General features: G+C 72.2%; 45 protein-coding genes (1 of these 45 running past the window's edge). 19 read left to right on the top strand and 26 right to left on the bottom strand.

Annotation, left to right across the window (positions count from 1 at the left end):
- The 4 genes in view from C4U03_RS29615 to C4U03_RS29630 are tightly spaced (each overlapping or abutting the next) and all read right to left on the bottom strand, a layout consistent with a single transcriptional unit that may run on beyond the window.
- On the bottom strand, positions 1-543 hold the 5' portion of the coding sequence (locus C4U03_RS29615; RefSeq protein ID WP_103942364.1) for an ABC transporter ATP-binding protein. The gene continues 165 nt to the left of window position 1, outside the view; the window shows 543 of its 708 coding nt (coding positions 1-543); the start codon lies at positions 541-543; its stop codon lies off the left edge, out of view.
- The gene (locus C4U03_RS29620; protein WP_103942365.1) at positions 540-1,250 is read right to left on the bottom strand and encodes an ABC transporter ATP-binding protein; all 711 of its coding nucleotides are present in this window, start codon (positions 1,248-1,250) and stop codon (positions 540-542) included. The genes C4U03_RS29615 and C4U03_RS29620 overlap by 4 nt, the downstream gene beginning before the upstream one ends.
- The gene (locus C4U03_RS29625; protein WP_103942367.1) at positions 1,231-3,342 is read right to left on the bottom strand and encodes a branched-chain amino acid ABC transporter permease; all 2,112 of its coding nucleotides are present in this window, start codon (positions 3,340-3,342) and stop codon (positions 1,231-1,233) included. The genes C4U03_RS29620 and C4U03_RS29625 overlap by 20 nt, the downstream gene beginning before the upstream one ends.
- Positions 3,342-4,715 (bottom strand): ABC transporter substrate-binding protein, encoded by a 1,374-nt coding sequence (locus C4U03_RS29630; RefSeq protein WP_200827557.1) that lies wholly within the window; start codon positions 4,713-4,715, stop codon positions 3,342-3,344. The genes C4U03_RS29625 and C4U03_RS29630 overlap by 1 nt, the downstream gene beginning before the upstream one ends.
- A 668-nt stretch (positions 4,716-5,383) precedes the next feature.
- Here C4U03_RS29630 and C4U03_RS29640 point away from each other — a divergent pair.
- Together C4U03_RS29640 and C4U03_RS29645 are read left to right on the top strand one after the other, a co-directional pair.
- Positions 5,384-6,430, top strand: coding sequence for an NAD(P)H-dependent amine dehydrogenase family protein (locus tag C4U03_RS29640; RefSeq protein ID WP_103942373.1), 1,047 nt, complete (start codon positions 5,384-5,386; stop codon positions 6,428-6,430).
- Between the two features lie 159 nt (positions 6,431-6,589).
- Complete coding sequence (locus tag C4U03_RS29645; protein ID WP_103942374.1) at positions 6,590-7,438, top strand: acyl-CoA thioesterase; 849 nt, start codon at positions 6,590-6,592, stop codon at positions 7,436-7,438.
- Here the strand turns inward: C4U03_RS29645 and meaB are convergent.
- From meaB to C4U03_RS29660, 3 genes are all read right to left on the bottom strand, one after another.
- Positions 7,428-8,291, bottom strand: coding sequence for a methylmalonyl Co-A mutase-associated GTPase MeaB (meaB, locus tag C4U03_RS29650; RefSeq protein ID WP_103942376.1), 864 nt, complete (start codon positions 8,289-8,291; stop codon positions 7,428-7,430). The two genes, C4U03_RS29645 and meaB, sit on opposite strands and share 11 nt — an antisense overlap.
- A 112-nt stretch (positions 8,292-8,403) precedes the next feature.
- Positions 8,404-9,558, bottom strand: a complete 1,155-nt coding sequence (locus C4U03_RS29655; RefSeq protein ID WP_103942377.1) for a thiolase family protein — start codon at positions 9,556-9,558, stop codon at positions 8,404-8,406.
- Entirely contained in the window at positions 9,551-10,993 is a 1,443-nt protein-coding gene (locus C4U03_RS29660; protein ID WP_103942379.1) for a class I adenylate-forming enzyme family protein, read from the bottom strand. Before C4U03_RS29660 ends, C4U03_RS29655 begins: the two co-directional genes overlap by 8 nt.
- Positions 10,994-11,047: 54 nt before the next feature.
- Between C4U03_RS29660 and C4U03_RS29665 the strand changes: the two genes are divergently transcribed.
- On the top strand, positions 11,048-11,809 hold the full coding sequence (locus tag C4U03_RS29665; protein ID WP_103942382.1) for an SDR family NAD(P)-dependent oxidoreductase: 762 nt from the start codon (positions 11,048-11,050) through the stop codon (positions 11,807-11,809).
- 91 nt (positions 11,810-11,900) lie between these two features.
- Here the strand turns inward: C4U03_RS29665 and C4U03_RS29670 are convergent, their stop codons facing one another.
- The 5 genes from C4U03_RS29670 to C4U03_RS29690 all read right to left on the bottom strand — a co-directional run bounded on the left by C4U03_RS29670 (position 11,901) and on the right by C4U03_RS29690 (position 16,903).
- Positions 11,901-12,656 carry an enoyl-CoA hydratase/isomerase family protein gene (locus C4U03_RS29670; RefSeq protein WP_235018238.1) on the bottom strand — a complete coding sequence of 252 codons (756 nt, stop codon included), beginning with the start codon at positions 12,654-12,656 and terminating at the stop codon, positions 11,901-11,903.
- A 10-nt stretch (positions 12,657-12,666) separates the two neighbouring features.
- Complete coding sequence (locus C4U03_RS29675; protein ID WP_103942385.1) at positions 12,667-13,755, bottom strand: acyl-CoA dehydrogenase family protein; 1,089 nt, start codon at positions 13,753-13,755, stop codon at positions 12,667-12,669.
- Entirely contained in the window at positions 13,742-14,641 is a 900-nt protein-coding gene (locus C4U03_RS29680; protein WP_103942387.1) for an acyl-CoA dehydrogenase family protein, read from the bottom strand. The genes C4U03_RS29675 and C4U03_RS29680 overlap by 14 nt, the downstream gene beginning before the upstream one ends.
- Positions 14,619-16,025: a class I adenylate-forming enzyme family protein gene (locus tag C4U03_RS29685; protein ID WP_103942388.1), complete on the bottom strand. Its 1,407-nt coding sequence runs from the start codon at positions 16,023-16,025 to the stop codon at positions 14,619-14,621. Before C4U03_RS29685 ends, C4U03_RS29680 begins: the two co-directional genes overlap by 23 nt.
- 206 nt (positions 16,026-16,231) lie before the next feature.
- Entirely contained in the window at positions 16,232-16,903 is a 672-nt protein-coding gene (locus tag C4U03_RS29690; RefSeq protein WP_103942391.1) for a TetR/AcrR family transcriptional regulator, read from the bottom strand.
- 103 nt (positions 16,904-17,006) lie between these two features.
- Here C4U03_RS29690 and C4U03_RS29695 point away from each other — a divergent pair, with 103 nt between their 5' ends.
- The 3 genes from C4U03_RS29695 to C4U03_RS29705 are packed head-to-tail and all read left to right on the top strand — an operon-like array spanning position 17,007 to position 20,743.
- Positions 17,007-18,302 (top strand): hypothetical protein, encoded by a 1,296-nt coding sequence (locus C4U03_RS29695; RefSeq protein WP_103942392.1) that lies wholly within the window; start codon positions 17,007-17,009, stop codon positions 18,300-18,302.
- Between the two features lie 15 nt (positions 18,303-18,317).
- Positions 18,318-19,718 carry an acyl-CoA reductase gene (locus C4U03_RS29700; protein WP_103942394.1) on the top strand — a complete coding sequence of 467 codons (1,401 nt, stop codon included), beginning with the start codon at positions 18,318-18,320 and terminating at the stop codon, positions 19,716-19,718.
- Between the two features lie 35 nt (positions 19,719-19,753).
- Complete coding sequence (locus tag C4U03_RS29705) at positions 19,754-20,743, top strand: aldo/keto reductase (protein WP_103942462.1); 990 nt, start codon at positions 19,754-19,756, stop codon at positions 20,741-20,743.
- A 101-nt stretch (positions 20,744-20,844) separates the two neighbouring features.
- On the opposite strand, the gene C4U03_RS29710 is transcribed toward C4U03_RS29705, so the two are convergent.
- From C4U03_RS29710 to C4U03_RS29755, 10 genes are all read right to left on the bottom strand, one after another.
- On the bottom strand, positions 20,845-21,903 hold the full coding sequence (locus tag C4U03_RS29710) for a phosphotransferase family protein (RefSeq protein WP_103942397.1): 1,059 nt from the start codon (positions 21,901-21,903) through the stop codon (positions 20,845-20,847).
- Entirely contained in the window at positions 21,900-23,225 is a 1,326-nt protein-coding gene (locus C4U03_RS29715) for an acyl-CoA dehydrogenase family protein (protein WP_103942464.1), read from the bottom strand. The genes C4U03_RS29710 and C4U03_RS29715 overlap by 4 nt, the downstream gene beginning before the upstream one ends.
- 459 nt (positions 23,226-23,684) lie before the next feature.
- Complete coding sequence (locus tag C4U03_RS29720; RefSeq protein ID WP_103942399.1) at positions 23,685-24,344, bottom strand: TetR/AcrR family transcriptional regulator; 660 nt, start codon at positions 24,342-24,344, stop codon at positions 23,685-23,687.
- A 241-nt stretch (positions 24,345-24,585) separates the two neighbouring features.
- Entirely contained in the window at positions 24,586-25,638 is a 1,053-nt protein-coding gene (locus tag C4U03_RS29725) for a CaiB/BaiF CoA transferase family protein (RefSeq protein WP_103942400.1), read from the bottom strand.
- Entirely contained in the window at positions 25,635-26,591 is a 957-nt protein-coding gene (locus C4U03_RS29730) for an LLM class F420-dependent oxidoreductase (protein WP_103942402.1), read from the bottom strand. The genes C4U03_RS29725 and C4U03_RS29730 overlap by 4 nt, the downstream gene beginning before the upstream one ends.
- Positions 26,592-26,643: 52 nt before the next feature.
- Positions 26,644-27,045, bottom strand: coding sequence for a cobalamin B12-binding domain-containing protein (locus tag C4U03_RS29735; RefSeq protein WP_103942404.1), 402 nt, complete (start codon positions 27,043-27,045; stop codon positions 26,644-26,646).
- Positions 27,045-28,622, bottom strand: a complete 1,578-nt coding sequence (locus C4U03_RS29740) for a methylmalonyl-CoA mutase family protein (RefSeq protein WP_103942407.1) — start codon at positions 28,620-28,622, stop codon at positions 27,045-27,047. The genes C4U03_RS29735 and C4U03_RS29740 overlap by 1 nt, the downstream gene beginning before the upstream one ends.
- A 246-nt stretch (positions 28,623-28,868) precedes the next feature.
- Positions 28,869-30,296, bottom strand: coding sequence for a FadD3 family acyl-CoA ligase (locus C4U03_RS29745; RefSeq protein WP_103942409.1), 1,428 nt, complete (start codon positions 30,294-30,296; stop codon positions 28,869-28,871).
- A complete protein-coding gene (locus tag C4U03_RS29750; RefSeq protein WP_103942411.1) occupies positions 30,293-31,474 on the bottom strand; it encodes an amidohydrolase family protein in 1,182 nt (393 codons plus the stop codon). The genes C4U03_RS29745 and C4U03_RS29750 overlap by 4 nt, the downstream gene beginning before the upstream one ends.
- A gap of 35 nt (positions 31,475-31,509) precedes the next feature.
- Positions 31,510-33,066: an AMP-binding protein gene (locus tag C4U03_RS29755; RefSeq protein WP_200827559.1), complete on the bottom strand. Its 1,557-nt coding sequence runs from the start codon at positions 33,064-33,066 to the stop codon at positions 31,510-31,512.
- A gap of 46 nt (positions 33,067-33,112) precedes the next feature.
- Here C4U03_RS29755 and C4U03_RS29760 point away from each other — a divergent pair, with 46 nt between their 5' ends.
- From C4U03_RS29760 to C4U03_RS29770, 3 genes are read left to right on the top strand one after another with little or no spacing between them, the layout of a single operon-like run.
- Positions 33,113-34,111 (top strand): ferredoxin--NADP reductase, encoded by a 999-nt coding sequence (locus C4U03_RS29760; RefSeq protein ID WP_103942413.1) that lies wholly within the window; start codon positions 33,113-33,115, stop codon positions 34,109-34,111.
- A gap of 52 nt (positions 34,112-34,163) precedes the next feature.
- The gene (locus C4U03_RS29765) at positions 34,164-34,883 is read left to right on the top strand and encodes an enoyl-CoA hydratase/isomerase family protein (RefSeq protein ID WP_103942415.1); all 720 of its coding nucleotides are present in this window, start codon (positions 34,164-34,166) and stop codon (positions 34,881-34,883) included.
- Positions 34,873-35,583, top strand: coding sequence for an alpha/beta hydrolase fold domain-containing protein (locus C4U03_RS29770; protein WP_200827560.1), 711 nt, complete (start codon positions 34,873-34,875; stop codon positions 35,581-35,583). Before C4U03_RS29765 ends, C4U03_RS29770 begins: the two co-directional genes overlap by 11 nt.
- Positions 35,584-35,604: 21 nt before the next feature.
- Here the strand turns inward: C4U03_RS29770 and C4U03_RS29775 are convergent, their stop codons facing one another.
- Positions 35,605-36,174, bottom strand: a complete 570-nt coding sequence (locus C4U03_RS29775) for a TetR/AcrR family transcriptional regulator (RefSeq protein WP_103942417.1) — start codon at positions 36,172-36,174, stop codon at positions 35,605-35,607.
- 197 nt (positions 36,175-36,371) lie between these two features.
- Between C4U03_RS29775 and C4U03_RS29780 the strand changes: the two genes are divergently transcribed.
- Complete coding sequence (locus C4U03_RS29780) at positions 36,372-37,064, top strand: SDR family NAD(P)-dependent oxidoreductase (RefSeq protein ID WP_103942418.1); 693 nt, start codon at positions 36,372-36,374, stop codon at positions 37,062-37,064.
- A 71-nt stretch (positions 37,065-37,135) separates the two neighbouring features.
- On the opposite strand, the gene C4U03_RS29785 is transcribed toward C4U03_RS29780, so the two are convergent.
- A complete protein-coding gene (locus C4U03_RS29785) occupies positions 37,136-38,341 on the bottom strand; it encodes a CaiB/BaiF CoA transferase family protein (protein ID WP_103942420.1) in 1,206 nt (401 codons plus the stop codon).
- Positions 38,338-39,774, bottom strand: a complete 1,437-nt coding sequence (locus tag C4U03_RS29790) for an aldehyde dehydrogenase family protein (RefSeq protein WP_103942421.1) — start codon at positions 39,772-39,774, stop codon at positions 38,338-38,340. The genes C4U03_RS29785 and C4U03_RS29790 overlap by 4 nt, the downstream gene beginning before the upstream one ends.
- Before the next feature lie 390 nt (positions 39,775-40,164).
- On the opposite strand from C4U03_RS29790, the gene C4U03_RS29795 reads away from it, so the two are divergent.
- From C4U03_RS29795 to C4U03_RS29835, 9 genes are read left to right on the top strand one after another with little or no spacing between them, the layout of a single operon-like run.
- A complete protein-coding gene (locus tag C4U03_RS29795) occupies positions 40,165-40,977 on the top strand; it encodes a TauD/TfdA dioxygenase family protein (protein ID WP_103942423.1) in 813 nt (270 codons plus the stop codon).
- Positions 40,968-41,681, top strand: a complete 714-nt coding sequence (locus C4U03_RS29800; RefSeq protein ID WP_103942425.1) for an SDR family NAD(P)-dependent oxidoreductase — start codon at positions 40,968-40,970, stop codon at positions 41,679-41,681. Before C4U03_RS29795 ends, C4U03_RS29800 begins: the two co-directional genes overlap by 10 nt.
- On the top strand, positions 41,678-42,211 hold the full coding sequence (locus C4U03_RS29805) for a carboxymuconolactone decarboxylase family protein (protein ID WP_200827561.1): 534 nt from the start codon (positions 41,678-41,680) through the stop codon (positions 42,209-42,211). The genes C4U03_RS29800 and C4U03_RS29805 overlap by 4 nt, the downstream gene beginning before the upstream one ends.
- Before the next feature lie 34 nt (positions 42,212-42,245).
- Entirely contained in the window at positions 42,246-43,511 is a 1,266-nt protein-coding gene (locus C4U03_RS29810; protein WP_103942472.1) for an aromatic ring-hydroxylating oxygenase subunit alpha, read from the top strand.
- Positions 43,498-43,818, top strand: coding sequence for a hypothetical protein (locus tag C4U03_RS29815; protein WP_103942427.1), 321 nt, complete (start codon positions 43,498-43,500; stop codon positions 43,816-43,818). Before C4U03_RS29810 ends, C4U03_RS29815 begins: the two co-directional genes overlap by 14 nt.
- Entirely contained in the window at positions 43,818-45,032 is a 1,215-nt protein-coding gene (locus C4U03_RS29820) for a metal-dependent hydrolase family protein (RefSeq protein ID WP_103942429.1), read from the top strand. The genes C4U03_RS29815 and C4U03_RS29820 overlap by 1 nt, the downstream gene beginning before the upstream one ends.
- Positions 45,019-45,429, top strand: a complete 411-nt coding sequence (locus C4U03_RS29825; protein WP_103942432.1) for a nuclear transport factor 2 family protein — start codon at positions 45,019-45,021, stop codon at positions 45,427-45,429. The genes C4U03_RS29820 and C4U03_RS29825 overlap by 14 nt, the downstream gene beginning before the upstream one ends.
- Positions 45,416-46,504 (top strand): acyl-CoA dehydrogenase family protein, encoded by a 1,089-nt coding sequence (locus tag C4U03_RS29830; RefSeq protein ID WP_103942433.1) that lies wholly within the window; start codon positions 45,416-45,418, stop codon positions 46,502-46,504. The genes C4U03_RS29825 and C4U03_RS29830 overlap by 14 nt, the downstream gene beginning before the upstream one ends.
- The gene (locus C4U03_RS29835; protein WP_103942435.1) at positions 46,501-47,289 is read left to right on the top strand and encodes an acyl-CoA dehydrogenase family protein; all 789 of its coding nucleotides are present in this window, start codon (positions 46,501-46,503) and stop codon (positions 47,287-47,289) included. The genes C4U03_RS29830 and C4U03_RS29835 overlap by 4 nt, the downstream gene beginning before the upstream one ends.
- Before the next feature lie 75 nt (positions 47,290-47,364).
- Here C4U03_RS29835 and C4U03_RS29840 read toward each other — a convergent pair.
- Positions 47,365-47,994: enoyl-CoA hydratase (locus tag C4U03_RS29840; RefSeq protein ID WP_103942436.1), on the bottom strand; the 630-nt coding region annotated here is incomplete at its 5' end.

Raw genomic sequence — 47,994 nt, forward strand, 5'->3', positions numbered from 1 at the left:
GGCGATCTCGGCGACCTGCTCGTACAGCTCGGCGACGATCAGCGGCGCCAGGCCCATGGACAGCTCGTCCAGCAGCAGCACCGCGGGGTCGGTGGCCAGGCCCCGGGCCAGGGCGAGCATCTGCTGCTCGCCGCCGGACAGGGTCCCGGCCGTCTGTGTGGCCCGCTTGGCCAGGATCGGGAACCGGGCGAAGGCGACTTCCTCCACCTGCTCGCGGGAGCGGCCGGTGAAGGTCATCATCAGCAGGTTGTCGCGGACCGACAGGTTGGGGAACACGCCGCGGCCCTCGGGGATCAGGCAGACCCCGGCGCGGGCCAGGTCGCGGGGGTCGGCACCGGTCAGGTCGCGTCCGCCCAGCAGCAGCCGGCCCGACTCGGCCGGGTGGACGCCCGCGGCGACCCGCAGCGTGGTCGTCTTGCCGGCGCCGTTCGGGCCGAGCAGGGCCACCACCTGCCCGGCGCCGACGCGCAGGTCGACGCCGTGCAGGGCGGTGATGCCGTCGTAGGCGGCGCGGATCTCGCGCAGTTCGAGCAGCGGGTTCACGCGTCCCCCAGGTAGGCCGCCAGGACCGTCTCGTCTCGCCGGATCACCTCGGGCGGGCCGGAGGCGATGATCTTTCCGAGGTTGAGCACGTGCACCTCGTCGCACACGTTCATGACCAGGCCCATGTCGTGCTCGACCAGGACGACGGCGGTCCCGTCGCCGGCCAGCGAGCGCAGCAGGGCCGCGAACCGCTCGGTCTCCTCGCCGTCCTGGCCGGCCGCGGGCTCGTCCAGCAGCAGGAGCTTGGGCCGCGCGGCCATCGCCCGGCCCACCTCGACCAGCCGGGCGACGCCGGTGGACAGCGAGTCCGACGGCGTGTCGGCGAGGTGGGCCAGGCCGAGCCGGTCGAGGATCTCGGTGACGACGTGGTCCGCCCGCCGCCGTTCGGGCCCCAGTTCGGCGGCGACGCGCAGGTTGTCGCCGACGCTGAGGCGGCCGAACAGCTCCAGCCGCTGGAACGTGCGGGCCAGGCCGTGCCGGGCCCGGCGCGCGGGCCCGAGCCGGGTGACGTCCCGGCCGTCCAGGACCACCCGCCCCGAGGAGGGCCGGCGCAGCCCGGACACCACGTCGAACAGGGTGCTCTTGCCGGCGCCGTTCGGCCCGATCAGGCCGGTGACCCGACCCGGCTCGGCCGTCATGGCGACGTCGTCCAGTGCGCGGTGGCCGCCGAAGGCGACCGTCACCCCGCTAACCTGCAGCGAGCCCACGGGCCAGCACCTCCTTGTCCTCCGCGCGCCAGGGCCGCCGCACGCCCCACCACTCGACCGGAACGTCCGGCGCGGTCTGCGCGGCCTGCCGGACCGCCGCGGCCTTCTGCAGCAGGTGTGCGCCCACCAGCAGGGCGACGAAGAGCGTCCACCCGCCAATCACGTCGCCCAGCCGCAGCGCCCACACCAGCGCGAACAGGCCGAGCAGCGCGGCCAGGACGGTCCGGTCCCGGCCGAGGGGCTCCCATCCCCTGCGCATCATGGGCAGCACCCCTTCGGGGTGGCGGCTGACCCCGATCCCGACCAGGGCGGGCAGCAGCCCCATCGGGTTGTGCAGCCACGGCGCCACGCTGATCAGTACGTTGGGTCCCACGAACGACGCGCCGGTGAACAGGCCGTTGCCCACCATGCCCAGCCCGCCGATCACCGCGATCAGGAAGATCGGCAGCCCCGCCACGAGGTTGAAGTTCTCGGCCGTGACCGACCGCAGGTGCATCCCGTACAGCGCCCCGCCCAGGCCCGCCAGGCCCGCCGACAGGGAGAACACCAGCACCTTGGCCAGCAGCAGATTGCCGCCGAGCGTGGCGTAGGCCGCCTCGCTGTCGCGCAGCGCGATCAGCCGCCGCCCGAACGTGCCGCGGCGCAGCGCCGCCACGCCGAGCACGGCCAGGGCCAGGCAGACCGCGGCGAACACCATGATCTGCGCGGTGTCCTCCAGCCGCAGGCCGAACAGGTTGGGCCCGACCACCTCCGCCGAGCCCTGCCGGAACAGCGCGATCCGCACCCCGAACAGCTCGAACGAGGGCAGGGTGAAGATCCACCGGTCGAGGATGATGGTGAAGGCGGTCGTGCCCAGGGCCAGGTACACCCCCGACAGTCGCAGCGCGGGCAGCGCGATCAGCGCCCCGACCACCGCCGAGATCAGGATCGTGGCTCCCAGCGCCCACAGCTCTCCGTGCGCGCCGAGCTGCGCCCACACCACCGCGCCGATCCCCGCGATGCTCAGCTGGCACAGCGAGACCTGGCCGGCGTAGCCGGTCAGCGGCACGTACGACAGCGCGACCACGCCGAGCGCGAACATCGACCCGTAGGTGATGGCCTGCTCCTCGCCCAGCGTCGTCGCCAGCAGCACGCCGAGCGCGACGATGGACGCGGCGAACACCGCCGTCCCGCGCATCGACGGCATCGGGACCGGGATGAGCTTGCGGTCCCGGCCGCGCAGCCGCCGGTGCGGGAACAGCAGCAGCACCGCGAACAGCAGCAGCGCGGGGGCGGCCAGCCGCAGCCCCGGCAGGTACTCGTTCTGCGGCAGGTAGCCGGTCAGGAAGCTCTCGGTGCAGCCGACGACGACCGCGCCGAGGAAGGTCAGCGGCAGGCTCCGCAGCCGGCCGAAGATGGCCGCGGCATAGGCGCTGACGATCAGCAGCGACAGCTGGGAGGCGTCCAGCGCGACGGTCGGCGCGATGAGGATGCCGCCGACCGCCGCGAGCTGGGTGCCGAGCATCCACGCGACCCGGTTGGCCCGGACCGGGTCGGCGCCGGTCAGCCCCACCAGGGCCCGGTCGTCGACGGTCGCCCGCATCTCCGCGCCGGTGCGGGTCCGGTTCAGCAGGGCCCACAGGCCGGCCGCGACCGCCACGGCGACGGCCATGGTGATGGCCTGGTGCCAGGTGATCACGGCCGGGCCGAGGCGGAACGGTTCCCGGTCGACGAAGAACGGCGACAGCGGCCGGGGCTCGTTGGGGTCCCAGACCCACCGGGCGGTGGCGATGAAGCCGCTCAGCAGCGCGACCGTGATCACCAGCCGCTGGGCGTCGCCCAGGCCCTGGGCGTGCCGGAGCACGAACCGTTCCAGCAGGAGGCCGAAGCCCGGTGCGAGCACGAGCAGCACCAGGGCGAGGGCCACCGGAACCGGCAGCCCCCACCCTTCGGCCAGTTGCCAGTAGGAGAACGCCGCCAGCATGCCCGTCGCCCCGTGGGCGAAGTTGAACACGCCGGTGGTGGTGTAGGTGAGCACCAGGCCGCTGCCGATGACGGCGTAGACCGCGGCGGTGGTCAGGCCTACGACTCCGAAGGCAAGGAACTGTTCCATTACTTGAGGTCGCTCAGGCTCTTGCCGACGTCGGCCAGGGTGACGGGCTTGCCGTAGGAGCCGGTGTACTTGTACTCGGGGGCGTCACAGCGGTAGGCGCCGCTGTTCGGCTTGAAGTCGGCGGGCTTCCAGCCCTGCGAGCTGGCCTTGACGACGTTGAAGCACTTCAGCGGGGCGTCCTTCTTGGACAGGTCGATGGGTGCGATGAGGCCGCCGCCCGTCCACGAGGTCTCCTTTTGGGCCGCCTCCAGGACGCACTTGCGGGTGAGGGCGTCGCCGCAGCTCTTGGCCGCCTTGGCGAACAGCAGCCAGGACGAGAAGGCGCGCAGTCCCGGCTGCGTCGCCTCCTTGCCGGGGGCGTACTTGGCGAACAGGTCGAGGAACTGCTTGGTCGCGGGGTTGCTGCCGGCCTCCTCCAGCGGGTGCATCCCGCTGAGGTCGGCGAAGGCGTTCTGGGTGTCCAGGGTCTTGCCGGCGATCTTGATGAACGCGGGGTTGTAGGCGTTGGCGTTGGCGTCGATCCAGTCGAGCTTGTAGTCGATGTTGGTCAGCGCCAGCATGAGCTTGGAGAGGCTGTTGAAGTCCCCGAAGAACACCAGGCCCTTGACGCCCTTGCTCTTGATGGCCTGGGCGTAGGGAGTCCAGTCCGAGACGCCCTGCGCCGGGTGCAGGTCGCTGTAGACGACCTTCCCACCGGCGGCCGTCAGGGCCTCCTTGCCCTGCGCGGCGAGGATCTTGGGGCCGGGGGAGTCACCGGCGATGGTGCCGATGGCGCTCGCCGAGTCCGGGTAGGCCTCCTTGATCAGCCAGGACCAGTAACCGTGGTAACGGTTGTAGGAGTGGCCCGCGCCGAGCGGGTAGACCTGCAGGTCCGAGCCGTTGGCCTCGTTCTGGACGGTCTGGCCGGGGAAGTCGGGCAGCAGGCAGGTCAGCCGGTCCTTGACCGCGGTGCCGTCGAACACGGCGCTGCCGCCGACGATCGCGAAGTCCTCGCGGCAGGCCTCGATCATCCGCTGGCGGGCCTCGAACAGCTTGGCGTCGCGGATGTTGACCACGAGCTTGCGGCCGTTGACACCGCCCGCCTCGTTGCACCAGGAGGTGAACACCTTCGCGGTGTCGACGAGTTCGGACTTCTTGGTGAAGCCGATGTCGGTGAAGACGCCGACCTCGATCTCCTTGGCGGTGACGCCCTGGGCGGGGGCGCTCTTGGCCTCGCCGGGCCCACAGACGCCCTTCAAGTCGCCGAAGTCACCTGACACGCTCTGCCCGGCCCCGCCGGGCTCCTCTTCGCCGTTGGTGCCGCCGCGGCCGCCGCATCCGGCGGCCAGCAGGGCGATCGCCGCCAGGGCGGCGATGGTCTTGTGCGGTTTCACGGGGTTCCTCCTCATGCTGTCCCCCGACCGGCTTGGTGAATCAGGTGATCGCCCCGGCCGCCCGGAGCGCGGTGGCGCGGGGCCGGCCGAGGCCAAGCGGGATCCGCTCGGCCCGGGCGGAGAATGCGGAACGGGCCCGGATCGCGAGCCGGCGGCGTCGAAGCGGCCCGGACGCCCGCGGGTGCCTCGGCATGGCCCTCGCCGACCGCCGCCGCGACCCGGTGACGGGCATGACCTCACCTCCGAGCGCCATCTGCCGCCCTCCTCTCGGTGAGAGGAAACTAGCTTTTCATCTGGGGAGAATCAACCATGCGTTTCCGGAAGGAGCCATAACCGGACGGCGACGGGGAGCCACGATCGCCGCGACCGGGGCCGAACGGGACTCCTTCCTGCACACCTTCCTGCGCGTCCAGCCGGTCCACCGGGTCGCGGCCGGCCGGCCCGGGCGAGCACCCGCACGTCAGCGCCCTGTGGCCGGTACGGGACGCAAGCGCGCCGCGGCTCAGCCCGCGACCGGCGCCGGACCGGCCCGGAGCGCGACCCGCGGCCCGACGAATCGGCATTGACCATCTCCTGTTCTGAGAATAGCGTTCTCCGTAACCGAGATCGAGGGGTGATTCCATGGTCAAGGCGCGACTCGACGAGCGCGGACGCCGCAGGACCGGAAGGTGACCCCGGCGCCCGCCCGGGGCCACCGGGTCGTCCAGTGGGCCACCGGGAACATCGGCACCCGCGCGCTGCGGGGCGTCATCGAGCATCCGAACCTGACCCTGGCCGGGGTGTACGTCCACTCCCCGGACAAGGCGGGGGTCGACGCCGGCGTGCTGTGCGGGCTCGCCGCGACCGGTGTCACCGCGACCCGGGACGCCGACGAGATCGTGGCACTCGGCGCCGACTGCGTGCTGTACATGCCGGCCGCCTGCGACTTCGACGAGGTGTGCCGGCTGCTGGAGTCGGGCGCGAACGTCGTCACGACCCGGGGCGAGTTCCACCGCCCCGACAGCCTCGACCCCGGGCTCCGCAAGCGGGTCGAGGCCGCCTGCGAACGCGGCGGCACCTCGATCCACAGCACCGGCAGCAGCCCCGGGTTCATCACCGAGGCCGTCCCGCTGGTGCTGACGTCGATCCAGCGGCGGCTCGACCGCCTGACCATCAGCGAGTTCGCCGACCTGTCGCAGCGCGACTCCCCGGGGCTGTTGTTCGACGTGATGGGCTTCGGCAAGCCTCCCGCGGAGCTCGACGAGCGCCGGCTGGCCCACGGGCGGATCAGCTTCGGCCCGTCGCTGGAGCTCGTCGCCGAGGCGCTGTCGATGCCGCTCGACTCCCTGGAGGCGAGCGGGGAGGTCGCGACCGCGCGTAACACGACCCGCATCGCGGCCGGCGCCCTGGAGGCCGGGACCGTGGCCGCCCAGCGGATCACGGTGTCGGGCGTGCGAGGCGGCCGTGCGGTGCTGCGCTTCCGCGCCACGTGGTACTGCACGACCGACCTGGACGCCTCGTGGGACATCCGCGACACCGGCTGGCACGTCGCGGTCGAGGGCGACGCGCCGCTGGACGTCGACCTGCGCTTCCCGGTCCCGCTGGAGCGGATGGCCGCCACGTCGCCCGGCTACACGGCCAACCGTGCCGTCAACGCCGTGCCCTTCGTCTGCGCGGCGGCCCCGGGGATCCGCACGTCGGTGGACCTTCCCCAGATCATCGCCACCCTCGGGTGAGCCCGTCGCCGGGTGGCCGGGGATTCCCCCCGTTCCCGGCCGCCCGGTCCGCCGCCACGATCCGGGCGTTCGCCGTTCACCGTCGCGCACGGCACGCCCACCCGGCGGCCGCAGGCGCCGGCCGCCCGTCCCCTTCTCCCGATCCACGCTGGAGCACCCGTGACCGATCTTTGGAGTGACCTTCTCGCCTGCCTGGACCTGCGCGAGCCGGCGCCGGGACCGCAAGGCGGCGACGCGCAGCCGCCGCAGGCCGGTGACCCCGCGCCCGTCCGTTTCGAGGGACGCAACCAGCAGCTGACCTACCACCGGCTGTTCGGCGGGCAACTGCTGGCCCAGTTCGCCCGGGCGGCCTGTCTCGCCTGCCCGGACAAGGCCGTCAAGTCCCTGCACGTGCTGTTCCCGCGCGCGGGCCGGGCCGACGAGCCCGTCCGTTACGAGGTGGAGCGCCACCACGAGGGCGGCACCTTCGCGACGTTGACGATCGTCGCCCGGCAGACGTCCGACGTCGTGGCCACCGCCTCGGTGTCCCTGCACGCCGCCGAGGACGGGCTCGACCACCAGACCGTCCCCGGGGTCCCCGCCGTCCTCGGCGCGGAGCACCGCGTGCGGTTCGACCTGATCCCCTGGGAGACCCGGGCCGCCTCCGACCTGGACTCCCCCAAGTCGGAGGCGCCCGAGCTGGACCTGTGGATGCGGACCCCGCCGGTCGACCCGCGGCTGGCCCCCGCCCTGACCGCCTACGCCACCGACCTGAACCTCATCGGCACGGCCCTGCGCCCCCTGGAGGGGGTCTGCCAGCGGGACGCGGGCACGGCGTTCACCTCCGCCGTCACCTCGCACACCCTCTGGTTCCACCGTCCCTTCCGCACCGACGAGTGGCTGCTGCTGCGCCAGCACAGCCCGCTGCTGGCACACGGCCGCTGCTTCGGCCGGGGCGACGTCCTCGCCGAGGACGGCTCACTCGTCGCCTCCTACGCCCAGGAAGCCCTGCTCCGCTTCAAGCGGTGAACAGCCGCTCGGCCGCCGCGTACGGGTCGAGACGGCCCTCGGCCACGTCGGCGGCCAGGCCGGCCAAGCCGGGATGGGCGCGCAGGCGGGTCTGGGCCAGGGAGAGGATCTGGGCGCGGGCACGGGCCGTCCGGCGGGCGAGGGTGTCGGCGCGGTAGTGGGCGTCGATCGCCTCGACCAGCGCGGGCAGGCCCTCGCCCTTCGCCGCGACCAGGGTGAGCACTGGGGTGCCGGTCTCGATGCGCAGTTCGCGGACGGTCTGGTCGGCGCCGTCGCGGTCGGCCTTGTTGACGACCAGGAGGTCGGCGACCTCCAGCAGGCCCGCCTTGGCGGCCTGCACGGCGTCGCCCGCCCCCGGGGTGAGGATGACGACGGTGGGGTCGGCGACGGCGGCGATCTCGACCTCGGACTGCCCGACGCCCACCGTCTCCAGCAGGATCAGGTCATAGGACAGGGCCGCCAGCACCCGCACGGCCGCCGGGACCGCCTCGGCCAGCCCGCCCAGATGCCCGCGGGTCGCCAGCGAGCGGATGAGCACGCCGGGGTCGGTCGTGTGCGCGGCCATCCGGATCCGGTCGCCGAGCAGGGCGCCGCCGCTGTAGGGCGAGGACGGGTCGACGGCGAGCACCGCCACCCGCAGGCCGCGCTCCCGGTAGGCCCCGACGAGCGCCGCGACGGTCGTCGACTTGCCGGCGCCGGGCGGCCCCGTCACGCCGACGACCCGGGCAGGGTCCGCCGGGCCGAGGGCCGCCAGCACCTCCTCACGGCGCGCGCCCTCGACCAGGCTCAGCAGCCGCCCGACCGCGCGCGGGGAACCCTTGCCCGCGGCGGTGACCAGTTCCGGAACGTCCATCAGCGCTTCCCCGCCAGCCCGGCCGCGCCGCCCGCGCCGCCCGGCTCGTTCACCGGGCGGGCACGTGGCGGGAGGGCCGGGAGGGCTTGGCAGCGGGTGGGAAGCGGCCGGGTCACGGGGCCGGGACCTCGATGACCGTGGCCGAGCCCATGCCGCCGCCGGCGCACATCGCGGCGACGCCGATGCCGCCGCCCTGGCGGCGCAGCTGGTGCACGAGCGTAACCAGCATCCGCGCGCCGGTGGCGGCGACCGGATGGCCGAGGCCGCAGCCGCTGCCGTTGACGTTCACCCGCTCCGGATCCAGGCCGAGCAGCCCGATGGTGGCCACGCACATGGCGGCGAACGCCTCGTTGATCTCGAATAGGTCGACGTCGGAGGGCGACAGGCCCGCGCGGGCCAGGGCCTTGGGGATCGCCTTCACCGGGGCCAGCCCGGTCTCGGCGGGGTCCACGCCGACCGACGCCCACGACCGGACGGTGGCCAGGACCGGCAGGCCCCGGTCGGCCGCCAGCCGGTCACTGGCGACCACCAGAGCGGCCGCCGCGTCGTTGGCACCGCTGGCGTTGCCGGCGGTGATGCTAAAGCCCTCGATCTCCGGGTGCAGCGGCTTAAGCGAGGCCAGCTTCTCCATGCTGGTGTCGCGGCGCGGGTGCTCGTCGACGGAGAACAGCCCGTGCGGGGTCTCGATCGGGACGATCTCCTCCGTGAAGCGGCCCTCGTCGATGGCGCGCACGGCATTGCGGTGCGAGCGCAGCGCCCAGGCGTCCATCTCCTCGCGGGTCACGCCCGCCCGGACGGCCGCGTTCCAGCCCACGGTGATCGACATGTCGAGGTTGGGGGCGTCGGGCCGGTCGGGGTGGGTCGGCGGGTTCCAGGGGTCGAGCCAGTCCTCGCCGACGCGGAAGCGGGACTTCGGCGAGGTGGACGCCGAGTTCACGCCGCCGGCGATGACCAGTTCGTCCATGCCGGCGCGGATACTGGCGGCCGCGCTCTGCACGGCCGCCTGTCCCGCGGCGCAGTGCCGGTTGTTGGACAGCCCGGCGACGGAGGTGAGCCCAGCGGTGATGGCGGCGTGCCGGGCCACCACACCGCCGCCGTACAGGCCCTCGCCGAGGACGACGTCGTCGATCAGGGTCGGGTCCAGCCCCCGCGCCGCCGCGCGTACCACGTGGTCGGCCAGGTCGTAGGCGGTGGTGTCGCGCAGGGTCCCCTTGAAGGCGGTGCCGATGGGGGTGCGCAGGGCGGCGGTGATGACGGCTTCAGGCATGGGTGTTCTCCAACTCGGTCAGCAGGACGCGGCGCAGGGTCTTCCCGGTGTCGGTCTTGGGCAGGTCCGCGCGGAACACGACGGCGTCGGGCGTCTTGGAGGACCGCAGCCGTTCCCGGACCCACCCCCGGATCTCCTCGGGGTCCCCCTCGCCGACGAGGAAGGCGACGATCCGCTGCCCCCACTCGGGGTCGGGCACGCCGACCACCGCCGCCTCGACGACCCCGGGATGGGCCAGCAGCACGTCCTCGATCTCGGCGGGGGCGATGTTCTCCCCTCCCCGGATGATGGTGTCGTCGGCGCGTCCCTCGATGAACAGGAAGCCGTCGGCGTCGAGCCATCCCCGGTCCCGGGTGGCGAACCAGCCGCCGTCGTCCAGGGCGTTCCCCCCGCCGTACTCGCCGGAGATCTGCTCGCCGCGCACGAACACCAGCCCGGCCTCCCCGGCGCCGGCGGTGGTGCCGTCCTCGCGGCGGATCTGGAACTCGGTCCCGGGCAGCGCCCGACCCACCGACTGCAGGCGGGCCCGTACCTTCGGGTCGGTGGACTCCAGCGCCCGGCGGTGGTCCTTCGGTCCCAGCGCCGCGATCGAGGACGCCGTCTCCGTCAGCCCGTAGACGTTGACGAACCCGGCCTTCGGGAAGATCCGCATCGCCTGTTCCAGCACGGGCAGCGGGGTGCGCGCGCCGCCGTAGGAGATGCTGCGCAGCGTCGGCGTCCCGGCGTCGTCACCGCGCACCTCGCCGACGATCCGCGCCAGCATCGTCGGCACCAGCAGCGCGTGGGTGACCCCTTCCCCCCGGACGGTCCGCAGCCACTCCCCCGGGTCGAACGAGGGCAGGTAGACCACCCGGCGCCCCATGTAGAGGTTCGCCAGGAGGTTGGCCAGCCCGGCGACGTGGTACGGCGGGACCGCCACCAGCGCCGCGTCCTCCTCCTTGGCCGAGGCGAACCTCAGCGTGTTCTGCACGTACGCCAGCAGGTGCCGGTGCCGCAGCACCGCCGCCTTGGGCGCGGCGGTCGTGCCGCTGGTGTAGAGCAGCACCGCCACCGAGTCCTCGTCACCGCCTGGGGCCGGTTCCGCTTTCTGCGCGCCCGCCTCGCGCTCGGCGGTCTCGATGAAGCCGTCGAGGTCGGCGGGCCGCAGGACGAGGGCGCCGGGGTGGCGCTCCCGCAGCGCGGTCAGCTGGTGGTCGCCCAGCCGGTAGTTAAGGGGAACGAACGGAACGCCCGCCAGGGCCGCCCCGAAGAGGGCCACGGGATAGGCGAGATGGTTGGCGCCCAGATAAAGGACGGCCGGAAAGTCCCGGAACCGACGGGCGGCGGCGTGGGCCAGGCGCAGCAGTTCGGAGGCGGTCGGCGACCGGTCCCCGGCCGTCACCGCCACCCGATCGCCGGCGGCGGCCGCCTTTTCGAGGATCGTGACGATATTCATGAGAATGCTATTCTCTCTCAACAAGATCCTTGCTTGCAAGAGAGGGAAGCGTTGATGCAGATCAGTGGGAGCTCCGCGGTCGTGGTCGGCGGGGCGGGCGGCTTGGGCGAGGCCACCGTCCGCCGGCTGCACGCGGCGGGGGCGAAGGTGGTCGTCGCCGACCTCGCCGACGACAAGGGCAAGGCGCTGGAGCAGGAGCTGGGCGTCCGCTACGTGCGCACCGACGCCACCGACGAGGGCGACGTCCAAGCGGCGATCGCCGAGGCGGAGGCCGCCGGGCCGCTGCGGATCTCGGTCGACACCCACGGCGGCCCCGCCATCGGGGGGCGGCTGGTCAACAAGAACGGCGAGCCCCTGGACCTGGCCGGCTTCCGCACGACCATCGACGTCTACCTGACCGGCGTCTTCAACGTGATGCGTCTGGCCGCCGCTGCCATGGCCCGCCAGGAACCGGCCGACGGCGACCGGGGCGTCATCGTCAACACCGCGTCGATCGCCGCCTACGAGGGCCAGGTCGGCCAGCTCCCCTACGCCGCCGCCAAGGGCGGGGTGGTGGGCATGACCCTGGTCGCCGCCCGCGACCTGTCCCCCCTCGGCATCCGCGTCGTCACGATCGCCCCGGGCACGTTCCTGACCCCGGCCTACGGCAAGGCGGGCGACCAGCTGGAGGCCCACTGGGGTCCCCAGGTCCCGCACCCCAGGCGCATGGGCCGCTCCCCCGAGTACGCCGCCCTCGTCCAGCACATCTGCGAGAACGACTACCTGAACGGCGAGGTCATCCGCCTGGACGGCGCGCTCCGGTTCCCCCCGAAGTAGCGCGTCCCCGGCGAAGTGGCGCGTCCCCCTCGAAGCGGCGCGCCGCCGGGCGGAAGGGGGCGGAGGCTTCGCGGCCTCCGCCCCCTTCCGGCTACTTGCCGCCGGTGAGCTTGGCGAGGATCGCGCGGAAGTCCTCGGTTTGGAACGACTGCTCCTCGGCGGTGGTGGCGAAGTCCAGGCTCGCCAGCACGGCGCGTTCCAGTTGCAGGTTGAGCAGCCGCTTGGTGGTCTCGACCGCCTGGCGCGGCAGCTCGGCGATCTGTCGGGCGCACGCCAGGGCCTCGGCCAGCGGGTCGGCGACCACATGGTTGGCCAGCCCCATCTCGGCGGCGCGGGCGGCCGGGATGCGGGCACCGGTGAAGGCGTACTCCTTGGCCAGGTGCAGGCTGGTGTGCAGCGGCCAGGTGAGCGGGCCACCGTCGGCCGCCACCAGGCCCACCTGCACGTGCGGGTCGGCGAGGTAGGCGGTCTCGGCCATATAGACCACGTCGCTGAGCGCCACCAGGCTGCATCCCAGCCCCACGGCGGGACCGTTGACGGCCGCAACCACCGGGACCCGGCAGCGCGCCATGCCCAAGACGATGTCCCGGCCGTGCGCGATGGTCTGCGCGCGCAGTTCCGGGTCCTGCCGCAGCTCGTCCAGGTAGGCGAAGTCGCCGCCCGCCGAGAACGCCCGGCCGCTGCCGGTGAGCACCGCAGCGCGGGCCCGGCGGTCCTCGCTCAGCCGCGGCCACAGCCGCGCCAGCCCGGTGTGCAGGCCGTGGTTGACGGCGTTGAGCGCGTCGGGCCGGTTCAGGGTGATGATCCGCAGCGGGCCCTCCGCGCGGACCTGGATCTCCTCCGGCATGTCGTACACGTCAGGCTCCCAGTCCGAGGATCCGCGAGGCGATGATGTTCTTCTGGATCTGCGAGGTCCCGCCCATGACGCTCTGGGCGCGGCTGTAGAGGTAGGTGCTCAGCAGTTCGGGGTCGCGGGTGCCGCCCATGGCCAGCGCCGCGTGCCCGACGTCCTGCTCGACCCAGGTCATGAGCAGCTTGTCCAGCGAGCCCTCGGGGCCGTGCGAGACCCCGTCGAGCTGTTCCGACAGCCGCCGGCGCACGTGCAGCCGCAGCATCTCGGTCTGCACCGCGGCCCAGGCCAGCTCCGCCGGCGGGGCGCCCTCGACGCGGGCCGCCAGGGTGCGGACCGTCTTGCCGTACCGGGCCGAGAAGCCCAAGGTGGACGGCTCGCGCTCGTGCCCGACGACGGTCATCGCCAGCCGCCAGCCCTCGCCCGGCGCGCCCACCATCTGGTCGGCGGGCACCCGGGCGCCCTCGAAGAGGACCTGGCCGAACTCGGTGGTCACCCCGTTGATCATCTTCAGCGGTCGCTGCTCGATGCCGGGCTGGTGCATCGAGACCACGAACGCCGAGATGCCCTGGTGCCGGGGCGCGTCCGGGTCGGTGCGGGCCAGCAGCAGGCACCAGTCGGCGACGTCGCTGTAGCTGGTCCAGATCTTGTGTCCGTGCACGACGTACTCGTCGCCGTCGCGGGTGGCGGTGGTGGTCAGGGCCGCCAGGTCCGATCCGGCGCCGGGCTCGCTGAACCCCTGGCACCAGCGCTCGGTACCGTTGATCATCCCCGGCAGGAAGCGCCGCCGCAGCTCCTCGCTGCCGTGCCGGCCCAGCCCCTGCACCAGGTAGCCCAGGCTCGGCCGGGGCGGGGCGCCGGCCCGCGCCAGCTCCTCGTCCAGGATCACGTCGTAGACGGGCGGCAGCTCCTGCCCGCCATACGCGCGGGGCCACGACAGGCCGAAGAACCCGGCCGCGTGCAGCGCCCGGTGCCATTCGCCCTGCCGGCGCCAGTAGTCGTCCCCCGAGGTCGGGAACGTCCCGGCCCGCTCGGCCAGCCAGGACCGCAGCCGCTCCCGGAAGGCCGCCTCCTCGGGCGAGTCACGAAAGTCCAAGGTCGATCTCCTCCAGGCCGGCGGGGAACAGGTCGGTGGATGCCAGCACCCGGCGCAGGTAGACGTGGGCCAGGCACTCCCAGGTGTTGCCGATGCCGCCGTGCACCTGCACGGATGTCTCGCAGACGGTCCGTGCGGCGCGGGCGCAGTACAGCTTGGCGACGCGGGCGGCATGGACCGCCTCGGCCGGGGTCAGCTCGTCGACCGCCCAGGCCGCGTGCCGCAGCACGCTGATCGAGCCCTCGATCAGGGCCAGCCCCTCGGCGAGCAGGTGCGCCACGGCCTGGTAGGAGCCGATCGGGTTGCCGTACTGCTCACGGACCTTGGCGTACTCGCAGGCCAGGGTGTGCGCGCCGCGGGCGGCCCCCAGCAGGTCCGCGCAGGTGACGACCAGGGCCAGCGCCCGCCACCGTTCGGCGTGCTCGGCGGACACCTCGCCGACCGGCTCGAACGGGCCGCTCACCTCGGCGTTCCTTCTGGTCAGGTCGACCCCGGCGACGGCGTGGCCGGCCCGGCCGGCCAGGATCCGCCGACCTTGGAGGACGAGGACCCGCCGGGCGTCCCGGGCGTCCGCCGCCTCGCCGTCCACCGCGACGGTCCACGGCTCGGCGGTGTCGTCCCGGCGCAGGTCGTCGGCGAGCACGGGCCCGGCGAACGGGACGTCGACCAGCCCGCGCGCGAACTCCTCGGCGACGAGGGCGACCTCCACGCCGGACGCCCCGTCGGAGCGCAGGGTCCGCCAGCCGGTCGCGGCGACCGCCTTCTCCAGCCGCGCGACGCGGTCGGCGTCGTCCAGGTCGAGGACCGATCCGGGGCCGAGCTCATCGGCCAGCCGGGCCGCGGCGGCGCGCAGCTCCCGCTGTTCAGTCGTCAGACGCGCGTCCATGGCGCTCCTTCAGCACTCGGCGCAGCACCTTGCCCGAGGGCAGGCGCGGGATCTCGGGCACGAGCACCACCCGGCTCGGCCGCTTGTAGGAGGCCAGCCGGTCGCCGACCAGCGCGATGAGCTCCTCGGGGTCGACGGTGTCGTGCGGGGTGACGGCCGCGACGATCGCCTCGCCGTCGGCCGGGTCGGGGACCCCGAACACCGCGCAGTCGGCGACCGCCGGATGGCCGTGCAGGACGGCCTCGATCTCGGCGGGGGCGACCTGGAACCCGCGCACCTTGATCATTTCCTTGGACCGGTCGGTGAGCCGTACCCAGCCGTCGGCGTCGATGTGGCCGACGTCCCCGGTCCGGTACCAGCCGTCGCACAGGGCCTGGGCCGTCGCCTCGGCCGGCAGGTAGCCGGCCATCAGCGACTCCGCACGGGCCTGGATCTCGCCGGTCTCGCCCGGCCCGACCGGCTGGCCGGTCTCCAGCGACACCACCCGCAGGCGCACCCCGGGCACCGCCCGTCCCGCGCTGTCCAGCCGCGCCCCCTTGACCGGGTTGCAGGTGATGACGGGCAACTCGCTGGCGCCGTAGGCGGGCACCCAGCCGACCCCGGTCCGCCGGGTGACGGTCTCGGCGACGCTCGCGGTCACCGGCGTCGCGCCCCACATGATGTAGCGCAGCGACGACAGGTCGTAGGACTCCAGCGTGGGGTGGGCGGCCATCGCCAGCGCGATCGGCGCGACGGCCATCTCCACGGTGATCCGGTCAGCCTCGATGTGGTGCAGCATCCGGTCCAGGTCGAAGCGGCGGTGCAGCCGCAACCACGCCCCCGTCTCCAGCGCGGTGACGATGTTGAGCAGGCCGAGGATGTGCGAGGGCGGCGTGGTGATCTGGATCCGGTCCCGGTCGGTCAGCTCCAGCGCGTCCCGCCAGTGCCGGACGGCGGCGCCGAACGAGGCGTGGGTGTGCCGGACCGCCTTCGGCAACCCGGTCGTGCCGGAGCTGAACACCAGCACGGCGTCGCTTCCCGGATCGGGCGCGGGGGGCGGCCCGCCGTCCCCGGGGTCAATCGGCTCGTCCAGATGCAGCATCGGCATCAGCTCGGCCAGCACCGGATGGTCGCCCACGGCGTGCGTCGGTGCGGCGACGGCCATGGCGTGCTCGGCCTCGGTGCGCTTCCACGCCGGGCTGAACAGCACCACCGCCGCGCCCAGCCGCCAAATCGCCCGGACCACCACCACGAACTCGGGCCGGTTGGAGGACATGAGCGCGACCCGGTCCCCCGCCCGCACCCCGCGCCGCGCCAGCGTGCCGGCCAGCCCGTCGGCCAGCGCCTCCAGCTGCGCCGGGCTGTACTCCCGTTCCTCGAAGACGAGCGCGATCGGCTCGCTCACCTGCCCTCCCCTCGGATGGGCGCTCCGGCGGCACGGCCGGGGGTGCGCGACGACATTGAGAGGCTCCCATCTCGTAAGCGGGAATCATATTCTCATATTGCTAGAACTTTCATACCAGAAGGGGGTGGTCCATGCCGAGACCGCCGAGACCTCCGTCCTCGCGGGGTACGGCCGCCCTCCGGGCGGGAATGCGGGGCCGGGGCCGGTCAGTCGGGCCGCAGGCTCCGCAGGAACAGCCGCACCGCGGCCCTCGTGTGCCGTTCCTGGACGTCGGGGTCGCGCACGATGCCGAACGAGGCCAGCCGGGCGGGCATGCCCGCGACCATGCCGAGGAAGTGCTCGGCGAGGATCTCCGGATCGTCGGCGACGATCGCCCCCGTGGTCGCGTGGCGCCTGAGCAGCTCGGCCACCAGCGGCTGGCGCGGGAAGAAGCCGGCCGCGTGGGTCCGGCGGGCGATCTCCGGGAAGCGCGCCGCCTGGGTGACGGCGATCCGCCCGAGCTGGACCATCGCCGGGTCCAGGGCGCGCCGCAACGCGGTCTCGGCGATGGCCGTCAACGCCCCTTCCAGGTCGTCGAGGTCGGGCGGCTCGGGCTCGGGGCGGGGCCAGTCCGAGCGCATGATGGCCCACTCCAGCACGGAGCTGAAGACGTCCTCCTTGCTCGTGAACCGCTTGTAGAGCGTGGCCTTGGTCGTACCGGCGGCACGGGCGATGGCGTCCATCGACGTGCCCTCATAGCCGTGCTCCAGGAACAGCCGCAGGGCGCAGTCGCGCACCGCGCGGTCGAGCCTGGCCGCCTCCTCACGCGTGGGCCGGCCGCCGCGGCGGGTCCGCGCCGCCGCGGGAGGCGACGTGCGGGAATGGGCCGAGGGCGGCATGCACAGCAGTGTGCCAGACCCGGCGGCCCGGAACCGAAAACTAGACTGATGGGTTTAGTTTCAGGTAGCTTCACTGCCCCGGACATGAGACTGAGGAGGCGCCATGTCGGCAGTCACCGGTCATCACCCCGTCATCGAGGCGATAGACGCCCGCTTCCAGGAACGGCGCCGGCAGGTGCCCGTGCTGGCCCAGCGCGCCGACGCCGAGGGCATCACGGCGATCCGCGCCCGCGAGGACATGGTCCCGCTGCTCTTCCCGCACACCACCTACAAGAGCTATCCGGAGTCGCTCGTCGCCAAGGGGCGATGGGCCCAGCTGAACCGCTGGCTCGACTCGCTGTCGGCCCACCGGGTCACCGGCGTCGACGTGACCGGGGTCGAGGACGTCGACGACTGGATCGACCGGCTGGAGGCCGCCGGGCACCTGGTGTCGAGTTCGAGCGGCACCAGCGGGAAGAACTCGTTCCTGAACAAGACCCGGCGGGACCGCGACGTGTCCCTGCGCAACCTCATCGACTGCCTGACCGAGATCGGCCTGCCCCCCGAGCCCGTCTGGCACGTCGTCCCCGTCGGCCCGACCACCGGTGTCACCGCGCACACCTTCATCCGCGACGCGATCAAGGACGCCTACGGCCGGCCGGACGGCATCGAGATCTTCGAGAAGGCCGCCCCCGACAAGTACCACCGCTACATGGCCCGGCTCAACGCCATGCGGCGGGCCATGGCGGACGGCACGGCGCGGCCCGACGAGGTCGCCGCGTTCGAGGCCGAGGCCGCGCGGCGGCAGGCCGAGATGGAGGAGCGCGCACAGCACATCGCCGACCAGGTCATCGCGCACCGCTCCGAACGGATCTTCTTCCACGCCACCTTCCCGATGCTCTACCGGCTGAGCGAGCTGGTCAGGGGACGCGGGGTGAGCGAGGGCTTCTTCACCGGCGAGAACGCGACGACGACGGGCGGCGGTCTCAAGGGCGACACCCTGCCGCCCGACTACCAGGACCGCATCTTCGGCCTGTTCAACATCACGCCGAGCCGGTTCCTGCACTACTACTCCATGCAGGAGCTCAACGTCCGGATGCCCAAGTGCCCCCAGGGCCGCTACCACGTCCCGCCGCAGCTCGTGCTGTTCGTGCTGGACCAGGCGGGCGAGACGCTCGCACCCGTGTCGGACGGCCAGATCGAGGGCCGGGCCGCCTTCTTCGACCTGACCGTCGACGGACGCTGGGGCGGCACGATCACCGGCGACAGGATCCGGGTGGAGCTGGGGACCTGCCCCTGCGGACGGCCCGGCCCCACGGTCTTCGACGAGATCGTCCGCTACTCCGACCTGGCCGACGACGACAAGATCACCTGCGCGGGCACGATGGAGGGCTATGTCCGCGGCTTCCTCCAGGACTGAGGGAAGGACGGACCCATGAGCCTCACCGACACCGGGACCAGGATCCGGGTGCCGCACTTCGTGCGGGGACGCCTGGTCTGGGGCGAGGACACCGAGTACCACTCGCGCGACTTCGGCGTCCCGTTCGTCACCCCCAGGCTGCGCCTGGACGAGCTGTTCGAGCCGCGGACCGTGCCGGGGCCGGCCTTCGACGTGCCGGTCTCCGAGATCATCGATCTGCTGGTCGAGACCGGACGGCACCTCGCGCTCGACAGCAACCCCTACCTGCAGGAGTCGCTGGAGATGACGGCGCGGGTCAGCCCGCTGCCGCGGCGCGTCATCGAGAACACCTACCACCGGCCGGGACAGTTCCTGACCAGGCGGGCTCTGGAGTACCGGCTGGAGCGCACGTTCGGCGGCCTCGACGTCCTCGACGGCTGGGTCGAGCACACCGACCCGGACGGCAACGTCAGCCGCGTGCGTGCCTTCCCGCCCCGCCTGGTGCACATGCTCGCCGGCAACTCCCCCAGCGGGGCGATGATGTCGATCGCGGACGCGGCGCTGGTCAAGGCGGTCAACGTGTTCAAGATGCCGTCCGCCGACCCGTTCACCACGGTCGCCGTGCTGCGCACCATGGCCGACATCGCACCCGACCACCCGGTGCTGCGGTCGATGTCGGCGGTGTACTGGCGGGGCGGGGACGCCCAGGTCGAAGGGGTGCTGTACCGCTCGCAGTACTTCGACAAGCTGGTGGCCTGGGGCGGCGGCGCCGCCATCGAGAGCGCCGCCAAGTACGTCGCGCCGGGCTTCCAGCTCATCTCGTTTGACCCCAAGGTCTCGATGGCGGTCATCGGCCGGGAGGCCTTCGCGTCCGAGGAGACCCTGCGGGAGGTGGCGGAGCTGGCGGCCACCGACGCGACCATCTACAACCAGGACGCCTGCGTGGCGCCCCGCATCATCTTCGTCGAGGGCGGCATCGAGCGGGCCGACCGGTTCTGCGCGCTGCTGTGCGAGCGGCTGGGCATGGACCGCCAGTTCGCCTCCGCGGTCGGGCCCAAGCCTCCCGGTGACGTCCGCGAGGCGGTGGAGGGCATGCGCTTCCTGGAGCCGGACTACCGGATCTGGGGCGGCTACGACGGCCGCGGCCTCGTGGTGCGCTCGCCGGAGCCGGTCGACTTCCATCCCACCAACAAGACGGTCAACGTCGTGCCGGTCGACGCGATGCTCGACGCCGCCGCGCACGCGACAGTGGCGACGCAGACCGTGGGCGTCTACCCGGCGCACCGCAAGGCCGAGCTTCGGGACCGCCTCGCCACGGCCGGTGTGCAGCGCGTGGTCAAGCTCGGCAGCGCCCTCAAGGGCAGCATCGGCGTCCCGCACGACGCCATGTACCCGCTGCACCGGATGGTCCACTGGGTGGTCGACGACGATGCCTGACATCACGACGAGAGGGAGATGAGCAGGAGATGAGCATGCGTCGAAGACTGCTCGGACGGTCCGGCATGCGCGTCAGTGAGCTGTGCCTCGGCACCATGACGTTCGGCACCGGCGGCCGTGGAGGGGGCGCCGACGAGACCGCCTGCCGGGAGATCTACGCCGCATACCGCGAGGCCGGCGGGAACTTCGTCGACACCGCCGACATCTACACCGCAGGCCAGAGCGAGTCGATCGTCGGGCGGCTGGTCGCGGGCGAACGCGACTCCATCGTGCTCGCCACCAAGTTCACGCTGCCCACCGACGCCGGCGACGCCAACTCCGGCGGCGGCCACCGCAAGAGCCTGCGCCGCAGCGTCGAGACGAGCCTGCGCCGGCTGGGCACCGACTACGTGGACCTGCTGTGGGTGCATGCCTGGGACCAGTGCACACCGGGCGAGGAGACCCTGCGCGCGCTCGATGACCTCGTACGCTCCGGCAAGGTCCTGGCCATCGGCGTGAGCAACACCCCCGCCTGGGTCGTCGCCCGTTCCCAGGCCATCGCCGAACTGCGCGGCTGGAGCGCCTTCTGCGCGCTGCAGATCGAGTACTCGCTGGTCTCACGGTCGGTGGAACGCGAGTTCCTGCCCATGGCGCAGGCGCTCGGGCTCACGGTGACCGCCTGGAGCCCGCTCGCGCGCGGCCTGCTGGCCGGGAAGACACCCCCGGCCCGGGACACGCCGCTGGCCCCCTCCCGCGAACGGGTGGCGAACGCCGTCGCGGAGACCGCGAAGGTCGCCGCGGAGCTCGGGACCACCTCCCCGAGCGTCGCCCTGGCGTGGCTGCTGGGGCGCGGCGTCATCCCGGTGCTCGGCGCCAGCAGGCAGGCGCAGATCCGCGACAACCTCGGCGCGGCCGGCCTCCGGCTCGACGACGCGCAGACGGAACGGCTGGACGCCGCCACGCGCATCGGCCTGGGCTACCCGTACACGCTGCTGAACGAGCGCTTCCCGATGCTGTCGGCCGCCGCGTACGCGCCGGGGCGATGACGCCTGCGTCCCGGTATCCGGGCTCGGAGATCGCGGCCTGACGTCCGTAAGCCCCCGCCACCGACCGGGCCGGTGGCGGGGGCCTGCGGAGACCGTGCCGGTCAGGCGCGGGTGATCTCCTGCTCGGCCTTGGCCCACAGCCACTGCGCGTAGGTGTGCAGGCCCTCGCCCATCCTGCGGTCCATCTTCCCGTTGAGGGCACGGACGTAGCTGCCCTCCAGCAGGGCGGCCAGGCGGAAGCACGCCAGGACTTGGAACCACCGGAAGTCGGAGACGTCCCGGCCGGTCAGCTCGGCGTAGTGGGCGACGAGCTCGGCACGGCCGGGCATGTCCTCCCACGGCTGCAGTTGCGGGGCGCTGCCGGGCGGATCCCCCTCCTCCCGCCATGCGGTCAGGATCCAGGCAAGATCGAGCAGAGGGTCGCCGAGGGAGGCCATCTCCCAGTCCACGATCGCGGCGAGCCGGGGCTCGTCATGGGCGAACATCACGTTGGCGAACTGCAGGTCGCCGTGGACGATGCCGAGGCGTCCGGACGCCGGCCGGTTGGCCTGCAGCCACTCGGCGACGCGGCCGACGGACGGGGACTCGTTGTCGCGGTACTCGGGCACCTCGCGGTACCCCTCCAGCATCCGCAGGTAGCGGGGCGTCTGCCGGTCCAGCCATCCCTCGGTCTTGCTGAGGTCGCCCAGCCCGATCTTCTCCGGGTCGACCGCTGCCAGGGTGGCGGCTCCGGCGACCAGCTCGAACGCGAGCCGGCGGCGCCACTGCGGGTCGGTGGCGTAGGCGCCGGGCAGCCTCCCGCGCGGCATGAACCCGTCGATCTTCTCCAGGATGGAGAACGGCGCGCCGATCACCGCGTCGTCCAGGCAGCTCGCGTACAGCCGCGGGTGCGGGACGGACGTGCCGGCCAGCGCGGTCAGGACGCGGCTCTCGCGGGCGAACGGAGCGGCGGCGCCGTCGCCTGCGGCGTGCCGGCCCGGACGGCGCAGGACCAGTTCGGTGCCGTCGGCCCGGCGCACCGAGAACAGCAGGTTCTGCGCGCCGCCGGTGATCGGGGAGATCGACTCGAAGGGGCCCTCGCCCGGCAGGTCGGCGACCTGCGGCCAGGCGTTGAGGCGTCCCAGGTCGACGAGCTCCTCGGCGGGCCTGCGGCCGCTCATCGGGCCTCCTCCAGCCTCTTCAGCCGCCCGGCGAACTTCTCACGGGCGGCCGCCTGGCGGGTGGGGATGTGCTCGGAGCCGAACAGCCGGTCCTCGGCGGGCACCGCATCCTGGAGCAGCAGCCGGGCGACGACGTCCTTGTGGGCCTCGGTCGGGCCGTCCGCGACACCGAGTACCGGGCCGCTCTGCCACATGCGGATCAGCGGCAGCTCGTTGGACACGCCAAGGGAGCCGTGCAGGTGCATGGCCCGGTAGACGACGTCGACGAGCGTCTTGGGGGTGGCCGCCTTGACCGCCGAGATGTGCAGGCGGGCCAGCCTGGCGTGGGCCGGGTCGCCGGTCTCGCGGGACCGGTCGACCTGCCAGGCGGCGTGCAGGACCTGCAGGCGGAACTGCTCGATCTGGATCCAGGTGTCGGCCAGGGACTGGCGGACGGCCTGCTGCTTGGACAGCGGGCCGCCCCGGGTGCTGCGGCTGGCGATGCGTTCGGTCATCATCTCCATCGCGCGGCGGCACTGGCCGACCGAGCGCATCGCGTGGTGCAGGCGCCCGCCGCCCAGCCGGGTCTGGGCGATGGCGAAACCCGTGCCCGGCTCGCCGAGCAGGTTCTCGGCCGGCACCCGGCAGTCGGTGAACCGCAGGTAGGCGTGGGCGCCCTCACCGATGGGCTCCTCGCCCAGGCCGGTGCCGCGCACCTGCGCCATGCCCGGGGTGCCCTTGGGGATGATGAACATCGACGATCCCTGGTGCACCGGCACGTCGGGATCGGTGATGATCATGGCGATGACGAAGGCGGCGTGCGGGTAGTTGGAGGCGAACCACTTCTCGCCGTTGATCACCCACTCGTCCCCGTCGCGGACCGCCCGGCAGGTGAAGCCGCCCGGATCCGCGCCGCCCTGCGGCTCGGTCATCGCGAACGTCGACACGATGCGGCCGTCCAGCAGCGGCTCCAGGAACCGGCGGCGCTGCTCCTCGTTGCCGTAGTGCGCCAGGATCTCGGCGTTGCCCGAGTCGGGGGCCTGGGTGCCGAACACCATCGGCGCCCACTGGGACCGGCCCAGGATCTCGTTGAGCAACGCCAGCCTGACCTGGCCCATACCCATTCCGCCCAGGTGCGGCGGCAGGTGCGCCGCCCACAGCCCCTGCTCCTTGACCTGGGCCTGGAGCGGCCGGACGACCTCCCGGAAGACCTCGCCGTCCCGGTCGTAGGGCTCGGCCGTACCGGAGAACAGCACGTCGAGCGGTTCGATCTCCTCACGCACGAACCCGGCGACCCAGTCGAGTCTGGCCTGGAACTCGGGGTCGGTACTGAAATCCCACATGCAGGGGTTCCTTTCTTCCGCTGGCGGCGCGAGCCGGCTCGGGGCGCGGCCGGGAGCGATGTCCGCGCCGGCCCCCGGACGAGGCCGCCTCCGGCCGGTGCGGCCGCGTGCCCGCCGCCGGAGCATCTCGGCGGCGGTGTCGTCACGGCCGGCGCGCTCGGGGCGGGCGTCGCCGAGGACCGCCCGCATGGCTTCTCCTTTCACCGAGAACGCTCATCGAAAGATATCAGAATGACGTTCTCGAATCTAGGAAGGACGCTCTGCAACAGTCCGGCGGGCGGCCGGGCGGGCAGGCATGAGGAGCTGGTGCGGCCGTCCGGGGGGCGGCCGGGAGCGGATGCCCGTTCGGCGGGTACGGAACGCGGGACCGTCGGAGATACCGGTCAGACTCCCCCGCGCAGGAGGCTCATCCAGAGTGAACGGAGCGCGGAGCGTCCCTCGTGTACCGCGGGCTGCGGGTCAGCGCGGCGGGGAACCGGCCGAGGCCCTCACCCCGGCGAGCAGGAACGCGGTGAGACGCTCCAGCTCGTCCTCACCCGGCACCTGCTCCTTGAACAGGTAGTACTGCATGGCGGCGAACACCGTGCCGGCGATGGTCCTGGCGACCTGCTCGGGCTCGTCGGCCCCCAGGCCTGCGGCCGGTGCGGCGAACAGCTCGGCGAGCGCGTCCACGAGCATGACCGACACGTGCGGGGATCCCTGCGCCATGCGCGTGGAGTTGCCCAGGACCGCGCGGGTCTTGGTCGCCAGGTCCGCGTCGGACACCTGCTTCATGATCGCCGCCACGCCGACGCGGAGCTGCTCGGCGGGGTCGCGCACGGCCGCGATCCGGTGCCGGACATAGCCGACCACGGTGCGCGCCCCCTGGTCGACGATCGCCTCCACCAGCGCGTCCTTGCCGGCGAAGTAGCGGTAGAACGAGTCGTTGGACAGGCCCGCCGCGGCCACGATGTCGGCCACCCGCGGCCCCCGCCGCCCGTCACCGGCGATCATCAGCGCCAGCCCGGCCTCCATGAGCGCACGGACGTCGGACTGCGCGGCCTCCTCCAGGGCGGCGACCCGGCGGCGCACCGCCCGCTCGGCGGGCGTCGAGCGCTCACCGCCGTTCTCAGGAGACATGCGCGCATCCTAACGCTTTACCGAAAGATCAGAACAACGTACTTGTCAGCGAGAATGACATTCGACTGATACGGAATCACGAGCAAACCCGTCCCGAGTCTCGCCCGCCGCCCGCCACTCGCCGCTCGCTGCCGGGCGGCGGGCGGCGGGACGCCCTCGTGCGGCGCCACGGCCCCGGGCATGGGCAAGGCCCTGACCGAGGAGAACGTGATCCCTGGTCAGGGCGTGCTGGGGCGGTCCGCTACGAACGCTCCGGTAGGTCGCCGTGCTCCCCCAGGCGGGGCGGCGGCCCGTAGGCGGGCTCGTATCCGGCGATGCGGATCGGGCTGCCGACCAGCCGGAAGTCCCCGGCCGTCACGACCATCTCCGGGGTGGCCTCCAGCGCCTGCGGCAGCGTCCGCACGGCCGCCGCCGGGACGCCCAGCGGGCGCAGACGAGACTCCCAGCCCAGTGCGGTGTCGGCGGCCAGGGCCTTCGTCACGGCGGCCAGCACCTCCTCGCGGCGCGCCGCGCGCTCGGCCATCGTCGGGAAGCCCTCGACGCCCGCCTCGGCCGCGAAGGACCTCCAGAAGCCGTCGTGCGTGACGAACAGCGCCAGGTACCCCTCGGCCGTCGGGAAGAGCTGGGCCGGGACGTAGTAGGAGTGTGCCCCGAAGGGCAGCCGCCGCGGCTCGGCCCCCTCGTTGAGATAGGCCGACGCCTTGTAGTTGAGCTGGGACAGCATCACGTCCCGCAGCGACACCTCCACCTGGCCGCCGCGCCCGGAGACGATCTGGGCGAGCAGGCCGAGCGCGGCGGCCATCCCGGCGGAGTTGTCGGCCGAGGAGTAGCCGGGCAGGGTCGGCGGGCCCTCGGGGTCACCGGTGAGCGCGGCGACGCCGGTGGCTGCCTGGACCACGTAGTCGAAGGCGGGCTCGTCGCCGGCCGCCAGGCCGAAGCCGGTGAGCGCGACGCAGACGATCCGCTCGTTCCACGCGCGCAGGACGTCGTAGGTGAGCCCCAGCCGGCGGATCGCCGACGGTTTCAGGTTGACCAGCAGCGCGTGCGACTCGGCGACCAGCTCACCGAGGCGGGCCCGGCCCGCCTCGGTGGTCAGGTCCAGGCGGACACTGCGCTTGTTGCGGTTGATGCTGGCGAAGTAGGCGTCACCGACCTGCCGGGACAGGTCTCCGCTCGGCGGCTCGATCTTGGTGACCTCGGCGCCGAGGTCGGCCAGCAGCATGGTGGCGTAGGGGCCCGCCAGGATGTGGCCGACCTCCAGGATGCGGATGCCCGCCAGCGGTCCGCCGGTCACCTCAGCTCCGCGGCGATCTGGGAGATCACCTCGCGGGTCCGGCGCTTGGAGGCGACCAGCGCGTCCCGGCCCTCGCCGATCGGCAGCAGCCGCACCGACAGGTCGGTGACGCCGGCGTCGGCGAACCGCCGCAGCCGGGCTGCGATGGCCTCCTCGTCGCCGGCCGCGCACAGGTCGCCGATGTCCCTGGCGTCGCCGTACTCCAGCAGCCGTTGGTAGTTGGGCGAGATCTCGGCCTCGCCGAGGATCCGGTTGGCACGCTCGCGGGCCGCCTCCACCTCCGACGGCCTGCACAGGCAGACCGGGACGCCCGCGACGATGCGCGGAGCGGGCCGGCCGGCCTCCTCTGCCGCCTTGGTGATGCGGGGCACGACGTGCTCGGCGACCGCGCGCTCATCGGCCATCCACAGCACGGTCCCGTCGGCGCGTTCACCGGCGAGCCGCAGCATGACCGGGCCGAGCGCGGCGAGCAGCACCGGCATCGGGGCCACCGGGCCGATGCCGAGCGGGTTGTGCACGGTGAACGTCTCGTTCTCGACGTCGACCTCCCCCGGACCGCGCAGCGCGACGTCCAGGACGTCCAGGTAGTCGCGGGTGAACGCGGCCGGCTTCTCGTACGGCAGGCCGAGCATGTCCCGCACGATCCAGTGGTGCGAGGGTCCCAGGCCCAGCGCCAGCCGCCCGCCCGTGGCGGCCTGCGCGGACAGCGCCTGCCGCGCCAGCGCGATCGGGTGCTGCGGCTGCAGCGGGACGACCGCCGTGCCCAGCTCGATCCGCTCGGTCCGCGCGCCCATCAGCGCCACGGCCACCAGCGCGTCGAAGTCCGTGGGGATCTGCGGCACCCAGACGGTGTCCATGCCCGCGTTCTCGGCCCACGTCACGTCCTCGATCATCCGGGCGACCTTGCGCGCGGAGTCGCCGCGCTCCGGCCCGACCATCACACCGACCCGCACTGTCCCTCCAGGTTCGTTGGCTTCATCTGCTTGCGTGTACCGTGCGTGCCGGTCAGGGCGATGCGGGAGCGGTGGTGAGGGCACGGACCTCCGCCACGATGGCGTCCAGGGCGGTGCCGGTGGGGAACACCGCGGCGGCGCCCGCCTCCTTCAGGCGGGGGACGTCGCCGGCGGGAATGGTCCCGCCGACGATGACGGCGATGTCCCCGGCGTCGGCGGCCCGCAGCGCCTCGACGGTGCGGGTGGTCAGCGCGACATGGGCGCCGGACAGAATGCTCAGGCCGACGACGGCCACGTCCTCCTGCACGGCGATCGCCACGATGTCGTCGATCCGCTGGCGGATGCCGGTGAAGACGACCTCGAACCCCGCGTCGCGCAGCGCGCGGGCGACGATCTTGGCGCCGCGGTCGTGGCCGTCCAGGCCGGGCTTGGCGATCAGGACTCGGGTCCGCATCAGAACACCACCGGCTGCTGGAACTCGCCCCAGACCGCCTTGAGCGCGGCGACCATCTCACCGACCGTGCAGTAGGCGTTGGCGCAGTCGATCAGGGGGCCCATCAGGTTGTCGTCGCCCTCGGCCGCCCGGGACAGGGCGGCCAGGCGGGCCTTCACCTCGGCGTCGTCGCGCTCGTCCTTGACCTGGGCGAGCCGCTTGAGCTGCCGGTCGCGGCCCGCGGCGTCCAGCTCGTAGGTCGCGATGTCCGGTGGCGGCTCGTCGGAGACGAACCGGTTGACCCCGACCACCGGCCGGTCGCCGGACTCGATCTCCTGGTGCAGCCGGTAGGCCTCGTCGGCGATGAGGCCCTGCAGGTAGCCGTCCTCGATGGCACGGACCATGCCGCCGTGCCGTTCGAGGTCGTCCATGATCTCGACGATCCCGGCCTCGGTGGCGTCGGTCAGCGCCTCGACGAAGTAGGAGCCGCCGAGCGGGTCGGCGACCCTGGTGACCCCGGTCTCGTAGGCCAGGATCTGCTGGGTGCGCAGCGCCAGGGTCGCCGACTCCTCGCTGGGCAGGGCGAACGGCTCGTCCCAGGCGGCGGTGAACATCGACTGGACGCCGCCCAGCACCGAGGCCATCGCCTCGTAGGCGATCCGCACGACGTTGTTGCGCGCCTGCGGGGCGTACAGGGAGGCACCGCCCGCCACGCAGCCGAACCTGAACATCGACGCCTTGTCCGTGGTCGCGCCGTAGCGTTCGCGGACGATCGTCGCCCAGCGCCGCCGCCCCGCCCGGTATTTGGCGATCTCCTCGAAGAAGTCGCCGTGCGTGTAGAAGAAGAAGGAGATCTGCGGCGCGAACCTGTCGATGGTCATCCGGCCGCGTTCCAGCACGGTGTCGCAGTAGGTGACCCCGTCGGCGAGGGTGAAGGCCATCTCCTGCACCGCGGTGGCCCCGGCATCCCGGAAGTGCGCGCCGGCCACCGAGATCGCGTTGAACTTCGGCACCTCGGCCGCGCAGAACTCGATGGTGTCGGCGATCAGCCGCAGCGACGGCTCGGGCGGCCAGATCCAGGTGCCGCGCGAGGCGTACTCCTTGAGGATGTCGTTCTGGATCGTCCCGGTGAGCTTCGCCCGGGGCACGCCCTTGCGCTCGGCGGCGGCCACGTAGAACGCCAGCAGGATCGCGGCGGTCCCGTTGATGGTGAAGCTGGTGCTGATCCGGTCCAGCGGGATGCCCTCGAACAGGATCTCGGCGTCGGCGAGGGTGTCGACCGCGACGCCGACCCGCCCCACCTCCTCGCTCACCTCGGGGTCGTCGGAGTCGTAGCCGCACTGGGTGGGCAGGTCGAGCGCCACCGACAGCCCGGTGCCGCCCTGCTCCAGCAGGTAGCGGTAACGGCGGTTGGACTCCTCCGCGGTGCCGAACCCGGAGTACTGCCGGAACGTCCACAGCCGCCCCCGGTAGCCGGAGGCGTAGTTGCCGCGCGTGAAGGGGAAGCGACCCGGTTCGGGCGGCTCGGCGGCCCGGTCCGCCGGTCCGTAGACCGGCTGGAGCGGGATGCCGGACGAGGTCTGGGCGAAGTCGTTCATCGCCCGATACGTTACTTGCGTCAAACGAGAATGCCAATACCAATGAAGAGAATCTTATGATCAACCCGCCGCTGACCTGCGGTGGAGCGGCTCCCGGCGGCCGGCTATGGCCGGTGTCTCAGGGACCGTTCCCCTGAGGCGAGCGGGCAGGGACGAAACGGCCGCCGCGCCGAGGGACGCGGCGGCCGTTCCACCACTGCCTGAACTCTGCGGCCGACCCGTGCCGGGCGGACGTCCCGGCCGGTGTCAGCGCAGCCGGGCCTTGTCCACCTTTCCGGTGGCGTTGAGCGGCAGTTCCTCCAGGAACTCCACATGGCGGGGCACCTTGTAGCCGGCCATCCGGTCACGGCTCCAGGCGATCAGCTCCTCTGCCGTCAGCGGGCCGCTGCACACCACGAAGGCCTTACCGACCTCCCCCATCCGCTCGTCCGGGACGCCGATCACCGCGGCCTGGGCGACGGCTGGGTGCTCCATCAGGAAGCCCTCGATCTCGGCCGGATAGGCGTTGAAGCCGCCCACGATGAACATGTCCTTCTTACGGCCGACGATCCGCAGGTACCCCCGCTCGTCCAGGCTCCCCAGATCCCCGGTGTGCAGCCAGCCGTCGGCGTCGATCGCCTCGGCCGTCGCCTCCGGGTCGTCCAGATAGCCCTGCATGACCGAGTAGCCGCGGACCAGGACCTCGCCGTCATCGGCGATCCGCACCTCGACGCCGTCGCAGGGAGTGCCGACCGTCGTGGCGATGTCCTCGAACGAGTCCCCGAGCCGCGACGCGGTGGCGGTCCCCGCCTCGGTGAGCCCGTAGCCGGTCATGATGGTCTGGAACGGCAGTTCGCTCCTGATCCGGCGGATCAGCTCGACGGGGATGTCGGCGGCGCCGGTGACGGCCGCACGCAAAGACGAGATGTCCCGGTCGGTCCGCACCGACAGCAGCGAATGGTAGAGCGTGGGCGGTCCCGGCAGCATCGTGACCTTCTCGCGCTCCACCAGTTCCAGCACCCGGTCCAGCTCGAAGACCGGCACCGGGATGACGGTGGCGCCGCGGACCATGGACGCGACGCAGCCCGCCTTGTAGCCGAAGGTGTGGAAGAAGGGGTTGACGGCCAGGTAGCGGTCGCCCTCCCGCAAGTCGGCCAGGTCGCACCACTCCGAGTACAGCCGAAGCGTCTGCAGGTGGTTCATCATGACGCCCTTGGGCCGCCCGGTCGTGCCGGAGGTGAACAGGATGTCGGCGATGTCCTCCCCGCTCACCTTGCGCTCCAGCGGCGAGCCGCTGGACAGGAAGCCCGACTTGAGGTCGATCATCGGCACGCCCGCCGGAGCGGCGTACTCCTGGTCGAGGAAGCCCTGCTGGACCAGGACGGCCTTGGCGCGGCTGCGGACGATGACGTCGGCGGCCTCGGCGGCCTTCCACCGGGTGTTGATCGGTACCAGCACCCCGCCCGCGGTCACCAGGCCGAAGGCCGCGACGATCCATTCGGCCGAGTTGGGCGCCCAGACCACCACCCGGTCGCCGCGCTCGACCCCCGCGGCCGCGAACGCGCCGGCGGCCACCCGGACCCGCTCGGCCAGCTCGGCGAAGGTGATCCGCAGCGGGCCGTCGACGACCGCCTCGGCGTCACCGAAGCGGTCGCCGGCGGACTGCACCAGCTGCGGGATGGTCTCCCAGGTCATACCGACATCAGCCGGGCCATGTTGCCGCCCATGACCTTGGCCTGCTCGGCCTGGCCGAGGCCGACCCTCTCCAGCTCGTCGATGTAGGTCACCGGGTCGGCCAGGCCCTCGGGGTGCGGGTAGTCCGAGCCGAACAGCACGTTGTCCGCGCCGAGCAGCTCGGCCAGGTCCGCCATGTTCTCCTCCCAGAAGGGGCTGACATGGACGTTGCGCCGCATGACCTCGACCGGGTGCTCCTGGAACTCGTTGGGCATCTTCTTGTAGACGTCCGACAGGGTCTGCATCATCGGCCCCACCCAGGCCATGCCGTTCTCGATGACCGCGACCTTCAGGTCGGGGAAGCGGCTGAGCATGCCGTGGCAGACCATCGACGTCACCGCGTCCTGGATCGGCCGCCACTCCTGGGCCGAGCGGAAGGCGCTCGGCTTGAAGGGCAGCATCTCGGTCTGCGGCTCCCAGTCGTTGGCGTACCGGCTGTAGCCGCTGTCGGAGGAGTGCAGCCCGACCAGGATGCCGAGCTCCTGGACCCGCTTCCAGAACGGGTCGAACTCCGGCAGCGCGAAGGACCGCGGGCCGCGGAACCCGGGCACCGGCGCGGGCCGGACCAGGATCGCCTTGGCGCCGCGCTCGACGCACCAGTTCAGCTCCTCGATCGCCCTGTCCACAATGGGCAGGCTGATGACCGGGGTGGTGAAGATGCGGTCCTGGTAGTTGAAGGACCAGACCTCGAACAGCCACTGGTTGAGCGCGTGCACGACCGCGTGGATGAGTTCGGGGTCGTCGCGCATCCGCTCCTCGATGAGGCTGGCCAGGGTCGGGAACATCAGCGTCCGCTCGATGCCCTGCTCGTTCATCAGTTCCAGGCGGGGCGCCGGCTCGCGGAAGGCGGGGATCGACTTCATCGGCTCGCCGAAGATCTCCCGGCGGCTCTTGCCGTCGGGGTTGCCCACGCGGAAGAACTCCTCCATCGCCCCCGGACGGGCGACCACCTCGAAGGTGGGGTTGGGGATGTACTCGCTGATCTGGCCCCGCACCGCGATCTTGGTACGGCCCTTCACCTGCACGTACTGGACCGCCCCCTCGTACTGCTTGGGCAGGTGCCTGGTCAGCGCCTCCGGGGTCTCGTACAGGTGGTTGTCCGCGTCGAACAGCGGAAACGGCAGCTCGCGTGACGGCATGAGATCCTCCCTCGCTATTGCAGAGAATAGTATTCTCACCGATTGTGCGCCGCAATGTCTCGCCGGAGAAGGAACTTCTGAACCTTGCCGCTGGCGGTGCGCGGGAAGTCGGCCACGACGTGCAGCTCCTCCGGCCACTTCTGCCTGGCCAGGCCCGCCCGCTCCAGGTGGGCGCGCAGCTGGTCGAGCGTGGGCACGTCGTGCCCGGGCCGCAGCCGCACCACCGCCGCGGCGTGCTCGCCGAGCCGCGGGTCGGGGGCGGCCACCACCGCGGCCTCCGCGATCGCGGGCATGGCCAGCAGCAGGTCCTCCACCTCCGGCGCGCTGATGTTCTCGCCGCCGCGGATGATGACGTCGGACTTGCGGTCGGTGATCGTCAGGTAGCCGTCGGCGTCGAGCACGCCGATGTCGCCCGTGCGGTACCAGCCGTCGGCGTCGAAGGCCGCCTCCGTCAGGGCCGGGTCGGTGTAGCCGATGCACAGGTCCGGGCCCCGGCTGAAGATCTCGCCGTCCTCGCCCAGCCGGATCTCCACTCCGGGCAGCGCGTCCCCGTCGGTGAACAGCCGCTTGGCCTCGGGCGCGGTGTGCCGGGAGCCGGTGATCGACGGGTGCTCGGTGCTGCCGTACGAGCGGAACACCGTGATGCCCAGTTCCGCCAGCCGGGTGGTCACCGCCGCCGGCACCGCCGCCCCGCCGAGGCCGGCGTACTTCATGTGCGCCAGGTGGCCGGGGGTGAAGTCCGGGTGGTCGAGCAGGCTCGTCATGTAGTACGTGGCGCCGCCCCCGACGGTGAGCCCGTCGTCTTCCATCAGCGCCAGCACCCGCGCCGGGTCCCAGACGTCGGCGAGGTTGACCGGCGTGCCGTCCAGCACGGGGATCAGGAAGGCGTTCACCATGCCGATGAAGTGGCCCACCGGAGCGGCGGTGAGCTGGCGGCCCCGGTCGGGCGGGTAGAGCCCGGCGAGCTGGCGCGTCTCGTAGCCGAGCGTCCGGTGGCTGTGGACGACGCCCTTGGGGTCGCGCGTCGTGCCGGAGGTGAACGCGATGAGCGCCGGGTCCGCCGGGTCGGCCGCCAGGACGCCGGGCATCGGGTCGTCGGCGAGCAGGTCCTCGAAGTCGCGCCCGACCACACCGACGACGGGCACGTCCGCGCACAGGTCGGGCTGGTGCTCCATGCGCCCGAACCGCTCAGCGGAGACGAAGACACGGGGCTTGATCGTCTCCAGGATGTAGCCGACCTCCTTGCGCCCGTAGAAGTGCACGATCGGCACCACGGCCGCGCCGAGGAACGCCGAGGCCCAGAAGACCGCGGCGGCCTCCATCCAGTTGGGGAGCTGGAACGCCACCACGTCTCCGGGGCCGACACCCCGCCCGCGCAGTCCCCCGGCCAGCCTGCGCGCGACCCGCTCGACATCGCCGAAGGTCCCGTCCCACGGCCGTACGGCCGAGTGCACGCGAAAGCGCGTCCCGGGAGCGGCCTGAAGTCCTCGCGCCAGCAGGTCCCCGAGCGTGTCCCGGGTCCACCATCCCTCCGCCTCGTAGCGCTGGACCAGCTCGGCGGGGATCGTTCGCAGGGTGAGAGATCGTTCCATGAGACGATAATTGCACTCTCTCCAGGTGAGAAGCTAGATTCCATACATGGCACGAGACCACGGTTTCCACCCGGTGCGGATCAGGCGGATCGTCCAGGAGACGGCCGACACGCGCACGTACGTGCTCGACGCCGCGTTCCCCTACCGGGCGGGTCAGTTCGTGACGCTGCGGGCCTGCGGGACCCTGCGCAGCTACTCGATGTCGAGCTCCCCGGACACCGACGACGAGTTCATGACGACGGTGAAGCGGGTCCCCGGCGGCCTGGTCTCGAACTGGATGCACGACCATCTCGCCCCCGGCGACCTGGTCGAGGTCACGCTGCCCGCCGGGGTCTTCTGCCTACGGGAGACCACCGTCCCGCTGGTGGCGTTCTGCGGGGGCAGCGGCGTCACGCCGATCCTGTCGCTGGTCAAGAGCGCGCTGGCCACCACGGACCGGCAGGTGCGGGTGCTGACCGCCGACCGGGACGCCGACTCGGTCATCTTCAGGTCCGCGCTGGCCGAGCTGGCCGAGCGGTATCCCGGCCGCTTCGAGGTGCGCCATCACCTGGACGCGGTGGACGGCGGCTTCGTCACCGCGGAGCGGGTGCGGGACTTCGCCGGCGAGGACCGGGACGCCGACTTCTACATCTGCGGGCCCACGCCGTTCATGGACCTGACCGAGCGCGCCCTGCTCGACCACGGCGTCGATCCCGGGCAGATCCTCATCGAGCGCTTCGGGTCCGCCTCCGGCGAGCCCGCGGACCCGCGGCCCGCGACCCAGGAGACCGACGGCACGGTCACCATCGTCCTGGCCGGCAAGCGGCACACGGTCGCGCAGCACTCCGGCGAGACCTTCCTGGAGAGCGCGCGCCGGGCCGGCCTCGCCCCGCCCTTCTCCTGCGAGGCCGGCAACTGCGCCACGTGCATCGCCCAGGTCACCGAAGGCGAGGCCAAGATGCGCGTGAACAACGCCCTCGACGACGACGAGGTCGCCGACGGCTGGGTCCTCACCTGCCAGGGCGAGCCGGTAACCCCACACGTCACCGTCGTCTACGAGGACTGAGCCGGCCGGCACGGATGAACGAGAACTTCACCACCGACATCGGAGAGCGCGAATGGTAGACCTTGAGCTGGACCAGGGGCTGGCGGTCATCACCATCAACCGCCCGCAGGCCCGCAACGCCATCGCGCCGGCCACCATGGACGAGCTGGACCGGGCGCTGGACAAGGCGGCCCGGGCCCGGGCCCTGGTCATCACGGGCGCCGGCGACCGGGCGTTCGTCTCCGGCGGCGACCTGAAGGAACTGGCCAAGATCCGCACCGAGGACGAGGCGCTGGCGATGGCCCTGCGGATGCGGGGCGTGTGCGACCGGCTGGCCGCCTTCCCCGGCCCGGTGATCGCCGCGCTGAACGGCCACGCCCTGGGCGGCGGGGCCGAGGTCGCGGTGGCCGCCGACATCCGGGTGGCCGCCGACGACATCAGGATCGGCTTCAACCAGACGGCCTTGGCGATCATGCCCGCCTGGGGCGGCGCCGAACGGCTGGCCGCCCTGGTCGGCAGGGGCCGGGCGCTGATGCTGGCGGGCTCGGGGACCGTGCTGGAGGCCGCCGAGGCCCAGCGCGTCGGGCTGGTGGACCAGGTGCTGCCCCGGACCTGTTTCGCGGCGGGCTGGCGCGCCCTGGCCAGGTCGCTGGCCACCGTCCCGGCGGGCGAGATCAAGCGCGTGGTGTCGGGGGGCCTGACGGCCGAGGAGGCGGCGCGCGCCTTCGCGCGCCTGTGGGTGGCCGACGAGCACTGGGCGGCGGCCGAAAGGGTGATGAACCGTGGCAGGTGACGTCCGGGTCGAGACCGGAGCCATGGGCGCGGTCGTGCGTCCGCCGGACCCCTCCGGCAAGGTCGTGCTCTACCTGCACGGCGACCGGTACCTGTCCGGCTCCCCGGAGCCGGCGCTCGACCTCGCCGAGCGCCTGGCCGCGCAGACGGGCGCGACCGTCGTCTGCCCCCGTTACCGGGCGACGTTCCCCGAGGCGATCGAGGACGTCAGCGCCGCCTACGAGCGGCACCGGCCGCTGGGGCCGGTCATGGTGGCCGGCAACCGCGGCGGGGCCGGGCTCGCCGCCGCCCTGCTGGTCCGGCTGCGCGACGAGGGCGCCCGGCAGCCCGCCTGCGCGGTGCTGGTGTCCCCCATGCTCGACCTGACCCTGCAGGCGCCCAGCCTGCTGCTCAACGCGGCCGCCGATCCCACGTTCGACCTCGACGAGCTGCGGCGGCGCGTCACCGGCTACGCCGCGGGCACCGAGCTCACCGACCCGCTGCTCAGCCCGCTGTTCGCCAACCTGCACGGGCTGCCCCCGATCCGGTTGCTGGCGGCGGGCTCGGACCCGCTGCTGGACGACTCGCTGGCGTTCGCCGCCCGCGCGGCCCGGTCGGGTGTGACGGTGGACCTGCAGGTGCGGCCGGACGCCGCCGCCCTGCGTCCCGGCGTGCTCGCCGCCATCGCCGCCTTCACCGGGACTCCGCAGGCTCAGGCGTGAGGCCCCCACCCCCGGGCGGGGTCAGGGGGTCGTGGGCCCCAGCAGTACGGACCACACGCTCCGCATGACCTCGGGATGGTCGGTCTGGTCCAGGTCCAGCAGCCACTGCTGCTGCAGGCCCTCGATCAGCGCCAGCAGGGCCGCCGCGGCGGCCTGCGTGCTCAGGCCGCTGGGCAGCCGGTCGCCGTATCGCTCGCTGAGCCGCCGGGTGATGTGCTCGCGCACCGTCCGCTGGTGGTCGCGGAAGTACTCGCGGGCGGGGTGGCCCTCGGTGAGGCTCTCGGCCATCAGGATCGTGTGGATCCTGGCCAGCGCCGGATGCTCCCGGTCGAAGGCGACGGCCTCGGCGACCTGGGTCGGCCAGTCCTTCTCGGCGAGGTGGTCGGCGACGAGATGCTCGCGGTTGAGCTCCTCCCTGCGTCCCAGCAGCGCGATGAGGAGCTTCTTCTTGCTGGGGAAGTAGTGCAGCAGCCCCTGCCGGGTCAGGCCCACCCGCTCGGCGATCTGGTCCAGGGAGGCTCCCCGGTACCCGTGCTCGGCGAACAGGTCCATCGCCGCCTCGAGAATCTCCTCGCGCCGGGTGTTGCCCATCGGACCTCTTCCCTGCGGCCCGACGGCCGCATCAACAAATTTCGCTACCACCCTACCTACACGTAGGTAGGTCATGTAATCCTGGTCACAGCCGAGGGGAGTGCTCGACCCCCGGCGCCCCGCGCGGGCGTTCCACCCCTGAGCAGCACCGGCGCCCGTCCCAGGGACGGGTCTCTTGGCTGGAAGGACGGCATGTCATGACCGATGTGGCGATCATCACGGGTGCGGCCGACGGAATCGGAGCGGCGACCGCGCGGCGGCTGGCCGCCGCCGGCACCCGCTGCGTCCTGGTCGACCGGGATCCCCTGGTGGAGAAGGTCGCCGTGGACGTCGACGGGATCGCCGTGGTCGGCGACCCGAGCGACCCCGACCTGTCCACCAAGGCCGTCGCCTACGCGGGCGACCGGCTGGACCTGCTGGTGCTCAACGCCGGGACCGGCTGCCCGGGCTGGGACCCGGCCACGCTGGACCTGCGCGGCTACCGGTCGGCGGTGGGGCTGAGCCAGCACGCCGTCGTGTACGGCCTGCGCGCCGCGATCCCGGCGATGCGCCGCGGCGGCGGCGGGTCGATCGTGGTCACGGCGCCGTACGCCGAGCCGCTCACCGCCGAGGACGACCCGTTCTCCATGATGACCGCCTACGCGGTCCTCGGCCTGGTGCGGGCCTTCGCCCGCCCGCTGGCGCGCGAGGGCATCCGGCTGAGCGTGGTCTGCCCGGGGCGGCGGGACGACGCCGGCGCCGGGTTCCCGGGACTGGACGGCGCCGCGCCGGACTCCGACGAGGTGGCCGCCGTGGTCGAGGACGCGCTGCGCGCCGCCGCCCCCGGCAGCCGGCTGGTCGTGCGGCCCGGGGCCCTGCTGGTCTCGCACGCCGCGGCGCCGCTGTCCTGACAAGGGGAACGCCCCGCCGTTCGGCGGGGCGTTCCTCCACGACTCCCACACCCTCGGCATGGGCACGCCGGTCAGGTGACCGCCCCCGCCGTCTTGAGGGCGATGATGCGCTCCCAGTCCAGGCCGAGCTCCAGCAGGATCTCCTCGGTCTGGGCGGCGAACTCCGGCGCCGGCCGCAGCTCGGGAGCGGTGACGTCGAACTGCACCGGGTTGGCGACCAGCTCCAGCTCCCCGGCACGGACCACGTACTCGTTCGCCCGGACCTGGGGATCGTCGCCGACCTGCAGGGAGTCCTGCACCGGGGCCCACGGCCCGGCCAGGGTCGCCAAGCGCTCGGTCCACTCGGCCAGGGTACGGGCGGCCAGCGCCTCCCGCAGGATCTTCACGGCCTCCCCGGTGTTGGCGGCGATCTGCTCGGCGGTGGCGAAGCGGGGATCGTCGGCCAGCTCCGGGCGGTCGATGTGCCGGCACACGTCGGCCCAGTACTTGGCCGGCTGCAGCATGACGAACGCCAGGTAGCGGCCGTCGGCGGTGGCGTACAGGCCCGACAGCGGGTTGGTCGGCGCGCCGTGGGCGCCCGGCGGGGCCGCCACCAGCGGCTGCCCCATGTGCAGCGACAGCGCGATCCCGTGGCCCATGGCCCACACGCCGCTGCTGAGCAGCGAGACGTCCACGACCGACGGCTCGCCGGTGCGTTCGCGCCGGAACAGCGCCGCCGCGATGCCGCCGGCCAGGTTGGTGCCGGAGATGGTGTCCCCGTAGGCCGGTCCCGGCGGGCTGACCATCCCCTCCGTGCCGGGCGGGGTGAGGCTGGCGGCGGTGGCGCCCCGGGCCCAGAAGGCCGTCATGTCGTAGCCGCCCTTGTCGGCCTCCTGCCCGCGCGGGCCGAGCGCGCTGCCCCGGGCGTAGATGACGTTCGGGTTGATCTCGCGGATGTGCTCCACGTCGATCTCGAACTTGCGCCTGGCCTGCGGCAGGAAGCTGGTCAGGAAGACGTCGGCGCGCCTGGCCAGCTCGTGCAGCACCTCCCGGCCCTCCGGCCTGGACATGTCCAGGCCGATGCTGCGCTTGCCCCGGTTGGCGTGCTCGATGTTGGGGTTGGGGTCGCCCTCCACCTTCATGGTGCCGATCTGCCGCAGCCCGCGCTGCGGGTCGCCGTTGGCCGCGTGCTCGACCTTGATGACCTCCGCGCCCCAGTCGGCGAGCACTGCCCCGGCCGACGGCACGAAGCCGTACATGGCGACCTCGAGGACGCGCACCCCCTCCAGCGGCCTCATGCGACCACCTTCGCGTAGGTCTTCAGCTCCAGGAACTCCTCCAGCCCCGGGACGCCCTTCTCCCGGCCGAGGCCGGACTGCTTGTAGCCGCCGAAGGGCGCCTCGTTGGTGAAGTAGTTGCCGCCGTTGATGCTCATCGTGCCGGTGCGGATCCGCCGGGCCACCGCCAGGGCGCGTTCCTCGTCGGCGCTGCACACCCCGCCGGACAGGCCGTAGATGGAGTCGTTGGCGATGCGCACGGCGTCGTCGTCGTCCTCGAAGGGGATGACGGCGAGCACGGGCCCGAAGACCTCCTCCTGCGCGATCTCGCTGCCGGGGTCGACGTTGGCCAGCAGGGTGGGGGTGTAGAAGAAGCCCGGGTCGATCTTCTCGCCGCCCATGACCAGCGTCGCGCCCGCCGCGACGGCCCGCTGGACCATGCCGTCCACCTTGTCGCGCTGCCGTTCGCTGATGAGCGGGCCCATGAAGTTCTTGGGGTCGGTGGGGTCGCCGTAGGTCACCTTGCCCATGACGGCCGCGACGTACTGGACGGCCTCGTCGTGGCGGTGCCTGGGCACCAGCAGCCGGGTGTTGATCGCGCAGCCCTGCCCGGCGTGCGAGCAGGCGGCGAAGCCCGCGAACGGGGCGGCGGCGGTGAGGTCGGCGTCGTCGAGCAGGATCAGCGCGGACTTGCCGCCGAGCTCCAGGAACACCCGCTTGATCGTGTCGCTGGCGGCGGCCATGATCCGGCGGCCGGTGGCGGTGGCGCCGGTGAAGGTGACCACGTCCACCTCGGGGTGGGTGGTGAGCACCTCGCCCACCGCCACCTGGGGGGAGGTCAGGACGTTGACCACGCCGGGCGGGATGTCGGTGTGCTCGGCGATCAGCTCGCCCAGGGCCAGCGTGATCAGCGGCGTGTCCGGGGCGCCCTTGAGCACGACCGTGCAGCCGGCCGCCAGCGCGGGGGCCATCTTGGCCAGCGCGAGCTGGATCGGGTAGTTGTACGGGATGATCGCGGCGACGACCCCCGCGGCCTCCTTCTCCACCCAGCGGCGGTGGATCTGACCCCGGATCTCAGCGTCGCCGATCTCCTCGGTCAGCGGATAGGTCCGCAGCAGGTCGGCGTAGTAGCGGACCTGCTCGATGGGCTCGTCCAGCTGGGGGCCGTGCGTGTTGATGCGGGTCGCGCCGACCTCGGCCATCGTCAGCTCGCGCAGTTCCTCACGGTGCTCGACCAGCGCCCGGTGGAGCTGGTCCAGACAGCGGATGCGGAACTCGACGTCGGTCGGCCAGCTCGTGGTGTCGAACGCCCGGCGGGCGGCCGCGACGGCGGCCTCGGCCTGGGCGGTCGTGGCCTCCGGGGCCTGGCCGAGCACCTCGCCGGTCGCGGGGTTGAGGGAGGCGAACGTCCGTTCGGCCTCGACGAGCTTTCCATCAATGAGCAGGCGCTTCACGGCCGCACCACTTCCATCGTCGGCATCGGGTCCTCGGCGCCGGTGACCTGGCCGGTCGGCCGGCGGGCCTGGCCGGAGGGCAGAACGGGCGCCACCGCGTCCGGGTGCGGGTCCTGTTTCCGCCGGCTGACTGGAAACTACATTCTCGTAAATGGCAAATCAACCACCCACCAGAGAGAACGTCCCGAGAGGGCGTCCACCCCACCACCCCTCGTTCCACACCGACAGCGCCGGACCGCACCGCACCGCGCCGCGGTGGCCGGGAAACACCGGCGCCCAGCGTGACGACCCAGGTCCACCGCCCCGCCTCGGTCTCCCCCGGGCGGTGCTGGGACTTCCGGCCGACCGATTTTCGAGAGTATGGTTCTCGCATCCGGAAGGGAGATTTTCATGATGGAGACGGTGGCCTTGAGCCCCCATCTCGGAGCGGAGGTCAAGGGCGTCCGGCCCGAGGACCTGCTCGACGATGCGGTGGTCGCCCGGTGCCTTGAGGCGCTCACGTGGCGCGGCGTACTGCTCATCCGCGGGCTGCACCTGGACGACGAGGCGCAACTGGCGTTCAGCCGCAAGCTGGGCGAGGTGATCGCGGTGAGCGGCCAGGAGATCTTCACGGTCTCCCTCGATCCAGCCAAGAGTCGGAACGCCGAGTACCTCAAGGGCACCTTCCACTGGCACATCGACGGCACCACCGACGACGTCCCGCCCAAGGCGACCATGCTGACCGCCAAGCACGTGGCGATGACCGGCGGCGGGACCGAGTTCGCCAACACCTACGCGGCCTATGAAAGCCTGCCCGGCAAGGAGCGCGAGCGGTACGAGGGCCTGCGCGTGGTGCATTCCTTCGAGGCGGCGCAGCGGCTGGTCAAGCCCGACCCGACCGAGCGGGAGCTGAAGGGCTGGCGCAGCGTGCCCACCCATGAGAGCTCGCTGGTCTGGCGGCGCCGCGACGGCCGGTGCTCGCTGGCGATCGGCGCGACCGCCGACCACATCGTCGGCATGGACCCCCGGGAGAGCCGGGCGCTGCTGGACGAGTTGCAGGACTGGGCCACCCAGGAGCGGTTCCGCTACGCACACGACTGGGCGGTCGGCGACGTGGTGATCTGGGACAACACCGGCATGCTGCACCGGGCGCTGCCGTACGAGCAGACCTCCGAGCGGACCCTGCACCGCACCACCGTCAGGGGTGACGAGCCATGGTCGTAAGGAACGCCGTCGTCACCGGTGGCGCCTCGGGCATCGGCCGGGCCATCGCGCAGCGGCTGAGCGCCGACGGCCACCGCGTCGCCGTCCTCGACCTCAATCCCCCCGCAGGCGACGAGTCGGCCTTCAAGGCCGACGTGACCGACCGCGGCCAGGTGGACGAGGCGCTGGCCGCCGTCCGGGAGCGGCTGGGCCCGGTCACCATCCTGGTCAACGCGGCCGGACTGGACGGCTTCAAGCGCTTCACCGACCTGTCGTTCGAGGCCTGGCAGCGGGTGATCGACGTCAACCTCAACGGCGTCTTCCACTGCGTGCAGGCCGCGCTCCCCGACATGCTGGAGGCGGGCTGGGGCCGGATCGTCAACATCTCCTCCTCCAGCGCGCACTCGGGCCAGCCGTTCATGACGCACTACGTGGCGGCCAAGTCGGCGGTCAACGGGCTGACCAAGGCCCTGGCGCTGGAGCTGGGCCCCAAGGGCATCACCGTCAACGCGGTGCCGCCCGGCTTCATCGACACCCCGATGCTGCGCAAGGCCGAGGAGCGCGGGCTGCTCGGCGGCACGGTCGAGGACCACATCGCACGGACCCCGGTGCGCCGGATCGGCCGACCCGAGGACCTCGCCGCGACCTGCTCCTTCCTGGCCTCGGAGGACGCCGGCTACATCACCGGGCAGATCATCGGCGTGAACGGGGGGCGGAACACGTGACCCCCCGGCTGCCTCCCGTCCCCTACGAGGAGTGGGACTTCGAGGCCCTGTCGATCATCATGCCCCCCGGGCGGAAGCCCCCGCCCTCCAACATGCTGGGCATGTTCGCCCACCACCCCAGGCTCGCCAAGGCGTTCCTGCGGTACAACAACCACCTGTTGTTCAGGTCCAGCCTGCCCGCCAGGGACAAGGAGCTGGCGATCCTGCGGGTGGCCTGGCGGCGGCGCTGCCGGTACGAGTGGGCCCAGCACGTGATCTTCGCCCGCGAGGCCGGGGTCACCGACGAGGAGCTCGCCGGGATCCGCACCGGCGCCGACACGCTGATCAACCGGGCCGTGGACGAGCTGGAGGAGGCCGGCGCGCTGTCGGAGGCGACCTACGCCGAGCTGGCCGAGGGCTACGACACGCACCAGCTGCTGGACTTCGTCTTCACCGTCGGCACCTACGGCCTGCTGGCCATGGCCTGCACCACCTTCGGGGTGGAACTCGATCCGGGAATCCCTGACGAGAATTTCGATAGTCCTGACTGAGAATGATATTCTCCACGCAGAGAGGGGCGTGATCATGCCACACTTCAGCAAGCCGGCGGCCGGAAGCTGGACCGAGCACTACCCGGAACTGGGCACCCGGCCCGTCGACTACACCGACTCCATCGACCCGGCCTGCTACGCGGCCGAGCAGACGGCGATCTTCAAGAAGACCTGGCTGAACGTGGGCCGGGTGGAGCAGCTGCCCAAGACCGGCAGCTACTTCACCAAGGAGCTGGCGGTCGCCGACACCTCGCTGGTCCTGGTGCGGGGCAAGGACAAGCGGATCCGCGCGTTCCACAACCTGTGCCGGCACCGCGGCAACAAGCTGGTGTGGAACGACTACCCCGGCGAGGAGGTCAAGGGCACCTGCCGCCAGTTCACCTGCAAGTACCACGCCTGGCGGTACGACCTGGAGGGCAACCTGACCTTCGTCCAGCAGGAGAAGGAGTTCTTCGACCTGGACAAGGCGGACTTCGGCCTGAAGTCGGTGCGCTGCGAGGTCTGGGAGGGGTTCATCTTCGTCAACCTCGACCCCGACGCCGCCCCGCTGAGCCAGTACCTCGGTGAGCTGGGCAAGGGCCTGGAGGGCTACCCCTTCCACGAGATGACCGAGGTCTTCACCTACAAGGCCGAGGTCGGCAGCAACTGGAAGCTGTTCATCGACGCGTTCGCGGAGTTCTACCACGCGCCGGTGCTGCACCAGAAGCAGGCCACCAAGGAGGAGGCCGAGAAGCTGCTCGGCTACGGCTTCGAGGCGCTGCACTACGACATCCGCAGCCCGCACTCGATGATCTCCTCCTGGGGCGGCATGTCCCCGCCCAAGGACCCGAGCATGGTCAAGCCGATCGAGCGGGTGCTGCGCAGCGGCCTGTTCGGCCCGTGGGACCGGCCCGACATCGAGGGCCTGGACCCGCTGCCGCCGGGCGTCAACCCGGCCGGGCACCGGGCCTGGGGCGTGGACTCCTTCCACTTCTTCCCCAACTTCATGCTGCTGATCTGGGCGCCGGGCTGGTACCTGACCTACCACTACTGGCCGACCGCGGTGGACCGGCACATCTTCGAGGCCAACCTGTATTTCGTGCCGGCCAAGACCGCGCGCGAGCGGCTGGCCCACGAGCTGGCGGCGGTGACGTTCAAGGAGTACGCACTCCAGGACGCCAACACGCTGGAGGCCACCCAGACCATGCTCAAGAGCCGGGCGGTCACCGAGTTCCCCCTCAACGACCAGGAGATCCTGCTGCGCCACCTGCACAAGGTGGCCGGCGACTACGTGAAGGAGCACGCCGATGCTGCCGGCTGAGTTCGCGGCCCTGGAGCCCTACGGCGACTGGATCCTGGAGACCGAGCGGGAGCGCTACGAAAAGCGCCTGGCCAGCTCGATGGAGGAGATGCAGGCGTTCTACGACGCCGCGTTCCCCCTGCTGGAGAGCGCCTCCAAGCACCTGGACGCGTTCACCGTGGGCGAGCTGCCCGAGCCCGAACGCAACCTGCTGCTGCTGATGTTCTCCCTGGTGATGGTCTCGTTCCCGATCGAGGTGTGGAAGCAGGCCCGGGTGCCCGACAGCGGCGCCGCCTACCTGGACCTCCTCGTCGAACCCCGGGTCTGATGGCGCTCACGCTCAAGGCCGCCCGCGTCCTGCACGTCGAGACCGGGCAGATCGAGGAGCACGGCCGGATCACCGTGGACGGCGACCGGATCGCGGGCGATGCGGGCGGCAGCGGCGAGGTCCTGGACCTCGGCGACGTCACCCTGCTCCCCGGCCTCATGGACATGGAGGTCAACCTCCTGATGGGAGGCCGGGGGGAGACCGCCGTCCTCTCCCCCGTCCAGGACGACCCCCCGCTGCGCATGCTGCGGGCGGTGGGCAACGCCCGCCGGACGCTGCGCGCGGGGTTCACCACGGTCAGGAACCTGGGCCTGTTCGTCAAGACCGGCGGCTACCTGCTGGACGTCGCGCTGGCCAAGGCCGTCGACGCCGGGTGGATCGACGGGCCGCGCATCGTCCCGGCAGGCCACGCGATCACCCCGACCGGAGGGCATCTGGACCCCACGATGTTCTCCGCCTACGCCCCCGGCATCATGCCCCTGTCCCTGGAGGAGGGCATCGCCAACGGGGTGGAGGAGGTCCGCAAGGCCGTCCGCTACCAGATCAAGCACGGCGCGAAGCTCATCAAGGTCTGCGCGTCGGGAGGGGTGATGTCGCACACCGGCACCCCGGGTGCGCAGCACTACTCCGACGAGGAGCTGCGGGCCATCGTGGACGAGGCCCACCGGCGCGGGCTCAAGGTGGCGGCGCACACCCACGGCGCCGACGCCGTCCGGGCGGCCGTGGAGGCGGGCATCGACTGCATCGAGCACGCCTTCCTGATCGACGACGAGACCCTGAAGCTGATGGCCGAGCGCGGCACCTGGCTGGTCCCGACGACCTACCTGACCGAGGGGATGGACCTGTCCAAGGCCGCCCCCGAGCTCAAGGCCAAGGCCGCCGAGATCTTCCCTCGGGCGCAGACCGTCGTGGCCAGGGCCGCCGCGGCCGGGGTCAGGATCGCGGCCGGCACCGACGCGCCCGCGATCCCGCACGGCCGCAACGCAGGCGAACTGGTCGCCATGGTGGAACGCGGCATGACGCCGCTGCACGTGCTGCGGGCGGCGACCGTCAACGCGGCCGAGCTGATCAGCGCCGACGACCGCGGCCGCATCGCCGAGGGCCTGCTCGCCGACCTGATCGCGGTGCCCGGCAATCCGCTGGAGGACATCTCGGTGCTGACCGATGTCCGCTTCGTGATGAAAGGAGGGAAGGTCTTCCATGACAAGCGTTGAGGACGTCATCGAGATCCAGCAACTGCTGGCCAAGTACGCGGTCTCGATCACCAAAGGCGACATCGACGCGCTGCTGGAGGTCTTCACGCCCGACGGCACCTACAGCGCGTTCGGCGAGGAGTATCCGCTGGACGAGTTCCCCGGCCTGGTCGCCGCCGCGCCCAAGGGGCTGTTCCTGGTCTCCACGCCGCTGCTGGACCTGCGGGGCGACGAGGGCACCGGCGTGCAGAACCTGTGCTTCGTCGACCACGCCACCCACGACATGCGGATCGGGTACTACAACGACACCTACCGCAGGACGGCGGACGGCTGGCGGCTGCACACCCGCGCCATGACGTTCATCCGCCGCAACGGCGAGCACGACTCGGGCCGGCCGCACTCTCATGCACGTCGATGAGTTCCGGACGGGGCTGCGGGCGTGGCTCGACGAGCACGACCTGCGCCCCGTCCACGACGGGTCGCTCGACGGGCACATGGCCCAGCTCTCCCGCGTGCGGCGGGCGCTGTTCGACGCCGGCTGGATGCGCTGGGGCTGGCCCGAGCATGCCGGAGGGCTCGGCGGGCCGGTGATCCTGCGCGCGGTGCTCGGCGAGGAGGTCGTGGCCCGCGACCTGGCCGAGCCCGGCATCTACACCCTGATCGAGGTGCTGGCGCCCACGCTGATCCGGTACGCCTCCCCCGAACTGCTCGGCTTCGTCCCCAAGCTGCTGGCCGGCGAGGAGACCTGGTGCCAGGGGTTCTCCGAGCCCGGCACCGGCAGCGACCTGGCCTCGCTGAGCACCCGCGCCGTCCGGGACGGCGACGCGTGGGTGATCGACGGGCAGAAGGTGTGGACCTCCCTGGCCCAGTACGCGCGGCGGTGCGTGCTGCTGACCCGTACCGGCGGTCCCGGCCACCGGGGCATCTCGGCGTTCCTGGTGGACATGGACAGCCCGGGGATCACCGTGCGTCCCATCGAGACCATGCACGGCAGGGACGAGTTCGCCGAGGTGTTCTTCGACGGCGTCCGGGTCCCCGCCGCGCGGATGCTCGGTGCCGAGGGGCAGGGCTGGGAGATCGCGATGAGCATCCTCCCGGACGAGCGGTCCTCGTGCTTCTGGCAGCGGATCGCCTACCTGTACAACCGGCTGGACCGGCTGCTGGCCGAGGCGCCGGCCGCCTCGCCGCGGCAGCTCGGCGAGGCGTTCCTGGACCTGCACGCCATCCGGTGCAGGTCCCGGCTCACCCAGCACCGCCGCACCCGCGGCGACAGACTCGGCGCGGAGACCTCGGTCGACAAGGTGCTGCTGGCCACCGCCGAGCAGCGGCTGTTCGACACCGCCCGCGACCTGCTGCCCGGCGCGGTGGAGTACGGCGACTCACCCTGGCGTGAGGAGTACCTGTACTCGCGCGCCGCCACCATCTACGGCGGCACCGCCGAGATCCAGCGCAACATCATCGCCAAACGGCTGCTCTCCCTGGGGAACGAATGATCGACGCCGCCGATCTGGCCCTGCTGTCGGAGGGCCTGCGTTCGGCCATGGCGGAGGCGCGGTCCGCCGCCGGCCTGGACGCGGCGCTGGCGGAGCTGGGCTGGCGCGAGCTGCTGGAGGAGTCGCCGGACGAGGCGGTCGCCCTGGTCTTCGGCCTGCTCGGTGAGACGGGCGCGCACGCCCCCGTACTCAACGACGTGCTGCTGCACGCGATGAAGCGCCCGCTGGGCGGCGTCGTGGCGCTCAGGGAGGACGGCCTGGCGTTCGGGCGGCCGGGCGAGCCCTCCCCGGCGGACCTGGACCCGGCGCTCGGGCTGTGCAGGGTGGCGTGGGAGCCGCTCACCGACGAGGCGCTGGCGGCCGGCCGGCGGGCGCTGGGCCTCCAGATCGTCGGCGCGGGCCGGACGATGCTGGCGCTGGCCCGTGAGCACGCGCTGGCCCGTACCCAGTTCGGGCGGCCGGTGGCCGCGTTCCAGGCGGTCCGCCACCGTCTGGCCGAGACCCTGGTCGCCTTGGAGGGGGCGCAGGCGGCGCTGGAGCACGCCACCGACCCGATGACCGCCAAGCTGGGCAAGGCGCTGGCCGGGCGCGCCGGGCTGACGGCCATGCGGCACTGCCAGCAGGTGCTGGCCGGGATCGGGTTCACCGCCGAGCACCGTTTCCACCTGTTCGCCCGCCGGGTGCTGGTCCTGGACGACCTGCTCGGCTCGGCGAGCGCGCTGACCAGGGAGATCGGCGAGTCGCTGGAGGCGAGCCGGATCGTGCCCCGGCTCGTGGACCTGTGATGCGCCGCTCCCTGACGCAAGGGGGACGACGAGGGGCGGGCCGCGCGGTATGCGGCCCGCCCCTCGTTTCCGTTCTCACTGGCTCTTGAGGCGCTTCTTCATCTCGTCGTACTGCACCAGGATGGGGTAGCCGTCGACGCTGAGGGCGTTGCCGTGGCCGGTTTGGTGGGTGTCGAACACCGACTGGACGGCGGCGTAGAAGCCTTGCACGTCGAGGGTCTGGTTGACGGCTCGTTTGGCCTGGCGCAGCGCGAACGGGTGCATCCGGGCGATCTGGCCGGCCAGCTCCATCGTGGCGCCCTGCAACTCATCCAGCGGCACGACGCGGTTGACCATGCCGATCTGCGCGGCCTCTGCGGCGGTGATGGCCCGTCCGGTGAACAAGATCTCCTTGGCCTTGCGGGCGCCCAGTTCCCAGGTGTGGCCGTGGTACTCCACCCCGCCGATGCCCATGTGCACCACCGGGTCGGAGAACTCGGCGTTGTCGGCGGCCACGATCAGATCGCACGGCCAGCACAGCATCAGCCCGCCGGCGATGCACTTGCCCTGCACGGAGGCGATCGAGGGCTTGGGAACGTTGCGCCAGCGCAGGCAGTACTCCAGGTACCGGCGGGCCTCGATGGTGTAGATCCACTCCAGGGTGAGCTTTTCGGGGGCGGGCGCCCCGCTCTTGAGGTCGTGCCCGGCCGAGAAGTGCTTGCCGTT

It is taken from the genome of Thermomonospora echinospora, assembly GCF_900108175.1.
Classification (GTDB): Bacteria; Actinomycetota; Actinomycetes; order Streptosporangiales; family Streptosporangiaceae; genus Thermomonospora; species Thermomonospora echinospora.

What these genes read in the sequence shown, in the direction of transcription:
- C4U03_RS29750 (WP_103942411.1), bottom strand. Translation starts at nt 31,474, where the DNA reads ATGCCGTCACGCGAGCTGCCGTTTCCGCTGTTCGACGCGGACAACCAC.
- C4U03_RS29665 (WP_103942382.1), top strand. Translation starts at nt 11,048, where the DNA reads ATGCAGATCAGTGGGAGCTCCGCGGTCGTGGTCGGCGGGGCGGGCGGC.
- C4U03_RS29745 (WP_103942409.1), bottom strand. Translation starts at nt 30,296, where the DNA reads ATGACCTGGGAGACCATCCCGCAGCTGGTGCAGTCCGCCGGCGACCGC.
- C4U03_RS29670 (WP_235018238.1), bottom strand. Translation starts at nt 12,656, where the DNA reads ATGCCGGAGGAGATCCAGGTCCGCGCGGAGGGCCCGCTGCGGATCATC.
- C4U03_RS29695 (WP_103942392.1), top strand. Translation starts at nt 17,007, where the DNA reads ATGTCGGCAGTCACCGGTCATCACCCCGTCATCGAGGCGATAGACGCC.
- C4U03_RS29710 (WP_103942397.1), bottom strand. Translation starts at nt 21,903, where the DNA reads ATGAGCGGCCGCAGGCCCGCCGAGGAGCTCGTCGACCTGGGACGCCTC.
- C4U03_RS29625 (WP_103942367.1), bottom strand. Translation starts at nt 3,342, where the DNA reads ATGGAACAGTTCCTTGCCTTCGGAGTCGTAGGCCTGACCACCGCCGCG.
- C4U03_RS29655 (WP_103942377.1), bottom strand. Translation starts at nt 9,558, where the DNA reads ATGCCTGAAGCCGTCATCACCGCCGCCCTGCGCACCCCCATCGGCACC.
- C4U03_RS29820 (WP_103942429.1), top strand. Translation starts at nt 43,818, where the DNA reads ATGGCGCTCACGCTCAAGGCCGCCCGCGTCCTGCACGTCGAGACCGGG.
- C4U03_RS29660 (WP_103942379.1), bottom strand. Translation starts at nt 10,993, where the DNA reads ATGAATATCGTCACGATCCTCGAAAAGGCGGCCGCCGCCGGCGATCGG.
- C4U03_RS29825 (WP_103942432.1), top strand. Translation starts at nt 45,019, where the DNA reads ATGACAAGCGTTGAGGACGTCATCGAGATCCAGCAACTGCTGGCCAAG.
- C4U03_RS29810 (WP_103942472.1), top strand. Translation starts at nt 42,246, where the DNA reads ATGCCACACTTCAGCAAGCCGGCGGCCGGAAGCTGGACCGAGCACTAC.
- C4U03_RS29835 (WP_103942435.1), top strand. Translation starts at nt 46,501, where the DNA reads ATGATCGACGCCGCCGATCTGGCCCTGCTGTCGGAGGGCCTGCGTTCG.
- C4U03_RS29715 (WP_103942464.1), bottom strand. Translation starts at nt 23,225, where the DNA reads ATGTGGGATTTCAGTACCGACCCCGAGTTCCAGGCCAGACTCGACTGG.
- C4U03_RS29765 (WP_103942415.1), top strand. Translation starts at nt 34,164, where the DNA reads ATGGTAGACCTTGAGCTGGACCAGGGGCTGGCGGTCATCACCATCAAC.
- C4U03_RS29690 (WP_103942391.1), bottom strand. Translation starts at nt 16,903, where the DNA reads ATGCCGCCCTCGGCCCATTCCCGCACGTCGCCTCCCGCGGCGGCGCGG.
- C4U03_RS29700 (WP_103942394.1), top strand. Translation starts at nt 18,318, where the DNA reads ATGAGCCTCACCGACACCGGGACCAGGATCCGGGTGCCGCACTTCGTG.
- C4U03_RS29775 (WP_103942417.1), bottom strand. Translation starts at nt 36,174, where the DNA reads ATGGGCAACACCCGGCGCGAGGAGATTCTCGAGGCGGCGATGGACCTG.
- C4U03_RS29735 (WP_103942404.1), bottom strand. Translation starts at nt 27,045, where the DNA reads ATGCGGACCCGAGTCCTGATCGCCAAGCCCGGCCTGGACGGCCACGAC.
- C4U03_RS29830 (WP_103942433.1), top strand. Translation starts at nt 45,416, where the DNA reads ATGCACGTCGATGAGTTCCGGACGGGGCTGCGGGCGTGGCTCGACGAG.
- C4U03_RS29755 (WP_200827559.1), bottom strand. Translation starts at nt 33,066, where the DNA reads ATGGAACGATCTCTCACCCTGCGAACGATCCCCGCCGAGCTGGTCCAG.
- C4U03_RS29680 (WP_103942387.1), bottom strand. Translation starts at nt 14,641, where the DNA reads ATGGACGCGCGTCTGACGACTGAACAGCGGGAGCTGCGCGCCGCCGCG.
- C4U03_RS29780 (WP_103942418.1), top strand. Translation starts at nt 36,372, where the DNA reads ATGACCGATGTGGCGATCATCACGGGTGCGGCCGACGGAATCGGAGCG.
- C4U03_RS29720 (WP_103942399.1), bottom strand. Translation starts at nt 24,344, where the DNA reads ATGTCTCCTGAGAACGGCGGTGAGCGCTCGACGCCCGCCGAGCGGGCG.
- C4U03_RS29800 (WP_103942425.1), top strand. Translation starts at nt 40,968, where the DNA reads ATGGTCGTAAGGAACGCCGTCGTCACCGGTGGCGCCTCGGGCATCGGC.
- C4U03_RS29785 (WP_103942420.1), bottom strand. Translation starts at nt 38,341, where the DNA reads ATGAGGCCGCTGGAGGGGGTGCGCGTCCTCGAGGTCGCCATGTACGGC.
- C4U03_RS29795 (WP_103942423.1), top strand. Translation starts at nt 40,165, where the DNA reads ATGATGGAGACGGTGGCCTTGAGCCCCCATCTCGGAGCGGAGGTCAAG.
- C4U03_RS29815 (WP_103942427.1), top strand. Translation starts at nt 43,498, where the DNA reads ATGCTGCCGGCTGAGTTCGCGGCCCTGGAGCCCTACGGCGACTGGATC.
- meaB (WP_103942376.1), bottom strand. Translation starts at nt 8,291, where the DNA reads ATGGACGTTCCGGAACTGGTCACCGCCGCGGGCAAGGGTTCCCCGCGC.
- C4U03_RS29705 (WP_103942462.1), top strand. Translation starts at nt 19,754, where the DNA reads ATGCGTCGAAGACTGCTCGGACGGTCCGGCATGCGCGTCAGTGAGCTG.
- C4U03_RS29740 (WP_103942407.1), bottom strand. Translation starts at nt 28,622, where the DNA reads ATGAACGACTTCGCCCAGACCTCGTCCGGCATCCCGCTCCAGCCGGTC.
- C4U03_RS29760 (WP_103942413.1), top strand. Translation starts at nt 33,113, where the DNA reads ATGGCACGAGACCACGGTTTCCACCCGGTGCGGATCAGGCGGATCGTC.